Origin of the sequence: Alcanivorax sp. DP30 (genome assembly GCF_009882945.1) — a bacterium.
Classification (GTDB): Bacteria; Pseudomonadota; Gammaproteobacteria; order Pseudomonadales; family Alcanivoracaceae; genus Alcanivorax.
On record NZ_WTUY01000005.1, the window covers coordinates 57,672 to 114,752 of the forward strand.

The 57,081-nt window shown below is 58.2% G+C and carries 53 protein-coding genes and 1 tRNA gene; 28 read left to right on the plus strand and 26 right to left on the minus strand.

From position 1 onward, the window contains the following. Positions 1-5 precede the first annotated feature (5 nt). A tRNA-Leu gene (locus GQF00_RS11155) sits at positions 6-92 on the minus strand. Positions 93-220: 128 nt separating this feature from the next. On the opposite strand from GQF00_RS11155, the gene rnr reads away from it, so the two are divergent. Then, on the plus strand, positions 221-2,659 hold the full coding sequence (gene rnr, locus GQF00_RS11160; RefSeq protein ID WP_161319254.1) for a ribonuclease R: 2,439 nt from the start codon (positions 221-223) through the stop codon (positions 2,657-2,659). 141 nt (positions 2,660-2,800) lie between these two features. Beyond that, a complete protein-coding gene (gene rlmB / locus GQF00_RS11165) occupies positions 2,801-3,562 on the plus strand; it encodes a 23S rRNA (guanosine(2251)-2'-O)-methyltransferase RlmB (RefSeq protein WP_161319255.1) in 762 nt (253 codons plus the stop codon). Between the two features lie 60 nt (positions 3,563-3,622). Here the strand turns inward: rlmB and GQF00_RS11170 are convergent, their stop codons facing one another. Together GQF00_RS11170 and GQF00_RS11175 are read right to left on the minus strand one after the other, a co-directional pair. Continuing rightward, the gene (locus tag GQF00_RS11170; protein WP_161319256.1) at positions 3,623-4,216 is read right to left on the minus strand and encodes a hypothetical protein; all 594 of its coding nucleotides are present in this window, start codon (positions 4,214-4,216) and stop codon (positions 3,623-3,625) included. A 3-nt stretch (positions 4,217-4,219) separates the two neighbouring features. Beyond that, the gene (locus tag GQF00_RS11175; protein ID WP_370519489.1) at positions 4,220-4,828 is read right to left on the minus strand and encodes a hypothetical protein; all 609 of its coding nucleotides are present in this window, start codon (positions 4,826-4,828) and stop codon (positions 4,220-4,222) included. Between the two features lie 387 nt (positions 4,829-5,215). Here GQF00_RS11175 and rpsF point away from each other — a divergent pair, with 387 nt between their 5' ends. The 7 genes from rpsF (at position 5,216) to radA (ending at position 10,897) form a co-directional block, all read left to right on the plus strand. Beyond that, positions 5,216-5,557: a 30S ribosomal protein S6 gene (gene rpsF / locus GQF00_RS11180; protein ID WP_035233465.1), complete on the plus strand. Its 342-nt coding sequence runs from the start codon at positions 5,216-5,218 to the stop codon at positions 5,555-5,557. A gap of 2 nt (positions 5,558-5,559) precedes the next feature. Beyond that, positions 5,560-5,874: a primosomal replication protein N gene (gene priB, locus GQF00_RS11185; RefSeq protein ID WP_161319258.1), complete on the plus strand. Its 315-nt coding sequence runs from the start codon at positions 5,560-5,562 to the stop codon at positions 5,872-5,874. 14 nt (positions 5,875-5,888) lie between these two features. Next, positions 5,889-6,119: a 30S ribosomal protein S18 gene (gene rpsR / locus GQF00_RS11190; protein ID WP_153499858.1), complete on the plus strand. Its 231-nt coding sequence runs from the start codon at positions 5,889-5,891 to the stop codon at positions 6,117-6,119. Between the two features lie 15 nt (positions 6,120-6,134). Next, positions 6,135-6,587: a 50S ribosomal protein L9 gene (gene rplI / locus GQF00_RS11195; protein WP_161319259.1), complete on the plus strand. Its 453-nt coding sequence runs from the start codon at positions 6,135-6,137 to the stop codon at positions 6,585-6,587. A gap of 214 nt (positions 6,588-6,801) precedes the next feature. Then, positions 6,802-8,196 (plus strand): replicative DNA helicase, encoded by a 1,395-nt coding sequence (dnaB, locus tag GQF00_RS11200; RefSeq protein ID WP_161319260.1) that lies wholly within the window; start codon positions 6,802-6,804, stop codon positions 8,194-8,196. 26 nt (positions 8,197-8,222) lie between these two features. Further along, the gene (gene alr, locus GQF00_RS11205; RefSeq protein ID WP_161319261.1) at positions 8,223-9,284 is read left to right on the plus strand and encodes an alanine racemase; all 1,062 of its coding nucleotides are present in this window, start codon (positions 8,223-8,225) and stop codon (positions 9,282-9,284) included. Between the two features lie 245 nt (positions 9,285-9,529). Then, on the plus strand, positions 9,530-10,897 hold the full coding sequence (radA, locus tag GQF00_RS11210; RefSeq protein ID WP_161319262.1) for a DNA repair protein RadA: 1,368 nt from the start codon (positions 9,530-9,532) through the stop codon (positions 10,895-10,897). 212 nt (positions 10,898-11,109) lie between these two features. Here the strand turns inward: radA and GQF00_RS11215 are convergent, their stop codons facing one another. The 9 genes from GQF00_RS11215 to ettA form a co-directional block, all read right to left on the minus strand. After that, on the minus strand, positions 11,110-11,886 hold the full coding sequence (locus GQF00_RS11215) for a DUF547 domain-containing protein (RefSeq protein WP_161319263.1): 777 nt from the start codon (positions 11,884-11,886) through the stop codon (positions 11,110-11,112). 138 nt (positions 11,887-12,024) lie between these two features. Next, complete coding sequence (locus tag GQF00_RS11220) at positions 12,025-13,131, minus strand: PepSY domain-containing protein (protein WP_161319264.1); 1,107 nt, start codon at positions 13,129-13,131, stop codon at positions 12,025-12,027. A gap of 57 nt (positions 13,132-13,188) precedes the next feature. Continuing rightward, positions 13,189-15,288, minus strand: a complete 2,100-nt coding sequence (locus GQF00_RS11225; protein ID WP_161319265.1) for a TonB-dependent receptor — start codon at positions 15,286-15,288, stop codon at positions 13,189-13,191. A gap of 99 nt (positions 15,289-15,387) precedes the next feature. Beyond that, a complete protein-coding gene (locus GQF00_RS11230; protein WP_161319266.1) occupies positions 15,388-17,532 on the minus strand; it encodes an FAD-dependent oxidoreductase in 2,145 nt (714 codons plus the stop codon). Between the two features lie 185 nt (positions 17,533-17,717). Beyond that, on the minus strand, positions 17,718-18,758 hold the full coding sequence (locus GQF00_RS11235) for a methyltransferase domain-containing protein (protein WP_161319267.1): 1,041 nt from the start codon (positions 18,756-18,758) through the stop codon (positions 17,718-17,720). Between the two features lie 162 nt (positions 18,759-18,920). Further along, positions 18,921-19,151 carry a zf-HC2 domain-containing protein gene (locus GQF00_RS11240; protein ID WP_161319268.1) on the minus strand — a complete coding sequence of 77 codons (231 nt, stop codon included), beginning with the start codon at positions 19,149-19,151 and terminating at the stop codon, positions 18,921-18,923. Beyond that, positions 19,145-19,747, minus strand: coding sequence for an RNA polymerase sigma factor (locus GQF00_RS11245; protein WP_161319269.1), 603 nt, complete (start codon positions 19,745-19,747; stop codon positions 19,145-19,147). Before GQF00_RS11245 ends, GQF00_RS11240 begins: the two co-directional genes overlap by 7 nt. 4 nt (positions 19,748-19,751) lie before the next feature. Continuing rightward, entirely contained in the window at positions 19,752-20,111 is a 360-nt protein-coding gene (locus GQF00_RS11250) for a PilZ domain-containing protein (RefSeq protein WP_161319270.1), read from the minus strand. A 90-nt stretch (positions 20,112-20,201) separates the two neighbouring features. Beyond that, positions 20,202-21,869 (minus strand): energy-dependent translational throttle protein EttA, encoded by a 1,668-nt coding sequence (gene ettA, locus GQF00_RS11255; RefSeq protein ID WP_161319271.1) that lies wholly within the window; start codon positions 21,867-21,869, stop codon positions 20,202-20,204. A 267-nt stretch (positions 21,870-22,136) separates the two neighbouring features. Here ettA and glyA point away from each other — a divergent pair, with 267 nt between their 5' ends. From glyA to GQF00_RS11310, 11 genes are all read left to right on the plus strand, one after another. Continuing rightward, positions 22,137-23,393 (plus strand): serine hydroxymethyltransferase, encoded by a 1,257-nt coding sequence (gene glyA, locus GQF00_RS11260; protein ID WP_161319272.1) that lies wholly within the window; start codon positions 22,137-22,139, stop codon positions 23,391-23,393. Between the two features lie 41 nt (positions 23,394-23,434). Beyond that, entirely contained in the window at positions 23,435-23,791 is a 357-nt protein-coding gene (locus tag GQF00_RS11265) for a four helix bundle protein (protein ID WP_161319273.1), read from the plus strand. Positions 23,792-23,848: 57 nt separating this feature from the next. Further along, positions 23,849-24,319 carry a transcriptional regulator NrdR gene (gene nrdR / locus GQF00_RS11270; protein WP_161319274.1) on the plus strand — a complete coding sequence of 157 codons (471 nt, stop codon included), beginning with the start codon at positions 23,849-23,851 and terminating at the stop codon, positions 24,317-24,319. 50 nt (positions 24,320-24,369) lie between these two features. After that, positions 24,370-25,500 carry a bifunctional diaminohydroxyphosphoribosylaminopyrimidine deaminase/5-amino-6-(5-phosphoribosylamino)uracil reductase RibD gene (ribD, locus tag GQF00_RS11275; protein WP_161319275.1) on the plus strand — a complete coding sequence of 377 codons (1,131 nt, stop codon included), beginning with the start codon at positions 24,370-24,372 and terminating at the stop codon, positions 25,498-25,500. Positions 25,501-25,695: 195 nt separating this feature from the next. Then, positions 25,696-26,361: a riboflavin synthase gene (locus GQF00_RS11280; protein WP_161319276.1), complete on the plus strand. Its 666-nt coding sequence runs from the start codon at positions 25,696-25,698 to the stop codon at positions 26,359-26,361. 96 nt (positions 26,362-26,457) lie between these two features. Further along, entirely contained in the window at positions 26,458-27,567 is a 1,110-nt protein-coding gene (gene ribBA / locus GQF00_RS11285) for a bifunctional 3,4-dihydroxy-2-butanone-4-phosphate synthase/GTP cyclohydrolase II (RefSeq protein WP_161319277.1), read from the plus strand. 135 nt (positions 27,568-27,702) lie between these two features. Beyond that, the gene (ribE, locus tag GQF00_RS11290; protein ID WP_161319278.1) at positions 27,703-28,173 is read left to right on the plus strand and encodes a 6,7-dimethyl-8-ribityllumazine synthase; all 471 of its coding nucleotides are present in this window, start codon (positions 27,703-27,705) and stop codon (positions 28,171-28,173) included. Between the two features lie 84 nt (positions 28,174-28,257). Further along, a complete protein-coding gene (gene nusB, locus GQF00_RS11295) occupies positions 28,258-28,707 on the plus strand; it encodes a transcription antitermination factor NusB (RefSeq protein WP_161319279.1) in 450 nt (149 codons plus the stop codon). Positions 28,708-28,852: 145 nt separating this feature from the next. Continuing rightward, positions 28,853-29,806, plus strand: a complete 954-nt coding sequence (thiL, locus tag GQF00_RS11300; protein WP_161319280.1) for a thiamine-phosphate kinase — start codon at positions 28,853-28,855, stop codon at positions 29,804-29,806. A gap of 83 nt (positions 29,807-29,889) precedes the next feature. Continuing rightward, complete coding sequence (locus tag GQF00_RS11305) at positions 29,890-30,375, plus strand: phosphatidylglycerophosphatase A (RefSeq protein WP_161319281.1); 486 nt, start codon at positions 29,890-29,892, stop codon at positions 30,373-30,375. Positions 30,376-30,644: 269 nt separating this feature from the next. Continuing rightward, the gene (locus GQF00_RS11310; protein ID WP_161319282.1) at positions 30,645-31,880 is read left to right on the plus strand and encodes a diguanylate cyclase; all 1,236 of its coding nucleotides are present in this window, start codon (positions 30,645-30,647) and stop codon (positions 31,878-31,880) included. 6 nt (positions 31,881-31,886) lie between these two features. Here the strand turns inward: GQF00_RS11310 and dxs are convergent, their stop codons facing one another. The 9 genes from dxs to GQF00_RS11355 all read right to left on the minus strand — a co-directional run bounded on the left by dxs (position 31,887) and on the right by GQF00_RS11355 (position 41,006). Then, positions 31,887-33,800 carry a 1-deoxy-D-xylulose-5-phosphate synthase gene (dxs, locus tag GQF00_RS11315; protein WP_161319283.1) on the minus strand — a complete coding sequence of 638 codons (1,914 nt, stop codon included), beginning with the start codon at positions 33,798-33,800 and terminating at the stop codon, positions 31,887-31,889. A gap of 121 nt (positions 33,801-33,921) precedes the next feature. After that, positions 33,922-34,818 carry a farnesyl diphosphate synthase gene (locus tag GQF00_RS11320; protein WP_161319284.1) on the minus strand — a complete coding sequence of 299 codons (897 nt, stop codon included), beginning with the start codon at positions 34,816-34,818 and terminating at the stop codon, positions 33,922-33,924. Further along, positions 34,808-35,050: an exodeoxyribonuclease VII small subunit gene (gene xseB / locus GQF00_RS11325; protein WP_161319285.1), complete on the minus strand. Its 243-nt coding sequence runs from the start codon at positions 35,048-35,050 to the stop codon at positions 34,808-34,810. Before xseB ends, GQF00_RS11320 begins: the two co-directional genes overlap by 11 nt. Before the next feature lie 573 nt (positions 35,051-35,623). After that, entirely contained in the window at positions 35,624-36,682 is a 1,059-nt protein-coding gene (locus tag GQF00_RS11330) for a porin (RefSeq protein WP_161319286.1), read from the minus strand. Between the two features lie 18 nt (positions 36,683-36,700). After that, a complete protein-coding gene (locus GQF00_RS11335) occupies positions 36,701-37,147 on the minus strand; it encodes a universal stress protein (protein ID WP_161319287.1) in 447 nt (148 codons plus the stop codon). A gap of 29 nt (positions 37,148-37,176) precedes the next feature. Then, on the minus strand, positions 37,177-38,460 hold the full coding sequence (locus GQF00_RS11340) for a TRAP transporter large permease (protein WP_161319288.1): 1,284 nt from the start codon (positions 38,458-38,460) through the stop codon (positions 37,177-37,179). Between the two features lie 3 nt (positions 38,461-38,463). Continuing rightward, positions 38,464-39,039 carry a TRAP transporter small permease gene (locus tag GQF00_RS11345; RefSeq protein WP_161319289.1) on the minus strand — a complete coding sequence of 192 codons (576 nt, stop codon included), beginning with the start codon at positions 39,037-39,039 and terminating at the stop codon, positions 38,464-38,466. A gap of 155 nt (positions 39,040-39,194) precedes the next feature. Next, positions 39,195-40,268, minus strand: a complete 1,074-nt coding sequence (gene dctP / locus GQF00_RS11350) for a TRAP transporter substrate-binding protein DctP (RefSeq protein WP_237440496.1) — start codon at positions 40,266-40,268, stop codon at positions 39,195-39,197. Between the two features lie 336 nt (positions 40,269-40,604). After that, a complete protein-coding gene (locus tag GQF00_RS11355) occupies positions 40,605-41,006 on the minus strand; it encodes a thioesterase family protein (protein ID WP_161319290.1) in 402 nt (133 codons plus the stop codon). Between the two features lie 334 nt (positions 41,007-41,340). On the opposite strand from GQF00_RS11355, the gene GQF00_RS11360 reads away from it, so the two are divergent. Next, positions 41,341-42,312 carry a tRNA-dihydrouridine synthase gene (locus GQF00_RS11360; protein ID WP_370519510.1) on the plus strand — a complete coding sequence of 324 codons (972 nt, stop codon included), beginning with the start codon at positions 41,341-41,343 and terminating at the stop codon, positions 42,310-42,312. Here the strand turns inward: GQF00_RS11360 and GQF00_RS11365 are convergent. Beyond that, positions 42,248-43,240, minus strand: a complete 993-nt coding sequence (locus GQF00_RS11365; protein WP_161319292.1) for an MBL fold metallo-hydrolase — start codon at positions 43,238-43,240, stop codon at positions 42,248-42,250. The two genes, GQF00_RS11360 and GQF00_RS11365, sit on opposite strands and share 65 nt — an antisense overlap. 224 nt (positions 43,241-43,464) lie before the next feature. Between GQF00_RS11365 and GQF00_RS11370 the strand changes: the two genes are divergently transcribed. From GQF00_RS11370 to GQF00_RS11395, 6 genes are all read left to right on the plus strand, one after another. After that, positions 43,465-43,722, plus strand: coding sequence for a DUF4212 domain-containing protein (locus GQF00_RS11370; RefSeq protein WP_161319293.1), 258 nt, complete (start codon positions 43,465-43,467; stop codon positions 43,720-43,722). A gap of 13 nt (positions 43,723-43,735) precedes the next feature. Next, positions 43,736-45,532 carry a sodium:solute symporter family protein gene (locus GQF00_RS11375; protein WP_161319294.1) on the plus strand — a complete coding sequence of 599 codons (1,797 nt, stop codon included), beginning with the start codon at positions 43,736-43,738 and terminating at the stop codon, positions 45,530-45,532. Positions 45,533-45,762: 230 nt separating this feature from the next. Continuing rightward, positions 45,763-47,574 carry a putative nucleotidyltransferase substrate binding domain-containing protein gene (locus GQF00_RS11380; protein WP_161319295.1) on the plus strand — a complete coding sequence of 604 codons (1,812 nt, stop codon included), beginning with the start codon at positions 45,763-45,765 and terminating at the stop codon, positions 47,572-47,574. A gap of 31 nt (positions 47,575-47,605) precedes the next feature. Next, positions 47,606-48,220, plus strand: coding sequence for a 3'-5' exonuclease (locus GQF00_RS11385; protein WP_161319296.1), 615 nt, complete (start codon positions 47,606-47,608; stop codon positions 48,218-48,220). Between the two features lie 20 nt (positions 48,221-48,240). Beyond that, the gene (locus GQF00_RS11390; RefSeq protein WP_161319297.1) at positions 48,241-48,456 is read left to right on the plus strand and encodes a hypothetical protein; all 216 of its coding nucleotides are present in this window, start codon (positions 48,241-48,243) and stop codon (positions 48,454-48,456) included. A 68-nt stretch (positions 48,457-48,524) separates the two neighbouring features. Beyond that, entirely contained in the window at positions 48,525-51,995 is a 3,471-nt protein-coding gene (locus tag GQF00_RS11395) for a hybrid sensor histidine kinase/response regulator (RefSeq protein WP_161319298.1), read from the plus strand. 128 nt (positions 51,996-52,123) lie between these two features. On the opposite strand, the gene GQF00_RS11400 is transcribed toward GQF00_RS11395, so the two are convergent. After that, positions 52,124-52,780: a response regulator transcription factor gene (locus GQF00_RS11400; protein WP_161319299.1), complete on the minus strand. Its 657-nt coding sequence runs from the start codon at positions 52,778-52,780 to the stop codon at positions 52,124-52,126. 433 nt (positions 52,781-53,213) lie between these two features. Here GQF00_RS11400 and GQF00_RS11405 point away from each other — a divergent pair, with 433 nt between their 5' ends. Beyond that, positions 53,214-54,440 carry a DcaP family trimeric outer membrane transporter gene (locus tag GQF00_RS11405; RefSeq protein WP_161319300.1) on the plus strand — a complete coding sequence of 409 codons (1,227 nt, stop codon included), beginning with the start codon at positions 53,214-53,216 and terminating at the stop codon, positions 54,438-54,440. 280 nt (positions 54,441-54,720) lie between these two features. Here the strand turns inward: GQF00_RS11405 and GQF00_RS11410 are convergent, their stop codons facing one another. From GQF00_RS11410 to ectA, 3 genes are all read right to left on the minus strand, one after another. Then, positions 54,721-55,116, minus strand: coding sequence for an ectoine synthase (locus tag GQF00_RS11410; RefSeq protein ID WP_161319301.1), 396 nt, complete (start codon positions 55,114-55,116; stop codon positions 54,721-54,723). An 85-nt stretch (positions 55,117-55,201) separates the two neighbouring features. Next, positions 55,202-56,506 (minus strand): diaminobutyrate--2-oxoglutarate transaminase, encoded by a 1,305-nt coding sequence (ectB, locus tag GQF00_RS11415; protein WP_161319871.1) that lies wholly within the window; start codon positions 56,504-56,506, stop codon positions 55,202-55,204. Positions 56,507-56,537: 31 nt separating this feature from the next. Further along, positions 56,538-57,074: a diaminobutyrate acetyltransferase gene (ectA, locus tag GQF00_RS11420; RefSeq protein ID WP_161319302.1), complete on the minus strand. Its 537-nt coding sequence runs from the start codon at positions 57,072-57,074 to the stop codon at positions 56,538-56,540. Positions 57,075-57,081: the final 7 nt, after the last annotated feature.

A 57,081-nucleotide genomic window follows, 5' to 3' on the forward strand; every position in this document is an offset into this window, starting at 1 on the left:
ATGTTTGGTGCCGAGGAGAGGACTTGAACCTCCACGGGGTTGCCCCCACTAGCACCTGAAGCTAGCGTGTCTACCAATTTCACCACCTCGGCATTTTCGTTCTGTCCCTTAAGTGCTTGTCGGTAAAGTTTTTACCGTTTCACGTAAGGTTCATCGCGAAAGCGCGTGCATTCTAGTATATGATGGCGGGATGTCAAACCCCTTTTCGAAAAAATCTTCAATGCCCCCTAAAAAAAGTTATCGCGACCCCCATGCCGACCGAGAGGCGGAAAAGTACGAAAACCCGGTGCCCAGCCGTGAGCTGATCCTGGACGTACTCAATGATCAGGGTAAACCCCTGTCCTTCGACGAGCTCGCGGAGCTGCTGGAGGTGGGCGAGGACGGCGAAGTCGGTCTCGACCGCCGTGTCCGGGCCATGCTGCGTGATGCGCAGCTGGTGCAGAACCGTAATGGCAAGGTCGGTGTGGTGTCCCGCATGGACCTCATTGCCGGCAGGGTTCAGGGCCACAAGGATGGCTTTGGGTTCCTGATTCCGGATGACAAATCCCTCAGTGACCTGTTCCTCGGCCCGCGGCAGATGGAAAAAGTCATGGACGGTGACCGGGTGCTGGTCAGCGATGCCGGGGTTAACCGCTTCGGCAAGAAAGAAGCCCGCATCGTGGAAATCACCGAGCGCGTTGCCACGGAAGTGGTGGGGCGCTATTACCGTGAGGCCGGCATCAGCTTTATCGAGCCGGAAAATCGCCGTATCACCAAGGAAGTTCTGGTAGAGGACAAGAATGGCATCAAGCCGAATCCCGGCGACCATGTCCGTGCCACCATCACCCAGTACCCCAGTCGTGACCATCATGTGCTGGTGCGTCTGGAAGAAATCATTGCTACTCCGGATCAGGCAGGCATGGAGATCGAGGTGGCCTTGCGCCGGTTCGAGATCCCCCATGTCTGGCCGGACGGTGTCGAAGACGAGGCCAACAAGTTTGGCGACAAGGTCCCTCACAAGGCCAAGGCCAACCGCGTGGATCTGCGTGACCTGCCGTTGGTGACCATTGATGGCGAGGATGCCCGCGATTTTGATGATGCGGTCTATGTGGAGCGCCGCCCCCGCGGTGGCTGGCGCTTGATCGTCGCCATCGCCGATGTGAGCCATTATGTGTATCCTGGTTCTTCCCTGGATCGTGAGGCGGCCAAACGTGGTAATTCGGTGTACTTCCCCAATCGGGTGGTGCCCATGCTGCCGGAGGCTCTCTCCAATGGTCTGTGTTCCCTGAATCCCCATGTGGACCGGCTGTGTCTCTACTGTGACATGACCATCTCAGCCAATGGCCGCCTGTCCGGTTTCGTGTTCCGTGAAGGGGTGATGCGTTCCCGTCACCGCCTTACCTACACAAAGGTGGGGGCCATGATTGAGGAGCCGGAATCTGAACTGGCGCTGGAAACCGTCGCCAGTCTGGATGACGAATCCCTGGATATGTTGTGGGCCTACCACGAAATGTTCCTGGCGCTGCGAAAGCGCCGGGTAGAGCGTGGTGCCATCGATTTCGACAGCGAAGAAACCCGCATCCTCTACGACGAGAACCACAAGATCGAAGGCATGGTGCCGGTGGTGCGCAATGTGGCGCATATCATGATCGAGGAGGCCATGCTGGCCGCCAATATCTGCGCCGCCAAGTTGCTGGAAAAGGCGAAGATTCCCGCCCTCTACCGCAACCATGAGCCGCCCAAGGAAGAGCGCCTGAGTAAACTGCAGCAGTTTCTCGGTGGTCTGGGCCTGAGTATCGCCTGGTCCGAAGGGGCGCCGAAGCCGGCGGTATTCCAGCAGCTGCGTGAGCAAATTCTGGATCGCCCGGACCGCAACGTGATCCAGACCATGATGCTGCGCTCCATGACCCAGGCCAAGTATGAGGCCGAGAACAAGGGGCACTTCGGGCTTTCCTACAAGGCTTATACGCACTTTACCTCGCCGATCCGGCGCTACCCGGATCTGCTGGTACACCGGGCCATCCGTTTCCTGATTCGTAGCGAAGCCATGCCTGCCCACGTAGATAATCCGGGCAAGCTGCCGGTCATTCCGCAGGAAAAAATCGTGCCTTATAACCAGGCCGACATGGTGGTCATCGGTGAGCAGTGCTCCATGACCGAGCGGCGCGCGGATGATGCTACCCGTGATGTGGTCTCCTGGCTCAAATGCCAGTTCATGGAGTCGCGTATCGGGGATGTGTTTGACGGCGTGATCAGTGGTGTTGCCAACTTCGGCCTGTTTGTTCAACTCAACGAGCTGCATATCGATGGTCTGGTGCATGTGGCGAACCTGGACAGCGACTATTACCACTTCGATGAGGTGAATCTGAGCCTCAAGGGGGAAAGTAGTGGTCGCACCTTCAGTCTGGGGGACTCTGTCACCGTGCGGGTGGCAGCGGTGCACACCGAAGATCGCAAGATTGACCTGCAACTGGAGTCGTCAACGCCTTCCCGCAAGGGGCGCCCGAAGGGCGGCAGCCGTCGGGGAGGCAAGGCTGGCGGTGGCGCTGGCGACGGGGCGGCCAAGAAAGGGTCATCCGAGCGAGAAAAGCTGGCCAAGGGCGAGATTCCCAAACCCAAGGCCAAGCGCAAAGGCCCGCCTCGCGGCAAAAAGGCCGCGCGGCGAACCAAGAAAAGCTAGACCGCTTTTCTTTTGGCTGCGGCTGGCGTGCAGTTGGGGGGCAGGTTTGAGCGCCTGTTCCCCTGCAGGTGCTGGCGGCCCCTCCTATCGAATCCCACACCACCCGTTGCGTGGTGCATGTAGCGTGCAGGCGTTCCAACAATGAGCAAAGCCCAAAAACCTCTGATGTATTCCGGCTTCCACGCGGTGGAGGCCTTGTTGCGCCATCGGCCGGAAGCGGTGCTGGAATTGTTTGTTCAAGATACCCGGGCAGAGCGGGAAGAGCCGCGTCTGGCGGCCATGATCCAGGCGGCAACGGATTTTGGCGTGGCCGTTCAGCGGGCTCGCCGCGAGGTGCTGGAAAAGCATGCCGGTCCGCAGCATCAGGGTATCGTGGCACGGGCTCGCCCGCGCCGGGCCGCAGATGAAAATGCCCTGCTCAAGTGGCTGGACAGCAAGCCGGCCAACCCGTTTCTGCTGATCCTGGAAAGCGTGACCGACCCCCATAATCTGGGGGCCTGTTTACGTAGTGCCGATGCGGCGGGTGTCAACGCGGTTATTGTTCCCCGTCGAGGGGCTGCGGGGCTCACGCCAGTGGCTTGCCGCACCGCCGTTGGCGCGGCGGAGAGCCTGCCTTACTACGAGGTGGGCAACCTGGCGACCCTGCTGGATCAGCTCAAGGAGCGCGGTGTTCAGGTGGTCGGCACGGCGCTGGAAGAACGCAGTACCTCCCTGTTTGACTACCAGGCGCCAGAGGCGCTGGCTGTGATCATGGGAGCGGAAGGGCCTGGCCTGAAACGACTTACCAAAGACAAGTGCGACCAGTTGTTGGAGATTCCCATGGCTGGGGAGGTGCAAAGCCTCAACGTGTCCGTGGCCACCGGGGTGGTGTTGTTTGCGGTGAAAGCGCAGAAGGGAAGTTAATAGCAGCGTCCAGATTCCGATTCAGCTTTGCCGGGTTTGTAGAAGGGAATCCTCAGCTTCTTATTTCATCTGTGAGTGACTCACGAAGCGCTGTATCTCCAGGCTGGGCAGGGGGGGCTCTGCCTGCCGTGCGGTCATATCCCGTTGCAGTTGGGAGGCCTCTTCCAGAATGGGTTCAAGATTGTTGTCCGGGTTGTTGGTCTTGAGAGGTGGGCGCACCGGCTCAAGGCGCTCTTTTGCCAGTTGTTGTTTGCCGAGTGGCGGCAGCGGGAAGCTCAGGTGGGTGGTGCGGTCGTAGCGTCGGGGCTCTTTGTAATTGGGTTGCTGATAACCGCGAGCATTCTGAAGTGCAGTATCCAGATCTTCCGGGCCGGTGACATGATGCCAGTTGCCCGGTTGTTCGGGGGCGGGCGGGAGAATGGCTTCGCCCTTGAGCAGTTTGCGGGTGAGCGTCTTGCGTCGAGACTTCCAGGCCAGCAGGTCGGTAACGAACTGGTCCTGCTGGCTGTAATTGCGGATCTCCGGGCGGGGGCCCAGTGCGCGTTCAAGCATCACCTGCTGTTCTCCAGACAGCTCCTGATTGGCAAGGCTGGAGGCGGGAAGCAGTGCCCAGCACAACAGGCCAAGACACAGGATGACGTTGCCCCGGATCATGACTTACAGCTCCCCTGCGGCTATCCCCTCAATGCGAACCATGTTGCCGTTCGAGTCAAGGTAGAAGGTCAGGTTGTTGGCGAAATAGATGCTGGTAATCAGTGGCGCATTCTCTGCCCGGAACGCTGCCTCTGACGCCTCTGACTCCCGGGCGCCGAGGGTGCCGTAGATCATGTCGGATTCCTGATACAGGGCCTCGCCGCCATCATTTACCCCGTCCAGTTGCATGCCCACGATAGTCATGGGTAGCACGAGAGGCTTATCGTTGCCGGCGTTGCCCAGCAGGGTACGGATATGCTCGCTGGACAGCAGGGGGGCCTCCAGAGCCGGTAGCTCGAAGCTGCGTGAGGTGGAGCGGTCATACCAGGTGGGGTGGGTCTGGTAGTCGATGGGGGCAATCCGGTTGGTCCGCGCCAGAGCGTCCTCCAGGGTTTCAGGCTCGACAATGACGGTGGGGTCAGTGCTGGTGATCCTGGGGGGGCGGTAATCCTCCGGACAGGCGCTTTCATGAGCAGCCTGCAGGTGGCTGGCCTGCTTGTACTTCATGATCTGGACCAGAAAGTCACTGTAATCCGGGTAGTCTTCCAGATCGGGCTTGTTTGGTACCGACACAGGGGTTCCGCACGGCGGGAGGGGCTCCTCGGCGTGAAGCGGGGTCAGCAAGCAAAGACTGCACAGGCCGGTGGCCAGGGCTCTCAAGTGCATGGTCGTATCCCAATTGTTGTTGTTTTCCCCTTTTTAATCAGGGGCTTAGGGTAAACGACGCTTTCTGTAAGCGTTTGTAGTGTTTTGTTTCGGTTCAGGATACGACGGCAGGATGTAATTGGCAATGGATATGCCTTGAGCCGGACGGGGTGTATGGGATAGAATCGCGCGCTTCCTGCGTCCCGCCTGTGTTTACACGGCGTGGGGCAGGTCTCCTTGCTTCACCGCGTCGCCAACTGGGCGCCCGGGAAGCTGATCTGACACCGTGAGGTGTCTCAACCGTAAGGAGCTACCATGCGTCATTACGAAGTTGTGTTCCTGGTCCACCCGGACCAGAGCGAGCAGGTGCCGGCCATGATCGAGCGTTATAGCGCGATCGTGACTGATGGCAAGGGCACCATCCACCGTCTTGAAGATTGGGGTCGTCGCCAGCTGGCCTACTCCATCAACAAGATTCACAAAGCCCACTATGTGATGTTGAACATCGAATGTGACGGCGAAACCCTGGCCGAGCTGGAAAATACTTTCCGCTTTAACGATGCCGTAATCCGTCACCTCGTGATTCGTCGCGACAACGCTGTTACTGAGCCGTCGCCCCTGGCGAAGAACGAAGAGAAGGAGGGGGCAGCCAGCTAATTTTGGAAAGTAATCACTGTGAGCTCACCGGTGTAATCGCTGCCTTGGAAAAGGTTGCACTGACACCGGCAGGGGTACCCCGCCAACGGTTGTGGCTCGAGCATCGCTCTCGCCAGCTGGAAGACGGCCACCCCCGCGAAGTCCAGGCCCGCATTGCCGTGATACTGGCAGGCGGGATGACCCGACAGGCCCAAGGCCTGAAAGAGGGTCAGCGAATCAAAGTCACCGGATGCCTGAGTCGCGCCGGTTACAAGGGAGACGCCCGGGACCGTTTACAGCTGATTGCCCAAACGCTGGACACCCTCAACCAGGATTAAAGAGGAGATATCCAATGGCCCGTTTTTATCGTCGCCGCAAGTTCTGCCGCTTCACCGCGGAAGGTGTTGAGTACATTGATTACAAAGATCTCGACACCCTGAAAGCCTACATCACCGAAACTGGCAAGATCGTGCCCAGCCGTATCACCGGCACCAAGGCACGCTATCAGCGTCAGCTGGCTTCTGCCATCAAGCAGGCCCGCTTCCTGGCGCTGCTGCCGTACACTGACAGCCACGACAGCTAAGCCGAGGGGACTATCATGCAAGTGATCCTGCTGGAAACCATCAAGAACCTGGGCGACCTGGGTGCTGTGGTTGACGTACGTTCCGGTTACGGCCGTAACTTCCTGATCCCCCAGGGCAAGGCTCTGCCGGCCACCAAGGCCAACCTGGCAGAAGTTGACGCCCGTCGTGCGGAACTGGAAAAGCACGCTGCCGAGCAGCTGGGTGCCGCTCAGGCGCGTGGCGAGAAGCTGGCGGAAGCGACTGTTACCATCGCCGCCAAGGCTGGCGACGAAGGCAAGCTGTTCGGCTCTGTCGGTACTCGCGATATTGCTGAAGCAATTTCTTCCTCCACTGGCGTGGAAGTGGAAAAGGCTGAAGTGAAGCTGCCTCACGGTGCGCTGCGCAACACAGGCGAGTTCGAAATCGACCTGGCGCTGCACGCCGAAGTGACCGTGACCATCAAGCTGGCTGTCGTACCTGCCGAGTAATCGTCAGATAACGGACAACCGGTTTGCCCCTTGCGGGGCGCGGTGACAGAATCAGGGCATTGTCCGCAAGGGCAGTGCCCTTTTTAATGGCAGTTACAAGCTTCAAGCTGCAAGCTACAACGCGAATCGAGTCTGCTCCAGGGGTTGACGTCTGCCGCCGCGTTGTAGTTTGCAGCTTGCAGCTTGTAGCTCATAACTGGATCCTGGTTATTCCATGAACGAACCCATGCCGCTGGATAAACATCTCCCTGAAAACCTGAAAATTCCGCCCAATTCTGTGGAAGCGGAGCAGGCGATCCTGGGGGGGCTGCTGTTGAACAACAGTGCCTGGGATGATGTGGCCGAGAGAGTCGGGGCGCGTGATTTTTACCGCAAGGCGCACCGGCAGATCTTTGAAGTCATTGCCCAGCTGGTAGAGGAAGAGAATCCCTGTGATCTGGTGACCGTCTCCCAGGCCCTGACCCAGTTGGGCCAGCTGGACGACATCGGCGGCATGACCTACCTCTCCGAGCTGGCACGCAATACCCCCAGTGCGGCGAATATCACGGCCTATGCCGAAATCGTGCGCGAGCGCAGTATCCTGCGACAGCTGATCAACGTCTCCCACGACGTGGCCAACAGTGCCTTCAACACGGAAGGCCGCAAGTCGCTGGAAATTCTTGATCAGGCGGAATCTGCCATCTTCGAGATTGCGGAACAGCAGAAGAAGGGCTCCGGCCCCCAGGATATCAAGACCGTTCTGAAGAAGACGGTGGATCGCATTGACGAGCTCTACAAGAACAAGAGCGCCATCACTGGTGTTACCACCGGCTTTGATGAACTGGACAAGATGACCGGCGGTCTGCAGCCTTCCGACATGGTGGTCATCGCCGGTCGTCCTTCCATGGGGAAGACCACCTTCGCCATGAACCTGTGTGAGAACGTGGCGATCAAGGCCGGCAAGCCGGTGCTGGTGTTCTCCATGGAAATGCCCGCGGATTCCATCGTCATGCGGATGCTGGCCTCGCTGGGGCGTATCAACCAGACCTCGGTGCGATCCGGTAACCTGGAAAAGGATGACTGGCCGCGCATTACCTCGGCCATTCACATGCTTAGCGAGCAGAAATTCTTTATTGATGACACCCCGGCCCTGAGCCCGCTGGAAATGCGCGCCCGTGCCCGCCGGGTCGCCCGTGAGTGCGGCGGCGAGCTGGGTTGTATCATGGTCGATTACCTGCAGCTAATGCAGGTGCCCGGGGTGGATAACCGGGTGAACGAAATCTCGGAAATTTCCCGCTCCCTGAAGGGGCTCGCCAAGGAACTCAATTGCCCTGTGTTGGCCCTCTCGCAGCTTAACCGCTCTCTGGAACAGCGCCCCAACAAGCGCCCGGTAATGTCGGATCTGCGGGAATCCGGGGCCATCGAGCAGGACGCGGATTTGATCACCTTCCTGTATCGGGACGAGGTGTACAACAAGGACACCAACGAGAAGGGTGTGGCGGAAGTCATCATCGGCAAGCAGCGTAACGGTCCCATCGGTACCGTGCGCCTGGCCTTCCAGGGGCAGTTTTCCCGGTTCGATGATCTGGCGCCGGAATACTACGCCCAGCTGGCAGCAATGGATGAATAGGGCGTCTGGCATCTAGCGAGCTTTCTATGCGAGGCACACGGGTCGAAATTCGTAATGCGGCGCTGGCGCACAATGCCCGGCGGGCGAAGCAGTTGGCGGGACAGTCCGAGGTGTTCGCCATGGTCAAGGCCAATGGCTATGGCCATGGGCTACTCAATGCCGCTACGGCCATGCTTGATCAGGTAGATGGCCTTGGGGTGGCTCTCCTGGAAGAGGCGGATCAGTTGCGCGATGCCGGCATTGGCGCGCCTATTCTGGTGGCCGAAGGTTTCTTCGATCACGATGAGCTCAATGAGGCTCGCAGGCTATCGCTGGATGTGGTGGTTCACTCGCCCTGGCAGGTGGCGCTGTTGCTGGACAATCCCGGCACCAGCCGCATCTGGCTGAAACTCAATACTGGCATGAATCGTCTCGGGCTGCGTCCGGCCATTGCGCTGCAGGCGGCGGAGCAATTAGCGGCCGCCGGCATGAAACCGGTGGGGGTGATGACGCACTTTGCCTGTGCCGATGACGAGCAGGACTCAGGGACCAGCAGCCAACTGCATCTGGCTCAGGAAGTGGCCGATGCACTTGGGCTGCCACTGTCTGCGGCCAACTCCGCCGCCCTGATTCGTTACCCGCAAACCCATGGCAAGCGAGTGCGGCCTGGCATCATGCTCTATGGCTCTTCCCCGTTTCTATGGAAGAGCGCAGCGGAAATTGGCCTGAAAGTCAGCCACCGCTTCAGCGCCCGTCTGATTGCCATCAACGATATTCAGCCCGGCGAATCGGTAGGCTACGGGGCCACCTGGACCGCAGCGCAAGCCGGACGTGTCGGTGTAGTCGCTGTGGGTTATGGCGATGGCTATCCCCGCCACGCCCCCAACGGCACCCCTGCCGCTATCAATGGCGAGCCCACCGTGCTGGTAGGGCGGGTATCCATGGATATGCTCACCATCGATCTGAACGGCATTGATGCCCACGTGGGTGATGAGGTGGAGCTGTGGGGCGATGTGGTGGATGTGGATGCGGTGGCGAAAGCCTGCGGAACCATCAGCTATGAGTTGTTCTGCCAGATCACCAGCCGTCCCGAACGTATTATCGTTTAATTCGTCGTCGCTGTAGGAGCACCTCTTGGGGTGCGAATGCGAGCGTTAGCGAGTAACGAGTTGCGAAAAAGCAAAATCCAAACCGACCGTGCCTGATGGGTTGGGTTTTCGCAACGCGCTTCTTGTAACTGTTTTGTTCGCACCTCAAGCGGTGTCCCCCTTTGGGGCCGCACTCCGTGCGTTACTCCGCTGCGCTACGTTCTTGCGGCGGCCTTGTCGATACGCCTGCACAAGAAGGATTTGTTGTGGCCAAGAAAAAAATCGCCTTTGTATGCACTGATTGCGGTGCGGATACGCCCAAGTGGCAGGGCCAGTGCCCGTCCTGTGGTGCCTGGAATACCCTGCAGGAATTTGTCCACGATCCCGCCACGCCGTCCTCCAAGGGCGCAGGGAGCCGTGGTGGGTTTGCCGGGCAGTTGTCCGAAGTGCAGAACCTCAACGACATCGTTCTGGAAGAAACGCCGCGCATCGGCTCTGGCATGGGGGAACTGGATCGGGTGCTGGGCGGCGGGCTGGTGCCCGGGTCGGCGATCCTGATTGGGGGGCATCCCGGGGCCGGCAAGTCCACCTTGTTGCTGCAGATGTTGTGCCGGCTGGCGGATAGCCAGAAATCCCTTTATATCACCGGTGAGGAATCTCTTTCCCAGGTGGCCATGCGTGCCGATCGGCTCAAGCTGCCCAAGGACAGGCTGCGTATCGCAGCGGAAACCGATGTGGAACAAATCCTTGAGCTGGCCCGCAAGGAGCAGCCGAAGATTCTGGTGGTGGATTCCATCCAGGTCATGTTTCTTGCTGCCCTGCAGTCGGCGCCGGGCAGTGTGGCTCAGGTGCGCGAGTGTGCCGCAGCCCTGACCCGCTTTGCCAAGCAGACCGGCACAGTGTTGTTGCTGGTGGGGCATGTTACCAAGGACGGCACTCTGGCCGGCCCCAAGGTGCTGGAACACATGATTGATTGCTCCCTGATGCTGGAAGGATCCACGGATTCCCGTTTTCGTACCCTGCGTGGCCTGAAGAACCGGTTCGGTGCAGTTAATGAACTGGGCGTGTTCGCCATGACCGGCGAAGGCCTCAAGGAAGTAAAGAATCCTTCCGCGATTTTTCTTAACCGTGCGGAAGAGATCGCATCGGGCTCACTGGTGACGGTGGTCTGGGAAGGTACCCGACCGTTGCTGGTAGAGCTGCAGGCGCTGGTGGATGCCTCGCACTTTGGCAACCCGCGTCGTGTCTGTGTGGGGCTGGAAGGGAATCGTCTGGCCATGCTGCTGGCGATCTTGCATCGTCATGGCGGTATCCAGGTGGGCGACCAGGATGTGTTCATGAATGTGGTCGGCGGGGTGAAAGTCACGGAAACTGCCGCAGACCTGTCCCAGGTGCTGGCCATCGTGTCCAGTTTTCGGGATCGTCCGCTTGAGCGTGAGCTGGTTGTGTTTGGTGAAGTGGGCCTGTCTGGGGAAATTCGCCCGGTGCCACAGGGGCAGGAACGTCTCTATGAGGCAGTGAAACACGGTTTCAAGAAAGCGATTGTGCCCAAGGCCAATCTGCCGAGAAACCTGCCCGAAGGCGTGGAGGTTATCGGGGTGAGTAATGTAGCGCAGGCGCTCGAGTACCTGTAAAGGCAATGAATAGTTAATAGTGAATAATTAATAGCTAAAACAGGAACCGGAGCCGGCCCCCGCAGGAGCTCAACGTGTTGAGCGAAGAGGCCCGAAACCGTGTGCCGGATTTCTGTTGATAGGGCAGGGGGGCAGCGGTTTGAAGAACATGGCGGAGATGGGCTTGCGCCCATTTCCGCCCTACGGTTCCATCATTGACGTCCAGCGTTTATTTACTGCTTGTTCAGTTTCCAGTTGTAGTTCAGATGACGAATTGTGATGTCGTCTGCTTTCATCAGTTTCCGCTTTTCTTCAGGTACACCAAGCTCGTCCGCATAGGGCAGTAAATATTCTGCCAGGCTGCCGGCGGTGTTTTCGAAATCCTTTTCGTACCAGTCAAAGATTTTTGAAATTTCCAGGGCGTTGCGGTCATTGTTGAAGCGGTTGCGCTGTTTGTCGCTGAGAAACTTTTTCGCGCTGTCCTCCAGCTGGGCGTCCAGTTTGTCGGCTGTGTAGGCTTCCGGGCGCAGGGCGGGGCAGCCGATGGAGGCGCAGTTCACTGCGAAGTGGATGCGTGGATCCATCAATGCTGGATTGCCGCGGATCATTTCATGTTCCACTTCATCAAGAGTGCGCGGCTTGTCCAGCAGGGTAAAAAATTCCTTGTCCCATGGGCCGGAAAAGAAACTGCCGATATCGCGGATGGAGGCGGGTTGACCTTCAACCAGAATCAGTTCCACGGTAAAGGCATTGTAGGCGTTGATCAGGAATGCCAGCTGTTCGTCCTTTGACCACTGCTGGTAGTCAGCCCTGGATACACCGGACAGCGCATCCAGATAGCCCTGCAATGCCTGCCGATCCTTTTCCATGCCTTGGTAATCCATTGCTGTGGCAACGCCGCCACGCAAGGGCTTCACATGGGTTGCGAGCAGGGTGTTCCAGGCGCTGTGATCAAAGGCCTGGGCGGCGCTGCAAATCAGCAGCAGGAACGGGATCAGAAAACGGGTCATAACTCCTCCTTTAGGCAGACAGTATCACGCTGCCGTGTGGTGATGCCGTGATGCTGTGTGTCTCAAGGGGGGGGTACGACTGCCTGCGTCATGCTGCCTTGCTGGAAAGGATACGACGCAGGAGGTTTCTGTCAGCCTTTATGGCGTGCGACGTTTTGCTGCTCGGCGTTTGAGTTGCCGTTTGGTCCACCACAGGTAGCCGCCGGTTATAAAAAAGAGCAGCGGGGTCAGGCCTGTGATCAACACCAGCAGGCGTCCGGGCATGCCCAGGGCGTCGCCGTTGTGCAGGGGGAATTGCCAGGTCATGAACTGACTGCCTGCGGCCAATTGGTCTATCTGCCAGAGCGCAAGCTGTGCGCCGCTGTACTGATCCAGCCAGACATTGTTGGCGCCATAGTCCTGCCAGGCATCGTCTGGCAGGGTAAAGGCGACCCGGTAACTGTCGGTCGGTGTCTGGGGAAGATAGAGGCGCTGCAAGGTGGCGTCGGGAAAGCGTGACTGCGCCAACGCCATGGCATCGTCGGGGCTCAGCGGAGGCTGCGTTGAGGGCGCGGAGTGTGGAACAGGGCGCTCATCCAGGGGGAGGATGGTGCCGACCACTGCGCTGACCTGTTTGGCGAACACCAGGCTGACGCCGGAGAAGGCGATCACCAGCAGGGCAGGCAGCAGGTAAATGCCGGTGACCTGATGAAGATCAAAGTGCAGCCGGTAGCTGCCCGCACCACGTTTCACTGTCAGGTTTCGTTTCCACTTGCCTTTGCGCTTGCCGGTGGGCCACCACAGCACTACACCGGTGAGACAGAAGCCGAGCAGACACAGGCCAAGAATCCCCACCAGAATCTTGCCATTGGCCCCGGCCAGCAAGGTGTAGTGCAACCGGTAGATCCAGGTCATGGGGTAGTGACCCCAGTCTCGTACCGCAAGCACTTCACCAGAGTAGGGGGAGACGCTGACCTGGAGAGGGCCTGCTGCTTCTGCGTTTTTGGGAAAGCGCAGGGTGTGTGGGCTGCCGGGCTGGCGAGACAGGTCTATTCGCTGGGCTGTCTTGCCAGTGGCGCTTTTTGCGTTGGCGATGACGGTACTGAGAGGGGCACGCTGCTCGCCATGGGTGACCAGTTCCGGGCTGAGCTGTTCGTCGAGCGCATCATGGAACACCAGCAGGCTGCCAGTGAGGCCGCTGATCGCCAGCAGCAGTCCCACTGTCAGGCCGGTGTACTTGTGCAGGGTAAACAGCAGATTGCGCATGGGAGTCTGGTTGTCGGCAAGTGTGCGGGCAGCCGCTGGCTGCCCGCGAGACCCGGTTTAGAAATCCAGGTTGTAACCCAGAGTGACGGTGCGGCCACGGCCCTTGAAATTGCGGCTATCAAGGGTGGTTGCAGTCTGGGAGTAGTAAGTGAAGTAGTCTTCGTTGAAGAGGTTCTCCACGCCGGCGGTGAGCTCGCCTTTGGGCAGGTCATAGCCCAGGCTCAGGTCTACCAGCTGGTAGGCGACAAAGTCGTTGGCGTCACCTTCAAAGTCCTTGTTGAAGTAGTGGGTGCCCTGCAGCTGGGTGTTCAGCTTGTCGGTCCACTGTGCCAGCCAGCGCAACTGGAAGCTGTCCGGGGCGATGTTGTTACCATCCAGGCGAGTGTCTACCTTGTTGTCTTCGTTGCTGTCGTGCTTGCCGGTTGTGTGAGCATAACTGGCGTTCAGGCCGTGGGCGCTGCTGATCTGCCAGCCTGCTTCAGCCTCGATGCCCTGGATCTCGGTGCGCTCACGCTTCACTTCGAAGATGCCGCCGTTGTTTTCGAGGCGCTGGCCAAGGTCGGAATCGGAGCTGAAGTGACTGATCTGGAAGTGGCTGCGTTCACCTGTCAGGCGGATACCGATTTCGGTGTTGTCGGTGAGGATTGGCTGCAGGTCGAGGAAGTCTTCCACGTTCTGGTTGGGTACGTTGATACCACGCAGTACGCGCCCCACATCCGGCATGCCGAAACCTTCGGAATAGTTGGCAAACAGCTGGGCGTTCTCGCTGGCCTGGAAGACCAGGCCATAGTTGAACAGGGTTTCTTCAAAGTCCGGGTTGCCACCTTTGACCTGCTGGCTGCCGTAGGAGGCCAGGGTGGTGAAGTCATCCACGTTCAGTTCGGCGTATTCGTAGCGAACACCGGCCTGCAGGATCAGCTGCTCGACAGGGGAGACTTCCGCCTGCAGGAATGGGGCGATATTGCGGAACTGGGTTTCCGGTACCCATTCGCGGCCGGTCTGGGCCAGGATCTGGGTGGTTTCGTCCTGCAGCACATCCAGGCCGGTGGTCAGCTTCAGATGATTATCCAGCAGGCCATCGCGGGTCAGGGTCAGTTTGCCGCCCACCTTGTCGGATTCATTCTGGGACTGGTCATAGACGTTGGGGCCGTAGGCCGGGTCCTGGAAAGTCCCGAATACGCCACCGCCGTAGCGGCCTTCGAAGGCCTGGCTGTAAAGCTGGGCAGTGAAGTGGCTGCCGGCCAGGTTGCTGTGAGTATAGGTCAACCCGGCGGTAGTCACCTTGTTCATGGGGGCGTCGCCTTCCGGATCGCCTTCTTCCGCGGTGGTAGGAATGCCGTTGGCCCAGTCACCCTCCACGGCCACGTAGTCGTGATTGCCTTCCAGGCGGAAGTGATTCACGGACAGCTCGATGTTCTGCTCATCGGTGAGCCAGTAGCCCAACTTGAAGAACACGTCTCCGCTCTGCGAATCCATGATGTCGCCCTGGGTACCGTCCACACCGATGTAATCGCCTTCAGCATCGTAGAACATGCCGCGTTCCACGTAGCTGGTGCCGAACAGGTAATCCACATTGCCGGCGATGCCATCCACCCGATAGTCCACCTTGTAGCTGAGGCTGTCGGACTTGATGTCGTTGGTTGGGGAGGTTGCCTGCACACCAATGTGCTGATTCACGGTGCCGGCTTCCGGGCGGCGGGTAACAAAGTTGATGATGCCACCGGTGGCGCCCAGGCCGTGCTCGGCGCTGGCCCCGTGGATCACTTCGATCCGCTCGACCATGTAGAGGTCGATGGTGTAGCCGTCCCGGGAGCCGTCACGCAGCGGGTTGGACTGGGGGATGCCGTCGATCAGGAGCAGCGGTGCACGGCCACGGAACGTTTCGCCAGCATTGGTCAACTTCTGGCGGCTGGGCGTATAGGACGGGATCAGGTTGCTCAATACCTGGGATTGGTCCGAGGTCATGCGCAGCTGCTGCTCGATTTCCGCTTTGTTGATTACCGTGATCTTCTGGGGCGTCTTGCCCACTTCGCTATTGGAGCGGGTGGCAGAAACGGTGATGGCGTCCAGTTGGTTGTTGTCCTCAGCCTGGGCCAGCGGCGAAATGGCGAGAGCGAGAACAGACAGCGGCAAACCAGCAAGGGGGAAACGGGGCACGGCAATTCTCCCGGTACGATTGTAGGGAATGTAATAGGCCGTGCACGGTAGTGTTAATGATAATGATTGTCAATATGACCCTAATTCGTGGCCTGGTGTCTAGCGACGCCAGGCATGCAGCTTCTCCACCCAGCGCAACAAGCCTTCCGGCTTGCGGGCTTTTTTCCATTCCCCGGCGGCAAACTTGTTGGCTTCCGCCATGGTGGGATAAATATGAATGGTGCCCAGGATCTTGTTCAGACCCAGCCCGTGTTTCATGGCAAGCACATATTCGGCAATCAGGTCGCCGGCATGCTGGCCGACAATGGTGACGCCCAGAATCTTGTCGCTGCCTTTGGCGGTGATCACTTTCACGTAGCCCTCGGCGGCACTGTCGGCGATGGCGCGGTCCAGATCGTCGATACCGTAGCGGGTCACATCATGTTCGATGCCCTGGTCGATGGCTTCCTGCTCATTGATGCCGACGCGGGCTACTTCTGGATCGGTGAAGGTGCACCAGGGAATCACCCGGTAATCCACCTTGAAGGATTTGAGAAAGCCAAACAGGGCATTCACTGCCGCGTACCAGGCCTGATGTGATGCGGTGTGGGTGAACTGGTAGGGGCCCGCCACATCGCCACAGGCATAGATGTTCGGGTAGCGGCTTTGCAGCAGGTCGTTGGTCTGGATAGTGCCATTGGGATCGGTGGGGAGCTGTAGTTCCTCCAGCCCGAGGTTGTCGGTATTGGCCTTGCGGCCCACGGCCACCAGTACCTGATCGAAGGGCAGGACGGTTTCCTGACCGTCATGTTCCACGTACAGCACCTTCTCGCCGTTTTCGCGGCTGAAGCGAACCGCCTTGTGGCGGGTGAGTACCTTTACGCCGCTTTCCTGCAGGGATCGGGTGACCGTCTCGCTGGCTTCTTCGTCTTCGCGAATCATCAGACGCGGCAGCATCTCCACCTGGGTCACCTGGCTGCCCAGCCGGGCAAAGGTCTGGGCCAGCTCGCAGCCGATGGGACCGCCGCCGAGCACCAGCAACCGTTTGGGCTGTTCATCAAGCTCCCACAGGTTGTCGGAGGTGAGAATATCCATGTCTTCGATGCCGGGAATGGGGGGCACGAAGGGACGGGCGCCGGAGGCAATGATAATGCTTCGGGCGGTGAGGGTTTCCACCTGATCGCCGTTGCGAATTTCCACTTCCCAGGGGGAAACGATGCGAGCCTCGCCCTGACGGCAGTCCACACCAAGATCGCTGTAGCGTTCCACCGAGTCGTGGGGTTCGATCTTCTCGATAACCTTGTGCACACGCTGCATCAGCGTGCCGAACACAAAGTCACTCTTGATGCTGTCGAAGCCGTACTTGGCGGCCTGTTTGTCATGGTAGGCCACGCGGGCGCTTTTAATGAGCGCCTTGGAGGGCACGCAGCCCGTGTTCAGACAGTCGCCACCCATTTTGTGTTTCTCGATCAGGGTGACTTTGGCTTTCACCATGGCGGCAATATAGGCGCTCACCAGACCGGCGGAACCGGCACCGATCACGATCAGGTTGCGGTCGAAGCTTTTTGGTTTGTTCCAGCCCTGGTAGACCTTGCGGGCCTGCAGGCGCGCCATGATGCCCTTGGCAATCCACGGGAAGATGCCCAGCAGCACAAAAGCGCCCAGCAGTTGCGGGGAGAGCAGGCCGCGGAGACTCTCCAGCTGGCCCAACTGGGTGCCAGCATTCACATACACGGCGGTGCCCGCCAGCATGCCCACCTGGCTGACCCAGTAAAAGGTGCGGGTCTTGATGGGTGTCAGGCCCATGACCAGGTTGATCACGAAGAAGGGAAAAGCCGGCACCAGTCGCAGGGTGAAAAGATAAAACGCCCCTTCTTTTTTGACGCCCTGATTGATTTTTTTCAGCCGTTCGCCAAAACGTTCCTGTACCGCATCATGAAACAGAAAACGGGAGGCCAGAAAGGCAAGGGTGGCGCCGATGCTGGACGCAAAGGAAACAAGAATCAGGGCGATAGTGAAGCCGAACAGCGCGCCGGCGGCCAGGGTCATGATGGCCGCACCGGGTAAACTTAAAGCGGTAACCGCTACATAAATCAGGAAGAAGGCCCCCAGCACCATGGCTGGCTTGTCCGCATAGAGGTTGTCGAAAGCGCTCTGCTGTTGCTTGAGGTAATCAAGGCTGAAGTACTGGCCCAGATCAAAGAGAAAGTAGCAGGTGATGAGCGCGGCGATGATGACAAACAACAGCGCTTTCTTGAGGTTCATTAGGCTTCCTTGGTCCATGGTAACGTATGGGGGGCGCTCATGCTGGCAGGGCGTTTGAGTCGCGAGGTACGAGTAACGAGTTTCGAAAGGCAAACCCTGGAAGGGGGATCATGCTGTTGATTGTCGAAACTTGTTACTCGCTTCTCGCTGCTTTGTGTATCGCCTGCAGGCAGTCTACTACAGCGCTAGCAGCAGCTGGCTGCGCCAGCGTCTTCATTATCTACGAACGGAACGTTCAATCCGCAATCTTCAAAAATGCCGTAATGCGTGTCGAAGTTGCCGATAAACTCGAAGTGCCCGGCGAAGCGGCTTTTTTCCAGCATTAGCCAGGTGTTGCCGCACACCGGGAATACCTTGCCGGTTTCGATGATGTGGTGGTCATCCAGCTTGAAGGCATGGGGACAGTTTTCCAGCGTGCCTTTGTAGATGACCGCCTGCCCGTAGTCTTCGCAGGCGGGCTCCAATTCATCGATATTGAACAACCGGTAAGTGGCCGAGTAAAAACGGATGTTGCCGAGTTTCTTCTCAATGGCAGGATTTTCGATGGTCAGGCGGCGGGATTCCACCAGGCGGGGGTCGGCAAAGCCACTGCGTTTTCCAAGGTTGATGAAATCGTTCCAGTACAGGGCGCCGGACAGGCATTCCCCATAAAGCACCGGGTCGTTGACCAGGGCTGAAGGTACCCGGCGGTCGGCGTAGACATCGGAGAAATAAAACTCACCGCCGGGCTTGAGAAGCCGCTTCACATCGGCAAGCACTTTGGCCTTGTCGGTGCTCAGGTTGATGACGCAGTTGGAAATGATGATATCGAAGTAGCCGTCCTGTAGGTCCAGCGTGTCGAGCTCTTCGATATACCCCTTGAGAAAGCGCACATTGCTTGTGCTGTGGCCAAATTGCTCACGATGGTAATCCTGGTGGCGGCGAGCCACCTCCAGTTGTTCGTCCGTCATGTCGACGCCGACCACTTCACCGTGCTCACCCACCAGTGCAGACAAGAGATAGACATCACGGCCCGAACCGCTACCAAGATCCAGGATGCGCATGCCGTCGAGATGTTCCGGGGACACCAGGCCGCAGCCATAATAGCGAGTGACCACCTCGTCGTGCAGCTGTGCCAGCAGAGGCTTGAGATGGTCTGGTGGTTCTTGGTCACAGCAAGCGTTGGTTTGCAGGTCGTCGCTGGATTGCAGCTGCTTGCCGTAATAATCCTGTACATCGTTACGCATTGAGCGTCTCCGGGGGAGAAGGATAGTTTGTCATCATGCTGTGAGCGCTGGCGGCCCACTTAACGATCTGATGGGTCAGAGTAGAGCGCCGGGCATTGGGCCGAAATGATAAAAAGTGCACTGGCGGGTAGTAGCGGTCAGCGACTGTGAAAGTCGTGTGAATCAGGGAGTCTTGTCCAGTTCGTCGAGGACAGCGTCGACTTTCTCCTGGCTGACCGCCTCCGGCGGAGGGCGACGCAGCGAGGTCACCAGTGCGCGCAACTGATGAACATAGCGCCGACAGTGATGACACATCAACAGGTGCATGCGCAGGGCAAAACGCTCACGCCAGCTTAGTGGCGTGCCGTCCACGAGGGCGTCGGCCCTTTCTACTGCGTCTTTGCACTTCAGCACTCGCCTGTCTCCTGAAAATGATCCACCAACTCGAATAATCGGGCCCGAGCCCGGTGCAGCAGCACTCGAACATTGGATGCGCTGATATCGAGCATGTTACAGATGGCGTCGAAGTCCATGCCTTGCATGTCGCGGAGCTCCAGTACCAGGCGCTGATTTTCGGGCATGGCATCGAGACATTTGGCCATGCAGTGACGCAGCTCATCCCGGGTGAGCAGCGAGTCAGGCCCGCCCAGATCCCACTGTTGCGGTCCCTGCTGCCAGTGGCCCCCTTCTCGAAAGCGGTGGGCCAGAGCATCGTTGTCCTCAGTGGGGTCAAACTGAATTTCGCGCCCTTGCTTGCGCAGCATCATGCGGGCCTGATTGATGACGATGCGTGTCAGCCAGGTGCGCAGCTGACTGCGGCCTTCAAACTTGCCGATGGCTCGGTGTGCGGAGATCCAGGCATCCTGAACGGCTTCTTCGGCATCGGCGGGTGAAAGCAGGGAACGGGCAGTAGCCAGCAGGTAACCATGATGGTGTTTGACCAGTTGCCCGAAAGCGACTCGGTCTCCCTGCTTCAGTTTTGCGATAAACGCGGGCCCATCCAGTTCCAAGATATCAGTGCTCCGGGCTCAACAGACTGGCCGGGTTATCGTCGCCCTCGTCACCTTCGTTGAGCATGATCAGTCGGCGCAGGTGCTGCATGTCGTCCACGGAGGGTTTCTCGAACATGATGCCGATCTCCTGTCCTTCCTGGCGTTTGACCCGGCCTGGCAAGGTCAGGGTGATATCGGAATCTTCCAGGATGATGTTCAGTGACACCGGAGAGGAGTCCGGCAGGGCAAGCGGCGTTTCACTATGGACGCGAGCGCCCAGAACAGAGAGATCCTGCAGTTCCACATGGTGACTGTCCTGCTGGAAGATCAGGGTCGCTTCGCCATCAAATTCGATGCGGTTGACCCGGCGCCGTTCGCTCATGGGTATTTCCTTCTACTGGCAACGGACTACTCCACCGGATGCTGGCTCGCGCTATGCCCCGGCTTCCAATTGCCGGGGCGCCGCGACGGGTCAGACGTCGATCCGTTTGTACTTCATACGCTTGGGCTGCAGGGCTTCATCACCCAGCTGCTTGCGCTTGAACTCCTCATACTCGGTATAGGAGCCTTCAAACCACTCTACTTTAGCATCTCCTTCAAAAGAAAGAATATGCGTAGCGACGCGATCCAGGAACCAGCGATCATGCGAAATCACAATGGCACAGCCGGGGAAGGCCAGTAGTGCTTCTTCCAGGGCGCGCAACGTTTCCACATCCAGATCGTTGGTAGGCTCATCCAGCAGCAGCACATTGGCACCTTGCTTGAGCAGCTTGGCCAGGTGCAGTCGGTTGCGTTCACCACCGGACAGGTCGCCCACGCGTTTTTGCTGGTCGCCGCCCTTGAAGTTGAAGCGGCCCAGGTAAGCACGACTGGGGACTTCGTAATTACCGATACGCAGGATGTCGTTGCCGTCGGACACTTCTTCCCACACGGTTTTCTTGCCATCCAGGTCTTCGCGGCTCTGGTCCACGTATGCCATCTGTACGGTTTCACCGGTGGTGATCTCGCCACGGTCCGGGGTTTCCTGGCCGGCCAGCATGCGGAACAGGGTGGTCTTACCGGCCCCGTTGGGGCCGATGATGCCGACGATGGCGCCGCGCGGCACCTTGAAGCTCAGATCTTCGTAGAGCAGCTTGTGGTCGAATTCCTTGGCCACGCCATTGAGCTCGAACACCTGCTCACCGAGACGCTCACCCGGCGGGATGTACAGTTCCTGGGTTTCGTTGCGCTTCTGGAATTCCTGGCTGGCCAGTTCCTCAAACGCGGCCACCCGGGCCTTGTTCTTGGCGCGGCGGCCTTTGGGATTCTGGCGCACCCACTCCAGTTCCTTTTCCACCGTTTTGCGGTGGGCGGACTCGGATTTGGCTTCCTGTTCCAGGCGCTGTTCTTTCTGCTCCAGCCAGGAAGAGTAGTTGCCCTTCCAGGGAATGCCTTCGCCGCGGTCCAGTTCCAGGATCCACTCACAGGAGTTGTCGAGGAAGTAGCGGTCGTGGGTCACTGCCACCACGGTGCCGGGGAATTCGTGCAGGAAGCGCTCCAGCCAGGCCACGGATTCCGCATCCAGGTGGTTGGTGGGTTCGTCCAGCAGCAACATGTCCGGGGCGCTCATGATCAGGCGGCACAGGGCCACCCGGCGGCGCTCCCCCCCGGAGAGGTTCTTGACGCTGGCGTCCCAGGGCGGCAGACGCAGGGCGTCGGCGGCGATTTCCAGTTTCCGCTCCAGGTTGTGGGCATCGCTGGTTTCGATGATGGCTTCCAGCTTGGCTTGTTCGGCGGCCAGCTTGTCGAAGTCCGCGTCTTCCTCTGCATAGGCGGCGTAGACTTCGTCCAGTCGTTGTTGGGCGTCGAGGATCTCGGAGAGGGCCTCTTCCACGATCTCACGGACGTTCTTTTCCGGATCCAGCTCCGGCTCCTGGGGCAGGTAGCCGATATTGATGCCCGGCTGTGGCCGTGCTTCACCGAGGTAATCCTTGTCCACGCCAGCCATGATCTTGAGCAGGGTGGACTTGCCGGAACCATTCAGGCCCAGCACACCGATCTTGGCGCCGGGAAAGAAGGACAGGGAAATGTCTTTCAGGATGTGTTTCTTGGGCGGGACGACCTTGCCCACCTTGTCCATGGTGAAGATGTACTGGCTCATAAACTCCGACCGCAGTGTCATTAAGTGTGCGGGGCAGGGCGAAATCGTACAGCCACTGGCCCGGCGGAATGGCGCCTAAGCTAACGGAAAGCGCCCCTGAGTAAAAGGCCACAGGCCCCATCCGGCACCAGATAAGGCGGAATTGACCAGGTTTGAGGGTATGAGACGACCGGCAGGTTCTCATGAGTGCTCTTCATGTGTCTTTGCCGCCGGTTTTGGTTAGAATACGCGCCCTCGAATCCACCAAATACAGCGCAGGGTTAGCCCATGTTCCCGAAATCCATGTCCATTGCCGAGTTCGATCCGGAAATCCAGGCGGCCATCGAGGCCGAGGAAGTCCGTCAGGAAGAGCACATCGAACTGATTGCTTCTGAAAACTATGCCTCGCCAAGGGTCATGGAAGCCCAGGGCTCCGTGCTGACCAACAAGTACGCCGAAGGCTACCCGGGCAAGCGCTACTACGGTGGCTGTGAAAATGTGGACGTGGTGGAGCAGCTGGCGATCGACCGTGCTTGTGAACTGTTTGGCGCTGACTGGGCCAACGTGCAGCCGCACTCCGGTTCCCAGGCCAACGCTGCGGTCTACATGGCCGTGCTGCAGGCGGGCGACACCGTGCTGGGCATGAGCCTGGACGCGGGTGGCCACCTGACCCACGGTGCCAAGCCGAACTTCTCCGGCAAGACCTACAACGCCATTCAGTACGGTCTGGACAACGAGACCGGTCTGATTGACTACGAGCAGGTAGAAACCCTGGCCCGTGAGCACAAGCCGAAAATGATCGTGGCGGGTTTCTCTGCCTACTCCCAGGTGGTGGACTGGCAGCGTTTCCGTGATATCGCCGACGAAGTGGGCGCCATCCTGCTGGTGGATATGGCCCACGTGGCCGGTCTGGTTGCCGCAGGCGTGTACCCGAGCCCGGTTGGCATTGCTGACATCACCACCACCACCACCCACAAGACTCTGGGTGGCCCCCGTGGCGGCCTGATCATGGGCAAGGCCAACGATGAGATTCAGAAGAAGATCAACTCTGCCGTGTTCCCCGGTGGCCAGGGCGGCCCGCTGGAGCACGTGATTGCCGCCAAGGCGATCTGCTTCAAGGAAGCCATGCAGCCTGACTTCAAGGGCTACCAGCAGCAGGTGGTGAAGAACGCCCAGGCCATGGCCAGCGTGTTCATCGAGCGTGGTTTTGACGTGGTCTCCAACGGCACCGAAAACCACCTGTTCCTGCTCAGCCTGATCAAGCAGGACATCACCGGTAAAGATGCCGACGCCGCCCTGGGCCGTGCCTTCATCACCGTGAACAAGAACGCCGTGCCCAACGACCCGCGTTCCCCGTTCGTGACTTCCGGCCTGCGCATCGGCTCCCCGTCCATCACCCGCCGTGGTTTCAATGAAAACGACGCCAAAGAACTGGCCGGCTGGATCTGCGACATTCTCGACAACATGGGCGATGAGTCTGTGATTGAGAGTGTGAAAGGCAAGGTGAAGGAGATTTGTGCTCGGTTGCCGGTGTACGAACGGTAATTGAAAATTGACAATGGATAATTGATAACTGGAGGCCAAGGATGGCTGAAGGTAGTGTGGTGCGGGTAAAGTCCCGCGCTTTTGCTTTGCGGGTGGTGAAAGTCTGTCAGTATCTGCAGGAGCAAAAGCGAGAGTACGTGCTTAGCAAGCAGCTCTTGCGAAGTGGTACAGCTATTGGCGCTCTTGTTCGAGAGGCTGAACAGGCCGAGAGTCGGGCAGACTTTATTCATAAGCTGTCCATTGCCCTGAAGGAAGCAAGTGAAACTGAGTATTGGCTGGATTTGCTGACCGAGTCTGGTTATTTCGAAAAGCGAGCAGGAAGCTCTGTGCTGCAGGATGTGGATGAGTTGTTGAAGCTGCTCACCTCGATTATAAAAACCTCAAAAAGACGTCGCTAATCGGTTTTTGGGTTTTCGTTATCAATTATTAATTATCAACTATCAATTGGGGTTTCCATGTACTGCCCATTCTGCTCCGCTCAGGACACCAAGGTCATCGACTCCCGTCTGGTTGCCGATGGCGGGCAGGTGCGCCGGCGTCGTGAGTGCCTCAGCTGCAATGAGCGCTTTACCACCTTCGAGACCGCCGAGCTGGTGATGCCGCGGCTGGTGAAATCGGATGGCACTCGCCAGCCCTTTGATGAGGCAAAACTGCGGGCTGGCATGTTGCGTGCGCTAGAGAAGCGCCCGGTGAGCATGGAGGACCTGGAGGCGGCGATCAGTCGGGTTTGTCATCGCCTGCGCGCCACCGGTGAGCGCGAGCTGCCGGCCCGGGAGCTGGGTGAATTCGTTATGGAAGAGCTTCAGCAGCTGGATGATGTGGCTTATGTGCGATTTGCCTCCGTGTATCGCAGTTTCCAGGACATCTCTGAATTCTCCGCCGAAGTGGATCGCCTGCGCAGTAAGGGGAGTCCCAAAGAGGACTGACAGCGGGTTTTTTTGCGGCATCTCCACGCCTGATCCAGTAGAATATATCCATGTTCAGTGACTTTGACCGACAGACCATGGCGCGGGCCCTGCAGTTGGCCCGCCGCGCTCTTTATACCACTGACCCCAACCCGAGGGTGGGTTGTGTGCTGGTTCGCGATGGCCGTATTGTCGGTGAGGGCTTCCATGTCCGGGCTGGTGAGCCCCACGCAGAGCGCAATGCTCTGGCGGCAGCGGGTGGTAACGCCCGTGGCGCCACCGCTTATGTAACCCTCGAACCCTGTTCCCATACTGGCCGCACCGGCCCTTGCGCTGACGCCCTGCTGGATGCGGGTGTGGCCCGTGTTGTGGCGGCCATGGAAGACCCCAATCCCCAGGTGGCTGGGCAGGGGTTGAAGCGGTTGGCAGAGGCGGGAATTGAAACTGCCTCCGGGCTGCTGGAAGACGAGGCGCGGGCGCTGAATCCCGGTTTTATTTCCCGAATGACTCGTCAGCGTCCCTTTATACGCATCAAGATCGCAGCCAGTGTGGATGGTCGTACCGCCATGGCCAGCGGTGAGTCCCAGTGGATTACCGGGCCCGCTGCCCGGGAAGATGTGCAGCGGATGCGGGCGCGAAGCTCGGCGGTGATTACGGGCGTTGGCACGGTGATGGCGGATCGGCCCTCCTATACCGTGCGCCCTGATCAGTGGCTGCTCAGTGAGTACCAGGCGGAGGCAGGAGGCAGTGACTGGGTTCGCCAGCCACTGCGGGTGATTCTCGACCGCACCTTGCGCACGCCACCCAGCGTACCGGTGGTCAGTGCCCCCGGGCACTGCCTGCTGGTCGCCGGAGAGCGACATGATGGTCGCCAGAATGCTCTCGAGTCCGCCGGCGCCGAAGTCATACACCTGCCGGCCTCCGGGTCTGGTATTGATCTGCTGCAGCTACTCAAGGAATTGAACCGGCGCGAATGCAACGAAGTGCTGGTAGAATGTGGCGCCACACTGGCCGGGGCCTTTGTGCGTGAAGGCCTGTTCGATGAACTGGTCGTCTATATGGCACCGGCCCTGCTGGGCTCTTCCGCACGTCCATTGCTGGGCCTGCCGCAGTTGGCCAGCATGAGCGAGAAGGTCTCGCTGAAGTGGCAGGATGTGCGGATGGTGGGCGGTGATCTTCGCCTGACGCTGACTCCGGCCTGATAACCCCTGCCGCAGGAGCGTCGCTGGCGGCGCGATATCCAGGGCCAGAAGCGAGTCACGAGTTTCAAAAAGCGAAAACCTTCAGGCAGTGCCATCTTCTGGTTTTGCCTTTCGAAACTCGTGCCCCGACACGGGAAACTGTCTGATCGCGCCGCGAAACGACGCTTCTACAGTGAGACAATACGAGGTTTATGCATGTTTACCGGCATTATTGAAGCCATGGGCACAGTGGCATCCATGACTCCCAAAGGCGGCGATGTGACTCTGCTGGTCAAGAGCGATGATCTGGATTTCAGCGATGTGCAGCTGGGCGATTCGATTGCCGTGAATGGCGTCTGCCTGACGGCTACGGCCCTGCCGGGCGGGGCTTTCGAAGCGGATGTGTCCGGGGAGACTCTGTCGCTGACGTCTCTGCAGCAGATTGCCGTGGGCAGCAAGGTGAACCTTGAGAAGGCACTGACCCCGACCACCCGGCTGGGTGGACACCTTGTCAGCGGCCATGTGGACGGGCTGGGCAGCATCGTCGAGATGAAACAGGATGCCCGCTCTGTGCGCATTGATATCCAGGCGCCGGCGGAGCTTGCCAAATACATCGCCCACAAAGGCTCGATTACCGTGGATGGCATCAGCCTTACGGTGAACAGCGTGTCGGGCGCGGTGTTCTCCCTGAACATCATCCCGCACACCCAGGACATCACCACCATCGGCCAGTGGAAGGTGGGGACGCCAGTGAACCTGGAAGTTGATATAATCGCCCGCTATCTGGAGCGCCTGCTGATGGGGGAGAAGGCCGCCGAGCCCACTTCCCAGGGTATTTCCATGGCGTTCCTGGCGGAAAACGGGTTTCTAAAAGGCGTCTGACGTCAGACGTCGGACGTCAGACGCTAGGCCGACTGGCAGTGAATCTGCGGCGGCGGTGGCGTTATTGACCGCAGATGAATTGAAGGCAGCAATTGTATGCAGCTCAACAGTATTGAAGAACTGATCGAAGATATCCGTCAGGGCAAAATGGTTATCCTGATGGACGACGAAGATCGTGAGAACGAGGGCGATCTGGTGATGGCGGCGGAGCATGTGACTGCCGAGGCGATCAACTTCATGGCCAAGTATGGCCGTGGCCTGATCTGTATGCCCATGTCCCGTGAGCGCTGTGAGTTGCTGGAATTGCCGCTGATGGTACAGAGCAACGGCAGCGGTTTTGGCACCAAGTTCACCGTGTCCATTGAGGCCCGTGAAGGGGTCACCACCGGGATTTCCGCCGCCGACCGTGCGCGCACCGTGCAGGCCGCAGTGGCCCGCAATGCCCGTGCCTACGATATCGTGCAGCCGGGCCATATCTTCCCGCTGATGTCCGAGCCCGGTGGCGTACTGCGTCGTGCCGGTCATACCGAAGCTTCCTGCGACCTGGCCCAGCTGGCCGGTTGTGAGCCTGCCGGCGTTATCTGCGAAGTCATGAATGAAGATGGCTCCATGGCGCGCCGGGAAGACCTGGAAGTGTTTGCCAAGGAGCATGATCTGAAGATCGGCACCATTGCCGACCTGATTCAGTACCGTGCCCTGAACGAAAAAACCATCGAGCAGGTTTCCGATAACGAGCTGGATACCTGGTACGGGGATTTCCGTCTGGTCGCGTTCCGCGACACCGTGGACGGGCTGACCCATGTGGCGCTGGTGAAAGGCGAGATCAGCGAAGACAAGGAAGTGACCGTGCGGGTGCACCAGGTGGATCCGCTGCGCGATCTGATGAGCGCCAAGATGAATGGTCGTACCGGCTGGAACATGCACCGGGTACTGGAAGAGGTGTCCGATGCTGACGCCGGCGTAGTCATTATCCTGGGACAGGATTATGACTCCCAGGACATGGTAGAGCGGCTGGATACCTTCTTTGGTGGTGGCGTGCGCAAGCCCAAGGGCGAGTCCCGTGCCTACCGCAATATTGGTACCGGCTCCCAGATCCTCAAAGCCCTGGGCGTGCGCAAGATGCGTCTGCTCAGTTCACCAATGCGGTTCAATGCGCTGAGTGGTTTCGATCTGGAAATCACTGAGTACGTGGAAGCAGATAGTTAATATGGGGTCAGACGTCTGAGGTCAGACGTCCGACGGCAGAATCAAAAGCGTCTGACGTCAGACTTCCGACGTCCGGCCGCAAGTTAAACACTGAGTCGGTCGCCGTGAGCCACCGGCACTGACAGGAAGGCAAACATGCAAAACATCAAGACCCTTGAAGGTACCCTGAACAACGTTGGCGGCCGTTACGGTATCGTCGTTGCCCGCTTTAACAGCTTTGTGGTGGAAGCCCTGCTGGAAGGCGCTGTCGATGCGCTGGTGCGTCATGGTGTGAGCCGCGATGACATCGAAATCATCCGGGTCCCGGGTGCCTGGGAATTGCCGGTGGCAGTGAAGAAGGTTATCGAGAAGCGCAATTACGATGCGGTTATCACTCTGGGTGCGGTCATCCGTGGTGGCACTGCCCACTTTGAATATGTGGCCGGCGAAGCGGCCAAGGGCCTGGCCGGTGTACAGAACGCTACCGGCGTTCCGGTGATCTTCGGTGTGCTGACCGTGGACACCATTGAGCAAGCCATCGAGCGCTCCGGCACCAAGGCCGGTAACAAGGGCGCAGAAGCGGCCATGTGTGCGCTGGAAATGGTATCCCTGTTCAAGGCCCTGTAATTCAGGCCGGACTATGATGCCCGTTGTCTGACGCTACGCCCTCGCCTTCGGGAGAGGGCGCTTTTGACTGATCAAGAGATTGTTATGAGCCAAGCCACACCCGCTGCCCGTCGCAAGGCACGCCGTTTTACTCTGCAGGCGCTGTATCAGTGGCAGCTGGCCGGTGCCAGTGTCACCGATATCGAAGCCCAGTTTCTGGCCAATAATGATTTTGCCAAGACGGACCGGGAATACTTTCATGACCTGCTGCATGGCGTGCCTGGCAACGTGAAGGAGCTCGACGAGTTGCTGACGCCGTTCCTGGATCGCCGCGTGGAAGAGCTGTCCCAGGTGGAGAAAGCCATCCTGCGGATGGGGGCGTTTGAGCTGAAGGAACGTCTGGATGTGCCCTACCGCGTCGTGATCAATGAAGGCATCGAACTGGCCAAGGTGTTTGGTGCGGAAGAGTCTTTCAAGTACGTTAATGGGGTTCTCGACAAGCTGGCACGCAAGCTGCGCTATGAAGAGGCGTCGGAACGTCCTTCCCGCGACTAGTGACCGGTGCGGACGGCATATAGTGTTAAGTGTCAGACGTCTGACGCCAAAAGCCTTGATCACTCTCCAGGTTTTTAGTTTTTTGCGTCCGACCCCTGCCCCGCGAATCTGGTAATTGCCGGGCCGCCCACACTAGACTGATAACATGACCTCCTCCCCAGACAAACAGCTGGATGAGTTTTCCCTGATCCGGCGGTACTTTCACCATGATCCGCAGCCTGCGGGGCAGGGCGACACCGTTGCGCTTGGTCCCGGCGATGACGCGGCCATCCTCACGCCGCCGGCTGGGCAGCAACTGGTGATGACCCAGGACACCAGCCTGGAGGGGCGACATTTTCCCGCTGACATGGCTGCCGCCGATGTGGGCTATCGTTGCCTTGCCGTGAATCTTTCCGATCTGGCTGCCATGGGCGCCGAGCCCCTCTGGTTTCTGCTATCGCTGACGTTGCCAGCGGTGGATGAAGCCTGGCTGGCTGATTTTTCCCGCGGTATGTTCGCGCTGGCGGATAGTGCCGGCATTACGCTGGTAGGCGGGGATATCACCCGTGGGCCTTTGGCGGTATCTATCCAGGCCACCGGTTCGGTACCCCTGGGCAAGGCGTTATTGCGCAGTGGTGCCGGCGTCGGCGACAGCATCTGCCTTGGCGGTGTGACAGGCGCAGGCCTGCACGGGTTGCACCTGTGGCAGCAAGGTTTGCGGCAGGGGGCGGCCATTGATCATTTTCGACGACCCCGTCCCCAGCTGGAGTTGGGCGTGTTGCTGCGTAATCGGGCCACGGCCTGTATTGATGTGTCGGACGGGGTGCTGGCGGACCTGAACCATGTACTGGAAGCGTCCGGTGGTGTGGGGGCGTTGCTGGATGAGGCGTCTTTGCCACTGGATACTGCTATTCTTGGCGATTGCGATCATGACGAGCAGCGCCGTTTGCAGTTGCAGGGGGGGGATGATTACCTGCTGCTCTTCACCCTGCCACAGGGCGAGCCTCTACCTGAAGGCTGTCATGCCATCGGCACCATTGTCCCGCAGCCCGGCATCCGGTTGATGACAACGGCGGGTGAAACCCGGTCGCTGTCTGCGCAAGGTTGGCAGCATTTTTGAGCAGGAAACGCTTGCACGCTTCACGCATCATGCCTGCACGCTGGAAATAGAAAAACGAGAAGATAACGCCTACGAGGAGCAACATGGAACTGAAGCGTCCGCAGATGAAGAACCCGGTGCATTTTCTGGCCTTTGGCTTTGGCTCCGGGTTGGCGCCCATTGCGCCGGGCACTTTCGGAACCCTGGCAGCCATGCCGATCTGGTGGTTGTGTGCCCAGTTGCCACTGTGGGGGTATCTGCTGGCCACTGCCCTGGTTATCGTGGTGGGGCCCTACCTGTGCGGGAAGACCTCCCATGACATGAATGTGCACGATCATCCCGGTATCGTCTGGGATGAAATCGCCGGTTTGCTGGTGACCATGATCGCCGTGCCGGTTACCCCCTGGGGGGCGTTGGCCGGCTTCCTGGCCTTCCGTTTCTTCGACATTATCAAGCCCTGGCCCATCGGTTGGCTGGATCGCCGCGTGGATGGCGGCCTGGGGATCATGGTGGATGACCTGCTGGCGGGTGTGTACGCGGCAGTGGTGATGCAGCTGCTGGTCTTTTACCTGCCGGCCCAGTTTGGCTGATTCCGCTTTCCTCGCTCCCGCGGTTCCCTTTTTCCTCCCGCTGTTGTCTTTTATCAGTGGCCGGCTTCCGGCCACTGATGAAGACTGTGTCACCTTGCAATTCCCTGCACTATGTCATGATATCGTTCTGTCACTACCGTTCGGAGATTGGTGTTGGCATGAGAGCAACGGATAAAACTAACCTCAAAGTGTGACCGAGGGGCGACGGGGCTGTCAGGAGTGACCCAAAGGCCCCAGGCGTCGATTTTGGTTTGTGCAAGGGAATTGCCATGGCGGAGACTGATCCCCGCTCCAGGCGAGTAGTGGTGCCGGGTGTACGCTGGTTGCGTTTCCCCCGGCGTCTGGAGGCTGAATATCGTGAATATCAGAACCTGGAGGCTGTGGACAGCTTCCGGGTAAATGCCTTCTATATTCTCATTCTTTACATGTTGCTGCTCAGTGGTATTTATGCACTGGCCCCGGACGCCGTGCGTGGGCTTTGGCTGGGCGCGTATATCTGGGTCGGTATCATTGTGCTGGCGGCGGGTATTCTGGCCCAGTTTCGAGCTCTGGACCGCTATTTCCCCATCTACACCGGGCTGGGCAGTTTTCTTGCCGTGGCCTTGTCCATGGCTATACCCGGTTTTCTGGATGAGCCCGGTTCCATCCAGTTGGCGAACGTATCGGTGATCTATGCGCTGGTGATTGTCTACGCCATGGTGGGGCTGCGTTTCCCGGTGGCCGTGCTGGCTTGCTGGGGCGGCGGGTTGTTAGGCTGGCTAATTGCCGAGCGTTTCGGGCGTGGCATTGACTGGCAGATGGCGCACCGTACCTACACGGGCATTAGCCTGCTGGGGATGTTTCTTTGCTACACAGAAGAGGTGCGTGGCCGCCTGCTGTTCTTCAACCAGCGCCAGTTGCAGCGTCAGCAGCATCGCACTCAGGCGCTGGCTGAGCGGTTGCACCGTCTGAGCCGAGAAGACAGCCTTACTTCACTGGCCAACCGCCGTTTCTTTGACGAGGCGCTGGATCGCGAATGGCGACGTTGTCAGCGCGAGCAGCAGCCGCTGACGGTCATGCTGGTGGATGTGGACCGTTTCAAGGCCTATAACGACCACTACGGCCATTTGCAGGGGGACGAATGCCTGCGGACTCTGGCTGATGAGCTGCGTCGCTATAGCCGCCGTGGAGGTGATCTGGTGGCGCGTTTTGGCGGGGAAGAGTTTGTGTTGCTTTACCCGGGGGTGGACGAAACCGAAGCGGTCAGGCTGGCTTCGCGGCTCTGCCGCTCAGTGCGCGCACTGGGTTTGCCCCATGTCCAGAATGCCGCCGTTGGGGAGGTGACGATCAGCGTGGGGGTGGCGGTGACACGTCCGGCGGAAAGTGGTTCTGCCCTCCAACTGCTGGATGCCGCTGACCGTGCCCTGTATCAGGCCAAGCAAGGGGGGCGGGATAGCTGGCGCCTTTATGAGCCGCCCCCGCCAGTGCGTCTGGTGCACGATAGCGGGGTGAGCAAGGACGATTGAGACGTTCTAGTTTTCCTGTGCCTTGGGGAGTGGCTGGCGGCTCAGGCGCTGGCGAATACGCTGCTCAATACTGGTGGCGTCGAGCCCGGCTTCGGCCAGCAAGGTGTCGCGTTTGCCGTGATGGATGAAATGATCCGGCAGGGCCAGATTCATGACATCCATAACCACGCCTTCCTCATTCAGCAGTTCGTTCACTGCAGACCCGGCTCCGCCCATCAGCTGATGATCCTCAACGGTGACAATCAGATTGTGGCTGCCAGCGGCCCGGATAATCGCATCACGGTCCAGCGGTTTGACCCAGCGCATATCAATGACCGTGGCGTTGAGTGACTTGCCGGCTTCGAGCGCGGCCCCGGTGAGGGCGCCGAAGGCAAGGATGGCAACCTGGGTTCCTTCCTGCAGCAAGCGGGACTTGCCAACCGGGAGCGGTTCCAGCGGTTGCCGGATCTCGACACCGGGGCCGGTGCCACGGGGGTAACGGACCGCTGCCGGGCCTGAGTGCTGATAGGCGCTGGTCAGCAACTGGCGACACTCGTTTTCATCCGAGGGCGCCGCGACGATCATGTTTGGAACCGTGCGCAGATAAGCGAGATCGAACACCCCGCCATGGGTGGCGCCGTCTTCTCCCACCAAACCTGCCCGGTCCAGGGCAAAGGTCACGTCCAGATCCTGCAGGGCCACGTCGTGAATCAGTTGGTCGTAGCCACGCTGCAGAAAGGTGGAGTAGATCGCCACCACCGGTTTCTGTGCTTCACAGGCCAGCCCACCGGCCAGGGTCACGGCATGCTGTTCACAGATGGCCACATCATGGAAGCGCGCCGGGTACTGCTCGCTGAAGGGCACCATACCGGAGCCTTCACACATGGCCGGGGTAATGGCCACCAGACGCGGGTCCTCGGCGGCCATGTCGCACAACCATTGGCCGAACACATCCTGGTATTTGGGGGCGGCGGGTTTGGCGGGTGCCGCCACCTGGACCTTGGGCTCGATCTTGTTGATGGCGTGATAGCCCACCGGGTCGGCCTCTGCCGGGGCAAAGCCCTTGCCTTTGGTGGTGTAGACGTGCAGCAGCTGGGGGCCTTCCAGGCTGCGCATATTGCCCAGGGTGCGGACCAGTTCATCGATGTTATGGCCATCGATGGGACCGATGTAGTTGAAGCCGATGGCCTCGAACAGCATGTCCGGGCTGACCATGTTCTTCATGCTCTCTTCCGTGCGGCGGATAAAATCCCAGGCCGCCGGCATGGTGGAGAGTACTTTCTTGCCGCCTTCGCGCAGGGCAATGTAGCTCTTGCTGGCCCAGATCCTGGCGAAGTAATTGGACAAGCCTCCCACGTTGTGGGAAATCGACATGTTGTTGTCGTTCAGGATGACCAGCAGGTTGGAGCGGGTGTGGGCTGCGTGGCTCATGGCTTCGAAGGCCTGGCCGGCGGTCATGGCGCCATCGCCGATGATGGCCACGGCGCGACGCTCACTGCCGGCCATCTCTGCCCCCAGGGCCATGCCGAGAGCAGCACTGATTGACGTGGAGGAGTGGCCCACGCCAAAGGTGTCGTATTCGGATTCGCTGCGCTTGGGGAAGCCGGAAAGGCCATGTTGCTGACGAATGCTGGTCAAGGCTTCCTGGCGACCGGTGAGAATCTTGTGCGGATAGCACTGGTGGCCAACATCCCACACCAGACGGTCGTCAGGGGTGTTGTAGAGATAGTGCAGCGCGACGGTCAGTTCGACCACGCCCAGACCGGCCCCGAAATGGCCACCGGATTGCCCTACGGCATACAGCAGGTACTCGCGCAGTTCATCGACCACCCGCTCAAGCTGGCTGGCGGGCAGACGTCGCAGTTCAGCCGGGCTGGTGAGGGTGTCCAGCAGCGGCGTGGAAGGGCGCGTCAGTGGAATCTGCGTAAAGGTTTTGGGCATAACGTTGGATTGCCTGAGTCGGTACAAGCTGTATCAGTGAGCCCGGGCGCAGGGCTCTGGGGCCTCGGTGTGGAGGCATTGCTCGAATGTTCCCTAGTATACAGGCCCTTGGGGGGAGTCGTCAGTGATTGCGAGCAATGATGTACTGCGCCAATTGTTGCAGCGGCTCGGCGCGACTGCCATAGCCGGAAAGTGCCTGCTGTGCCTGCGCACAGAGTTTCTGTGCCCGTTCGCGGCTGGCATCCAGTCCCAGCAGGGAGGGGAAGGTGCTTTTGCTGAGCTTTTCATCGGAGCCGGAGGGTTTGCCAAGTTGTTCGGTATCCATGGTCACATCCAGGATGTCGTCCTGAATCTGGAAAGCCAGCCCGATGGCATCGCCGAAGAGGGTAAGATCCTCGAGTAGCCCCGGTTCGTCGATTTCGGCGGCAAAATAACCCAGCTGCAGGCTGACGGTAATCAGCCGCCCGGTTTTCAGATAATGCATCTCTTCCAGTGCGGCCACGGTCTGCTGTTGCCCCTGGGCCTGCATGTCCTGCATCTGCCCGGCGGCCATGCCATCCACGCCAGACGCCCGGGACAGTTGGCGGATCATGGCAATTCGGGTATCGGCACGGTACTGGCCTTCACTGGCGAGCAGTTCAAAGGCGCGGGTATGCAGTGTGTCGCCGGCCAGTATGGCGGTGGCTTCATCAAAAGCCTTGTGGCAGGTGGGTTGGCCGCGTCGCAGGTCATCATCGTCCATGGCGGGCAGATCATCATGGACCAGCGAATAGGCGTGGATCAGTTCCACCGCCGAGGCGGGGATGTCGGCCCGTACCAGCGGGGCGCCCGCCAGATCGGTGGCGCCATAGACCAGCAATGGCCGGATCCGCTTGCCGCCGCCCAGGGCCGCATAGCGCATGGCCTGGCTGAGACGGTTGGCCGCGCTGTTGGCGGGCAGCCAGCGATCCAGACTGGTTTCCAGTCGGGAAATGCAGGTACTGCGCAGGGAATCCAGTGCCGGGAAGTTACTGGTCATCATTGCCGCCGGTGAAGGGCTCTGGCTCAGCGTCGCTGTTCTGCTCCAGTAGAATGCGGACTTTCTGCTCCGCCTGCTGCAGGGCTTGCTGGCAGTCGCGGGACAGTCGCACACCCTCCTCAAAGGCCTTCAGGGACTCTTCCAGGGTCAATTCGCCGGATTCCATCCGTTCAACCAGGGATTCCAGGTTGTCCAGCGCGGTTTCCAGGGCGGGGGTCGCCTTTTTGGCCATGGGGGTCTCCGGGGCAGCGGTGGTTATAGAGGAATAATACGGCGGCAACAGTAAATCAGGCGGAGGGGTGAATCAATCCGTTTGTATCCTGGGCAAGGCGCCTGATTGGCCATTAAGGCTCAGTCTTTTGTGGTGCTATTGCATTGATTAAAAAGGATATTTTTGTGGAACTTTGCCTGCGAAAGGTTTGATTCCAAATGGTTCTAAAGAAAGGGTTTCGGCTCCGCCCTTTGCCTGCTTATAGTGAAAGACCCGCCGGAATCTGCAGGGCGACTTCTTCCTCTGATCTCCTAAGCTATGGCGTGAGTTCTGCGGCGCCGGCGGGGTTCTTTTACTCTCCAGGCATCATGCTTCACGCAACCCGCAAAGGCGCAGGATGCCTGTCGCTAAGACCCTGAGGTTGTGGGAGCTTGCCCGCAAGAGACCCGAGCGGGGGCGAGGAATAGGTTTCGAGTTACGAGAAGCGAGTTGCGAAAATCAAGGAAGCCGCGCCCCTGCTGGGCGCGGCTTCCTTGTTATCAGGCGGGCAACACGCTTGCTCTGCGTTGTTGTGTGAGGTCAGGTGCGGCTTATTTAAAAGTCATAACGCAGGCCCAGCGAGATCGCCTGGCCGTCACTGTCTACCTGGTAGCCCGCCAGCGGGTTAAAGCTCCGGGAGGTGGGTGTGTAAATGGCGTAACCCAGTTCCTCATAGAAGTAATCGGCGAACAGTTTCAGGTTTTCGCTGTACTGGTAGTCCAGCCCCACCTGGTAAGAGTCGCCCTGAAAGAAGGCGGCTGGCTCATCCGTCTCCTCGCCATTGGCGAACATGGCTTTCACCGTGTACTTGTTCCAGCTGTAGGAACCGTAAAGGTTGTAAGTGACCGGATCTTCATCCTGAACGGCGTCGTTGTTGGTGATCAGTTGTTCCACCTTGGCGGCGAAGCGCCAGCCGCCCAGTACATAGGCCGCAGAAACACCGGCCTGATCCGCGTTGTCAGCGGAATCCTGCTCGGTATCCTGATAGGCCAGCCCCAAAGTCAGATCACCTACGGCCCAGCCAAGGGCATACTGCATGGTATCCAGGTAGCTGGTACCGGCTTCATCGGTTTGGTCCACCGCCGCCACGGAAGCGGTCAGTCCAGCCATGCTGGGGGTGGTGTAGGTCACCGCATCGCGACGAAAGCTGGCCTGGGTGGCGTAGCCGGAATAGAAGCTACTAAAGAAATCCACCGGGTAGGCCACAGTGTTGTAGTAGGCCAGCCACTGGGTACCCACACGCAGACTACCCAGATTCTCTGTGGTCGCGGTGATATCGGCAACGCGAGGCTTGTTGTTACCCTTGTAACTTTGTTGGAAGAAGGTCGGGTCTTCGGCGCGCATCAGGGCAGAGTTGATCGGAAACTCCAGCGTGGCATTGATATCCACCCAGTCCAGATCGTTGTATGCCGCCGTGACACCCAGGCGGGAATAGGCATCGCGTAAACCGGTGTAGGAGTCATCTTCTCCGGGCTGCGCTTCGTCCACCGAAACCGCTTCGGTCTGGATGCGCAGTGAGCCGTAGGGGGTGACTTCCAGGGCCGCATGGGCGGGCAGAGTGGCCAGGCCGGCGAGTATCGCCGCAGGTAGCTTCAGGGTGTGTTTACAGTCCATCGTTTTCTCCCTCTGGTTTCAAACAATCAGTACCGGGCACGTGGCCATGCTGGCGACACGTTGCGACACGCTGCCCAGGAAATAACCGTCAACATCACTGCTGGTGCCCCGGGCGCCCATGACAATCAGGTCGATACCGTTCTCTTTGGCAAACCTGACGATGGCTCGGGACGGACGGCCTCCCTTGACGAACGCGCGGACTTTTCTGGCGCCGGCCTTGATGGCCAGTTCCTTGGCATGCTCGGCAACCGTTGTGGCGTACTCCCGCAGGGCATCGTCGGGGAGCTCGACTTCCTCAGGACGGACCATGGAAAGCGATGCCTCGAAGAGACTGTGATGTTTGAACACGCACAGGAGAATCATCTCGGAGTCATCGCTGTCATCTTTCTGCAGATGGGCTGCATGATCCAGGGCCACCAGCGACTGCTTGGAACCGTCGATTGGAACCAGAATTTTCTTGTACATGCGAGCCTCCGTGCGCTTGTGGCAGCCTTTTATTGGAAGAACACATCCCGCAGGAACAGTGCAATCTGCGGAAAGAAAATCACCAGCAGTGTGGCTGCCAGCAACATGATCACAAAGGGCGGCGTGCCCCGGATGACCTCCCAGTAGGGACGTTTGAAAATGGCAATGGCGGTAAAGATGTCACAGCCGAACGGGGGCGTTGCTGACCCAACGGCAACCATCATGGTAATCAGAATGCCTACGTGTACCGGATCCAGTCCGGTGGCGGCCACTGCCGGTGCAAAGATGGGCGTCAGCACCAGAATGACGACGATCGGATCCACAAACATGCAGGCAATAAAGAAAGCGACAGCGATGGCCAGTAATACGCCGTTGGGGCCTGCCTCGTTGATGCCCAGTGAGCCCAGAACGGCTTGTGGAATTTGTGCAAAGGAGATGATCCAGGAAAAGCCATTCCCCACAGCCACCAGGATGAAGACCACGGCGGTAATCAGGCCGGTGGACTTGGCGATGGCATAAATATCTGCGGCTTTGAGGGAGCGGAAGACAATGAATTCCAGGATCACGGCATACAACACACAGGCAGCGGCTGCCTCGGTTGGACTGAAAATCCCGCCGTAAATCCCGCCGACAATGATCACCGGAAAACCCAGGGGCCAGAGGGCTTCACGGACCGATGTGATTCGCTCCCTCCAGCTGGCTTTTTCTTCCGTCGGCACATCCATGCGGTAGGCATAGATGATGCAATAAATGGAAAACATCACCAGGATAAGAAGGCCGGGACCGATGCCGGCAATGAACAGTTCAGCGATAGAGGTGCCGGAAATGACCCCGTAGATGATCATGCCGATGCTGGGCGGGATCAGGAAAGCGATGTCACTGGCATTGATGATCAGCGCCAGGGTAAAGGAATCCTTGTAGCCGGATTGCAGCATGCGTGGACGCAGCGGTGAACCCACCGCAACAACGGTGGCCTGGGTAGAGCCGGAGACTGCACCAAAAAGAGTGCATGAGGCGGCGGTACTGACCGCCAGCCCGCCTTTGATGTGACCGATGAACGCCATCACCATATTCACCAGCCGGTTGGCGGACTGGCCACGGGTCATGATGTCTGCCGCGAGGATGAACATGGGTACCGCGATCAATGCGGTGGGGCGAATCCCTGCAAGCATTTGCTGGATGAAGAATTCCATCCGGTCGAAACCGTCGAACATCATTACAAAGCCGACGATGGCGCCGAGAATCAGCGGGATTTTCATGGGGAAGCCGAACAGCAAAAGCGCCAGCATGACCAGGAACATTATCCACGCCATGGTTCAGACCTCCTTCTCTTGTTCTTCGTAGCCATCTAGCACTGAAGTAGAAAGATAGACATCACGGGAGACAATGTTCTTGATGCCAGTCATCAGGTACTGAATGCCGGTAACTGTCAGGCCGACAGGCACCCACAAATAAATGACGTAGATAGGAAAGCCCAGGGTCGGTAGTACCCGCCCGGTGCTGTAAACCGAGTGGATGTAGCTGACTGAATACCAGCAAAGAAAAAACATCACGGCGCAAGTAACGAAACTGATGATAACCATCATTACCCGACGCACCTGGGCAGGGAACACATCATAGAGTGCAGACATACGGATGTGGCGCCCATGTCTTGCCGCGTAGCCGATACCCGCGAACGTGATCAGAATAATCAGTATTCGGTTCACTTCTTCGGAAAAATGCAGGCTCTCGCCGAAGAGAAAGCGGCCGACGACGTTGGCGACCGTGTTAAGGGCCATCAGCAGAACGCCGAGGGCAAGGATGACGGCTTCGATGCGGGCAATACCGTTATCTATGGTGCCAAGAAAGCCGGGCAGGCTGGAGTCGTGGTCCTGGGGCGCATCATCGCTCATGGTCGTTCCCTTCGTTCAGCCGGTACAGGACCGGATCCGATCCTCCTGACCGGCCTCTGCTGATGCCGCCACTAACCCTGAGGTGAGCTCGGGGTTCGTGACGGATTGTCTTGCTTGTGGGGAGCAGGGCTCCCATTGCCGTTTTGCCCGGCAGTTTATTCTCCGGTCTCGGAGCTGGTGACGTCGTCCAGATCCGATTTGAACTGTTGCAGCAGTTCTTCACCACGCTCACCGGTCATTTCAATGAATTTGGCTTCCACCTGTGGGGCCCGTTCACGAAATGCCTGCCGCTGTTCTTCTGTCAGGCGGGTGACTGTGACGTCGTCACTGTCTTCGGTGATTTTGGTGAGCATCTTGTCGCCCAGCCCAGGGACATAGTCGAAAATGTATTGGCGTGCATAGCTTGTTGCATCCTGAACAAGCTTTTTATTCTCGTCAGAAAGACCGTTGTAGAAATCCTGGTTGGCCATCATGGCGGTGACGAACTGACTATGGCCGGTGAAGATCAGGTTGGGAGAGACTTCATACAGGCGGGCAGACTGGATCCAGAAAATGGGATTCTCCTGACCCTGGATAATATTGGTCTGCAGGGCACCGTACACTTCGCCCCAGGGAAGGGGAGTCGGTGTGGCGCCAAACGCGCTGTAGGTTTCGGAGAGTAAAGGGTTGGTCATTACCCGAATGTTCTTGCCCTTGAATTCCGCTGGAGAGGTGACTTTTTCGTCAGCGGTGACCACCACTTCACCTTCCGGGTACATGGCAAGCAGTTCCAGTCCCTGTTCCTCATACAGCTTGGGGAACATCTCGTTGATGGCCTTGCTGTCCTTGAAGAAGGTAACGATTTCCTGGCCATCCACCGGCAACAGATAGGGGATGAAAAAAATCTGGGCTTCAGGGATCAGGGAGCCGGTAAAACCCGGGGATTGATTGACAAACTGAAGCACGCCGGCCTGGGTGAGCTCCATGATGTCATCGGATTCGCCAAGTTCGCCAAAGCGGTGGATCTTCAAGGTGTTGGGCGAGTTCTCTTCGATGTATTCCTTGAACTTGTAGGCGAAGATATCTTGAACATCACCTTCGTATTCCTCGTGGGCATAGCGCCAGGTCTGGCCTTCAGTCTCTGCGCTGGCTGACTGGCTGGCAGTGTTGCTGTCGTTGTCGCTGCATGCGGCGAGCGCAGTCATCATGACTGCGGCGACGATAGCACCCGGGAATGATCGAATGGTCATGGCGGTCCCCTCTCATTGCCTGTTTTTCGTCAGATTTTTTGCCCGAAACATGTCCATTGTTACGGGTTAATGTGCTTTACCGTGGCAAAGGAAAACCGTGATTGCAAGGAACTGACGGGATTTATCCCGGTTTTTCTCGGGAATCAGGTCTTTGGTAGTAAAAACGGGTGGGCAGTTGCAGTGCGATAATTTGAAAAATAGAAAACAGAATTTTCAGTGGGTTTGTACCTTTTTATGAGAGTTGGGGATTGAAAAAACGCATGTTGAAGAGTGTGCTTTAAATTGCGCTGATTCCGGGCTCGCGTCCGGTATGGCAGGCATTATTACCGGCCGGATTCAGGTCGGAGGCTGTTCAGCGTCAGGGCCGTCCAGATGCTGTTGCAATTGTTCTCGTTGAATGTCGCTAATGGGCTGGCTTTGTCGTGCGACGGTATCGAAGCTGACCAGGGTGGCTTTGCCCACGGCGGTGAGAGCGCCGTTCTGCCAGGCACGTTGAACCACTTCCAGAGAGCGGTTGCCAATCTTTCCGATGGTAGTAGTGACGGTGACCGGGCTGCCAAACATGGACTCTGCCTTGAAGGTGATATCCATGTGCACCATGGCCAGGCCGTTTTTGCTGAGCGTAGGGTCCGGCGTGAAAATGGCAATTACCGGCTCCCTGGCTTCCAGAAACCAGACCGGCAGCACCGTATTGTTGATGTGCCCCAGAGCATCGGTTTCGCAAAAGCGAGGGCGCAAAGTTGTTGTCCACATGCAGGGAAGTATGGCGGAAAACCCGGGCAGGGCAATGACAAAAAGCGACCAGCTACGAGCTACAAGCTACAAGCTACAAGCTACAAGCTACAAGCTACAAGCTACAAGCTACAAGCTACAAGCTACACTCGGTTGGAATAAGAAAGGCCGAAAAGTTCCCGGTGTTCCGCTATTCCTGCGAAGCCGCTGTAGGTGCTGCCTTCCAGTGGGCGAACCGCGCCACAGCGAGGTAAGGATCCCAGAAACGCATTGGAGATGTGGAATGCTTCCCTTCCCTTCCCACCCACCGTACGTGCCGTCTGCCCCATCCTGCTATAGAATCCGCGCCATGAAACTGATCCTGGCCCCCATGGAAGGTCTGGCGGACTTCTGGGTCCGGCAGGCGTTGACCGATGTGGGCGACTACGACTGGTGTGTCAGCGAATTCGTCCGCGTCAGCGGGCAGCTGTTGCCTCCCAAAGTGTTCTATCGCTGGTGTCCCGAGCTGAAAAACGGCGCGCGCACCCGGGCGGGCGTGCCTGTGCACCTGCAATTGCTGGGATCCGATCCTGCCTGCATGGCAGACAATGCGGCCCGGGCGGTGCAGCTGGGGGCGCCAGCCATTGATCTCAATTTCGGTTGCCCGGCAAAAACCGTGAATCGCCATCGTGGTGGTGCAGTGTTACTGGATGAGCCTGAGGTGGTCCACGCCGTGACCCGCGCCGTCCGTCAGGCGGTGCCGGCGGAGATCACGGTATCGGTGAAGATGCGTCTGGGAAACGAAGATGACGCGCTGTCGCTGGAGAACGCCCTGGCGGTTCAATCTGCGGGTGCTGCCTGGTTAACGGTGCATGGCCGGACCAAGCGCCAGGGGTACAAGCCGCCGGCATTCTGGGATCGTATTGGCTTGATTCGCGAAGCTGTAAACATTCCTGTGATTGCCAATGGTGAAATCTGGAACGTGGAAGACGCCATGCGCTGCCAGCAGGAAAGTGGCTGTGAGGACTTGATGCTGGGCCGTGGCGCGGTAGCGAACCCCTGGCTGCTGCGTGCCCTGCGTACCGGTGAAACCGCCTGTTGGGCGGACGTACTGCCGGTGTTACAGGGGTTTCTCCGCGATGTGACCGGAACCGGCACCGATGCCCAGGAGGCCGGGCGTATCAAACAATGGTTGAGTTATATGCGCAAGCAGTGGCCTGAGGCCAGCCTGCTGCTGCAGCAGATCAAGCGGGAAACCGGCCCTGCCGCTATGGCGCCTTATCTACAGCTGGCGCCTCCAGGGCCAGCGTCTGGAACGGTCGCAGTACCCTAAACGGCCCCTGGTGGCGGCGGGCAAGTGCCTGGAAGGAATCCTCCAGATTGTCCATCACCCAGGGCAGGGGCGGCACATTCTCAGTCAGTTCCGTAAAAAAGTTATCCCAGTGCACCGGAATGATGGTGTGGGCGCCAACGGCTGCCACCGTTTCCTTGAAGTAGGCGTCCTTGTAGGCCTCGCTCTGTTTGCCAAGGCTGGCAGTGGCGACAAGCGCATAGTCGGCCTGATAACGATCCAGTTCCCCCGGCTGCATGCCGGCACTGCCCTGAATCAGTATGCGAGCTCTGGGGTGCTCCACCACCAGGCCATAACTCTGTCCTTCTTCCCAGGCGCCAATCCAGTCCGGCGGCGTTACCGGTTCAGTGATTTCTCCCTTGCCGGTCCATTTTTCGATAAGGCCCGGTAGCGGCACATGACTGGCCGGGACAAAGGTGAGAGTGAAATCGCCGAAACGGTAGGGGTGATGGGTTTGCACCGTGGTGATGCGGGATTTGTCGAGGCCGCTGCCGCTGGCGGCCATGGCCGCCGATGAGGAGCCAAGCAGCTGCGCGCCTGTACGCTGGGCCACGATGCCGGAGTCCATGACGTGGTCGAAGTGGGTATGCAGTACCGGTATGGCATCCAGCCGATCGATGCCTGCCTGACTCAGGGCCCGCTCGATACGTTCTTCGTTGGGTGCCATGCGGGAAAACAGCCCTGGAATGCTGATCCGGGAAAAATAGCCATCGGTGAGCAGGTGGGTGCGGCCATCAGAGACAAGCACTGTGCTGGTGCCCAGAAAGGTGATCGTCACCTGGCCCTCTGCCGGGCTGTGGTCAGTGTCCGCCACTGGCCAGCCATCCATGGAAGGGGTAACGAAATACAGGGCAAACAAGGCTGCTGCCACGATAACAAGGGCGCCGATACTCCATCGCGCTGCGTTCATTGATACATCCAGTGTTGTTATCTGTTTCAGGGTCGATCCTGACCAATTGTCCTATGTTACTGAAAAATCCGGTCTTGCGCAGGCGCTTGTGGCCCCTCAAACCGGCCACAGGCACTGTTCGACTAAAGTCATACTGTGCCTGCACCGCCCTTTAGCTAGTCTTGATACAAGCCCGATCTCCTGAGGAGAAGGCCAATAATCACGAGGACGCAGAGGGACGAGTAATGAAAGAAGAAAACGCCCGCGCCTATTGGGCCGCCAACCTGCGATTGATTCTAAGCTACCTGGCTATCTGGTTCGCTGTCTCTTATGGCTGCGGCATTTTGCTGGTGGACGAACTCAATCAGATTAACCTGTTCGGTTTCAAGCTCGGTTTCTGGTTTGCACAACAGGGCGCGATTTATGCGTTCCTGGTACTGATCATCATGTACGCGCATTCCATGAACAAGCTGGACCGCAAGTTCGACGTCCACGAAGACTGAGCGAGGAAGCCGCATGGATATTCAAACTCTTACCTATCTGTTTGTGGGCGGATCCTTTGCCCTGTATATCGGTATTGCGATCTGGTCGCGTGCCGGTTCCACCAAGGACTTCTATGTGGCCGGCGGCGGGGTATCTCCCCTGGCCAATGGCGCAGCTACAGCAGCGGACTGGATGTCTGCCGCCTCGTTTATCTCCATGGCGGGTATCATTGCCTATTCCGGCTACGATGCTTCGGTCTATCTGATGGGGTGGACCGGGGGGTATGTGTTGCTGGCCATGTTGTTGGCGCCCTACCTGCGAAAGTTCGGCAAGTTTACCGTGCCGGATTTCATTGGTGATCGCTACTACTCCAATGTGGCAAGGACCGTGGCAGTCATCTGCGTGATCTTTGTGTCTTTTACCTACGTGGCCGGGCAGATGCGTGGTACCGGTATTGTGTTTGCCCGCTTCCTGGAAGTGGACGTCAACACCGGCGTGGTTATCGGCATGGCCATCGTGTTCTTCTACGCCGTGCTGGGCGGCATGAAAGGGATTACCTACACCCAGGTCGCGCAGTATTGCGTATTGATTTTTGCCTTCCTGGTGCCGGCCGTCTTCCTGTCCATCATGATGACTGGGCACGTTCTGCCGCAAACCGGCTTCGGTGGCACGGTGCTGGATGCTGCGGGTAATGACAGTGGCGTGTATCTGTTGCAGAAACTGGATCAGGTGGTCACCGATCTGGGCTTTACCGAATACACCGAAGGCTCCAAATCCACCATCGATGTGTTCTTTATCGCCGCGGCCCTGATGTGTGGTACTGCCGGTCTGCCCCATGTGATTGTGCGTTTCTTTACTGTTCCCCGTGTAAAGGATGCTCGTATCAGTGCCGGTTGGGCGTTGTTCTTCATCGCGCTGCTGTACACCTCCGCGCCGGCGGTGGGTGCCTTTGCCCGTCTTAACCTGATCGATACGGTGAACGAAACCCAGTACACCGAACTGCCTGAGTGGTTCTACAACTGGGAGAACTCCGGACTGATCGGCTGGGTAGACAAGAATGGCGACGGTGCCGTGCAAATGCGTGCCGGTGCGCCCTTCGAAGGCAAGCCCACCTTTGCCGGCAGCCGTGAGGAGGCCTCCGGTGTCTATGGCGAGCGTGTGCTGACCAATGCGGCCACCGAAAACACCTCCGAGGTGTACATCGACCGTGACATCATCGTGCTGGCCAACCCTGAAATCGGCAACCTGCCTGCCTGGGTGATCGCCCTGGTGGCTGCCGGTGGTGTGGCTGCGGCCCTGTCCACGGCGGCGGGTCTGTTGCTGGTGATCTCCAGTGCCATTTCCCATGACTTGCTGAAGAAAACCCTGAAGCCGGATATCAACGAGAAGCAGGAGCTGCTGGCAGCCCGCGGGGCAGCAGTGGTGGCCATCTGCATTGCCGGTTACTTCGGGATCAATCCACCCGGGTTTGTGGCGCAGGTGGTGGCGTTTGCCTTCGGCCTGGCTGCAGCAAGCTTCTTCCCGGTGATCCTGATGGGTATCTTCTACAAGCGGATGAACAAGGAAGGCGCCATTGCCGGCATGCTGGTGGGCTTGATCTTCACCTTCTGCTACATCGTGTTCTTCAAGTTCGTTTCTCCGGAGCTGAACAATGCCGAGCACTGGTGGTTCGGGGTTTCACCGGAAGGGATTGGTACCGTGGGCATGCTGTTGAACTTCGCCATCGCGTTCTCCGTGTCCCATGTCACTGCGCCGCCGCCCGAGCACATTCAGCATATTGTTGAGGATATTCGTATCCCACGTGGTGCCGGCGAAGCGCACGCACACTAAATGTTAACAACGGGAGAGCAAGCCGGTATGGATGAAATATTCATGCCGGCTTTTTTCTCTGAGTTTAAAGTTCAAAGCTGAAAGTTAAAAAGCGTGCCTGATGTGATGGGTGCTTTGGTTGCAAAGCTCGGGCACTAACGGGTGGTTAGCGGCAGATTTCGAGTCAGGCGTAATCGCACCTGTCCCGCGTTTTAACTTTCAACTTTTAACTTCCAACTGGGTTTGACCCGATGATTGAACAGGAACTCAATCACTACCCGTTTACCCTGCTTGGGGAGGATGCCCGTCATCGTCTTAACCAGGGAATGGATCTGGCGTATTTTGAAAAAGGCGACATCATTCTGGATGCGGCCAGTGCCAGTGATTATGTCTATGTGGTGCACAAAGGCAGTGTGGCCGAGCTGGATGTGACTGCGCCGGATGGGCGCAGCCAGGTCGGTATTTATGCGGCAGGCGATTTATTTGGGGCGATCAGCGTAATTAACGGCAAGAGCCGTTATCGCTTTCGCTGCGAAGAGCAGACGCTGTGTCATCTGATTCCCGCCAAACTGTTTCTGACACTCTGCAATGAAGAAGATGAATTTGGCCGTTACTTTCGTCAAACCCTGGCGGAAAAATCCCAGCGCCTGGCAGAGCGTCGTGAAGGGGGCGTCACCCTGGCGGGCTTTATGCTGGCACGGGTAGAGCAGTGCATGCGCGAGCCGATGATCATGTCTGCCAGTGCCAGCCTGCGCGATGCAGTAGCCACTCTCAAGCGGCATGGCGTTGATAGCGTGTTGGTGGAGATTGATGCGAAATTTGCCATCGTCACCAAGACAGATTTGCTCACCGGCCTGGTGATGGGCGGGCACAGTCCAGATGATCCGCTATCCAGCGTGGCGGAGCGCAACCTGGTTACCGCTTTGCCTGGGGATTATCTTTTTACGGCCCTGACCATGATGACCCGCCACAAGGTGGCTCGGGTGGTTGTCATGGCCCATGGCCACCCCGTGGGCGTGGTAGAACTCACTGACGTACTCAGTTTCTTCTCCAGTCGTTCCTATGTGGTGGGGCTGGAAATTGAGAAAGCCGAAGATCTGGATGCGTTGAGATTAGCCAGCGAGCGTTTGCCGGATCTGGTCCAGGCGCTGATGGCCCAGGGTGTGAAGATGCGTTTTGCCATGGATCTTCTTGCCGCCCTGAATGGCAGGATCATGGCCAAGGCCTTCGAGATGGTGATTCCTGCCGAGCAGCACTCCGCCTGCCTGATCGTCATGGGCAGTGAAGGTCGCGGCGAACAGATTCTCAAGACCGATCAGGATAATGGCCTGATTCTGGGCGATCATCAGGACTGGCCGCATTGCCACAAGGATGCCGGTCAGTTCACCGAAACCTTGCTGACCCTTGGCTATCCGCCCTGTCCCGGCAAGGTCATGGTGTCCAATCCTGAGTGGGTAGGGACGCAAAGCCAGTGGCGCGAACGCATCCATGACTGGGCCGGCGATGCCGGTGGTGAAGGCATGATCCGGATTACGACGCTTGTCGATGCTCACTGTGTGGCCGGCAGCAGCCATCTGCTGGATGAAATTCGCCAGACCCTGTTCGACCGCTGCAGCGATGATGAGGTGTTCCTGCGGCACTTTGCCCGACCGGTCCTGCAATTCGCCACACCGTTGAACCTGTTCGGCTCACTGAAAAAGCCCCAGCACGGTATTGATATCAAGAAAGGGGCGCTGTTCCCGCTGGTTCACGGAGTGCGTGCCATGGCGTTGCAATGCCGTATCGAAGAAACCTCTACCCTGGCACGGCTGGAAAAACTGGTGGCAGCCGGGGCCATGGAAGCAAGTTTTGCGGAAGACCTGGGTGAAGCCATGGAATTGTTCAGTGAACTGCGACTGAACCATCAACTGGAAAACCTGCATGGGGATGCGATGAATATCCCCAGCAACCATATTGTGGTGCAGACCCTGTCGTCGCTGGAGCGTGATTTGCTGCGCGACGCCCTGCACCTGGTCAGTGACTTCAAGCAGCGCTTGTCCCGTCGTTTCCATCTGGAATACTGAGGACATGGCGCCGCCGTCGGGAGTAAAAAGAATGATCAGACAGTTGCGACGCTATGCGGATCGTTACCGCCACGCCCACGGCCCCTATGGCCACCTGTTCCTGCCCTATGAGGGGGAGGATGTGGTGGCGCTGGACTGTGAGACCACCGGGTTGGACAGCCGCCATGCGGAACTGGTGTCCATTGCTGCGGTGCCGGTACGCGCAGGGCGCGTCTGTGCCAGTGAAAGCATGGATGTGCATTTTAAGCCGCCGGAGAGTCTCTCGAGTGATTCCATAACCATTCATCGCCTGCGCCCGGTGGATCTGGATGAAGGTGAGGAAATTGCCGACACCCTGGAAGCCCTGCTGGCGTTTATTGGCAACCGGCCGGTGGTGGGCTGGTGTATCGACTTCGATGTGGCGATGATCAATCGTTACCTGCGACCCTTGCTGGGTTTTGATCTGCCCAACGCCACCATCGAACTGTCCCTCCTCTATCAGAAGAAAATGCGCTATTGGCAGCCTGAAATGGAGCCGGACCTGCGTTTCGAGGCCATGGCCAAGGCCTTGCAGGTGCCCATGATGGCGCGGCACAGCGCTCGCGGTGATGCCGTGACGGCGGGGCTTATGTACCTGCAGTTACAGCGTGCCACCCAAGACCATTAACCCCATTACGGAGAACTGCCATGCAGATAGCCGAACAGATCTGTCTGGTGCTGGGTCTGGCCATTGTGGCCTTCAGCTACCTGACGTACTGGCGCCGAACCGGCGATGCCCGAGGCGTCATGACCTTCTGGCGCAAGAGGATGACGCTGGATATTCACGAATTCAAACTGCAGCGGGCAGGCCTGTGCCTTCTGGTGGTGGCTGTGGTGCTGCGTTTCACCGGCGCTCTGGTATAAAGGAAGACACAGCAGGTAGTCATGCCATTGGTGGGTGCCTGCAGGTCCAACAATAATCGGGAGCCGCTGTGTTTTCTTTGTGGGAATTGAGCGGGCTGGCACTGTGTTATGTGCTGGTGCTGTTCATCATTGCCTGGCTGGGTGACCGGGCAGCAAGAGAAGGCAGAAAGACCTTCCAGAATGCCTGGGTGTACAGCCTTGGGCTGGGCGTGTATTGCACCTCCTGGACCTTTTTTGGCGCGGTGGGAGAAGCCGCGCAAAACGGCTGGAACTACTTGCCCATTTATCTTGGGCCCATTATTACCGTGCTGTTGGGCGGTTCGCTGATCTACAAGATGGTGTCAGTGACCCAGCAGCAAAACATTACCTCCATTGCGGATTTTCTGGCAGCCCGTTACGGCAAGTCCCGCCGTCTTGCGGTGCTGGTGACGTTGGTCGCCGTGATTGGTGTGTTGCCCTACATCGCCCTGCAGCTCAAGGCCGTGACCCTGTCATTTGATTATGTCCTGCAGGATACGGATACCGCGTCCGTGGACACCGCCCTGGTGGTCGCCGCATTGATGGCTCTTTTCACCCTGCTGTTCGGCACCCGCCATATTGATACCACCGAGCATCAGTCGGGATTGATGCTGGCGGTGAGTTTTGAGTCCTTTGTGAAGCTCGTCGCGTTTGTGGCGCTTGGCATTTACTGCCTCTTCAGTATTTTTGATGGCCCTGCGGACATGTGGCAGAGCCTGGCGGCCCGGCCCGAAGTGCTGCAGACCTTTGAACCGACACTTTTCTCGCAGAGTTTTGTGACGGCCCTGCTGTTGTCCATGGTGGCGATCCTGTGCCTGCCGCGGCAGTTCCATGCCGGTATGGTAGAAAACAACGATCTGCGGCATCTGCGCACCACCCGTTGGTTGTTGCCGTTATACCTGCTGATGTTTGCAATCTTCGTGCTGCCCATTGTGGTCAGCGGAGTACTGACCCAGCCCTATCTGCTGGGCCAGGCGGATACCTACATGTTGTCCCTGCCCATGGCCCAGGACAATTCCGCCATGCTGGTGCTGTCCTTCATCGGTGGCATCGCAGCGGCCACCGGGATGGTGATCGTGTCGACCATGGCGCTGGCTATCATGCTCACCAACGAAGTGCTACTGCCCATGTGGTTGCAGTCACGTCTGAATGAAAAAGATCAGCTGTCGGATTTGGGCAAACAGTTACGCTTGCTGCGCCGCGCCAGCATTCTGGTGTTGCTGGGACTGGCCTTCGCTTTTCATACCCTGATTGATCGCTTTGATGGTCTGGCAAGTATTGGCCTGCTGTCCTTTGCAGCGGTGGCACAGTTTTCCCCGGCCTTGCTGGGGGCGTTGTACTGGCGAAATGGTCACAAACAGGGTGCTTTTATCGGTCTCGGCGTGGGCTTCCTGGTGTGGTTTTACTGCCTGTTGATGCCGGTAATCCTGCCGATGGACTGGGTCATGATCCTCAACACCGATGGCCTGCTCGGTCTCGGGCTGCTTCGTCCCCATGCCTTGCTGGGGATCGAGGGGCTGGAACCGCTGACCCATGGGGTGTTCTGGTCGGTCAGCCTGAACCTGGCGGCGTTTATCTATTTCTCCCGCCGGGCGCGACAGGATGCCCTGGATGAAGCCCAGGCTGCCCGGTTTGTGGATATGCCCACGGACTGGTGGCGTGAGGGTATGGGGCATCCGTCCATTACCACCGCTGAGTTGCTGGAAGTGTGCCGGCGCGGGTTGGGCAATCCCCGTGCGGAACCGCTGTTCTTTGACTACATGAGTCGTCGCCACGTGGCCGAGGACCTGGAGCTGCCTGCGCCCCTGCATCTGGTCCGCTATGTGGAGCGCCTGCTGGCCGGTGCCATGGGGGCCTCCACCGCCCGCATCGTGATGAGCTCTCTGCTGCGTAAGCAGAACAGTCGCCGCGATGATGTGGTGAGGATGATGGACGAGGCCTCTGAGCTGATTCAGTTCAATCATCAGTTACTGCGGACCACCATCGAAACCATTGCCCAGGGCATTTGCGTGGTGGACCGCAACATGCAGGTGGTGGCCTGGAATCAGGCCTATGTAAAGCTGTTTGAGTATCCCGATGGTCTGATTCGTCTGGGGCGTTCCATTGAAGAGGTGTATCGCTTCAATGCGGAACGGGGCTTTTATGATGGTGAAGACATGGATGCCAACGTAAAGAAGCGGGTGCAATTGCTGCGCGATGGCCACTCCCACCGTTTCGAGCGCGAACTGCCCAATGGCATTGTGGTGGAGGTACGTGGTACGCCAATGGTAGGTGGCGGCTTTGTCAGTACCTATATGGACATTACCGAGCGCAAACGGGACGAACTGGCGTTGCGTCAGATCAACGAAAACCTGGAACAGATGGTCTCCGAACGGACCCGCAAACTCACCGAGCTTAACGTGCAGCTGGCCCAGGCCAATGAGGGCAAGACCCGCTTCCTGGCGGCGGCTGGCCACGATCTGATGCAGCCCCTTAACGCCGCCCAGCTGTTTGCGTCATCCTTGCGTCAACAGTTGAGGCAGCAGGATGCGCAGGGATTTGCCCGTGAAGTGGATGTGCTTGGGCATATCGACAGCTCCCTGCAGACTGCGGAGCAGATCATTTCTGCCTTGATGGAAATCAGCAAGCTGGACACCGGTGTCATGCCGGTACATGTGCATCCGCTCAGCCTGCAGAAAATGATGGAACCCCTGGGGCAGGAGTTTTCCGCCCTGGCCCGGGCCAGTGGTCTGCAGCTGCGTATGGTGCCTAGCTCCTGCATAGTGGACAGTGATGAGGTGTTGTTGCGACGGGTGCTGCAGAACCTGCTGTCCAACGCCATTCGCTATACCGAAACCGGGCGGGTGTTGTTTGGTTGCCGCCGGCGGGCTGGTGTTGTGCGGATTGATGTGTGGGATACAGGCCCCGGTATTCCCGATGATCAGCATGAGCAGATTTTTCAGGAGTTCCAGCGCTTGCCACAACAGAATGGCCGTGCCGTCAAAGGGCTGGGGCTGGGGCTGGCCATCGCTGATCGAATCTGTCGGCTTTTGAATCACTCACTGACGGTTCGTTCGTGGCCAGGCCGGGGTACCTTGTTCAGTGTTACGGTGCCACTGGCCAGCGGAGAACTGCCTCCCATGTTGTCCAATGAGGACGAAGGGGAGACCCGTGACGTCACCGGCATGCGGGTTTTCTGCGTGGATAATGACGCGGCCCTGCTGGCAGGTCTGGTGGAAGCACTGGAGACACTGGGTTGTGAGGTGGTCGCTGCCAGCGGTCTGGTGGATGCCCAGCGTAAGGCTCACGGATCCCCGGCGCCAGATCTGCTACTGGTGGATTACCAGCTGGATAACGAAAACGGTTTTGATGTGATTCAAGGGCTGGATGACTGTTGGGAAGATGTGGTTCCCGCTACCCTGATGACCGCTGATCGTCGCCCGGAAATCCGTCAACAAGCGATGGATGGGGGAATTGGGTTTCTTCAGAAGCCGCTGACGGAGGCGATGCTTAAAAGAGCGCTTGAGGGAATTAATAGTTAATAATGAATAATTAATAGCTGCGCGCTCAGCGCCGCTAGGTTTTCAAATCAAGGAGGCCGCGCCCATGCACTGGGCGCGGCCTCTAACATTTCAATAAGAAACAATCTGGTCTGCGACGCTATTAACTATTAATTGTTATCTACGCCTGGTTGTTCAATAGCAAGATCCTTCAGGGCCAGTACCGCCTGGGTGCGGTTTCGGACGCCCAGTTTGCGGAAGATGGCGGTCATGTGGGCCTTGATGGTGGCTTCGGAGACGTCCAGTTCGTAGGCAATCACCTTGTTCTGCATACCTTCCATGAGCATGCCCATTACCCGAAATTGCTGGGGCGTCAGGCTGGCAATGCGTTCGCTCATGGCGGACAGGTCCGGCAGTGACGGGGGCATGGCGCGGCGGGCGTGCTCGGGCAGCCAGCGTTCGCCGTTCATGACCTGCTGCATGGCCTCGGTCATGATGTCCACCGGTGTGGATTTGGGAATGAAGCCATCGGCGCCAAAATGAATGGCGCGCTGTATGACATCCACGTCCTCCGTGGCGGAAATGACGACAAGAGGCACCTTGCGATATTGCTCCCGCAGATAGATCAGCCCAGAGAAACCGTGTGTGCCCGGCATGTGCAAATCCAGCAGGATTACATCGAACGGGACGGCGTTCTGGCCCAGTGACTCCAGTGTGGCAAGGGAATCCGCTTCGTGGATGTTGGCATCACGAAAACTGGCGCTGACAGCCTGCTTTAGCGCAGCGCGGAATAGGGGGTGGTCATCTGCGATCAGAATATTTGTCATGTCTTTGTTTTAGCGATTTTTTTTTGTTGTGTACAGTCTTAAATCCAAGCCTTGGCATGCAGGACGCATCAGGCAAAAAAAAGGCTGCCTTGGCAGGCAGCCCGGGGGAAGTGTGTTAGGAAAATAACAACAGAATCCCTTCCGTGACATCGGCTTTCGATCCATGCATTCCATGCGGGGAATGCGTAAAGACAAGGTCAAAAGTCGGTTCCGTTCCTGGAGGAAATCGGTGCACACGTTGAAGCGCGGACAGTGTGGAATGAGGAGCGGGAAAGCCCAATTAGACTTTGGTCGTAGTGGCTATGCTACAAAGAAAAAATGATCGTGAATGGCTACGACCTATGGCTAATGGAGACGAAATGCGGTCCTGCAGCAAGCTGCTATCCGGAGTCAGTTATTTCTTGCATCCGGATGACAACAAGAGGACAGGGCCATGAAAGCAATAACTCCCAAGTACCTGTGCGCCAGTATCGCGCTGGCATGCGCTGGAACCGTCGGCGCGGCAAGCCTGGAAGAACGCGTAGAGATGCTCGAGCAGCAGGCCGGCAACCAGCAGGCAGCAGGCCAGGCGCAGGCCGGTAATACCCAGCTAAGCTTTGGTGGTTTCATCAAGGCGGACACCATGTACAGCGCATACAGTGACGGCGAAGAAGCAACCTCCGGTGTGGGTGATGACTTCATGGTGCCGTCTACCATACCGGTGGATCCGGCGGATCTGGTGGATGAAGGTTCCGGCAAACTGAACATGATTGCCAAGCAGAGCCGATTTTGGCTGAAGAGCGAGACCGAAACCTCAGCCGGTACGGTAAAAAGCCATATCGAAGTGGACTTCCAGACCAATGGTATGGGCGATGAGCGCATCAGTAACAGCTATGCAGTTCGCCTGCGCCATGCCTACCTGACCTGGGACAAGTGGCTGTTCGGTCAGACCTGGTCCACCTTCTTTAACGTCAGTGCATTGCCCGAAACCCTGGATTTTGTTGGTGCTGCCGGTACCGTGTTTGAACGTCAGGCCCAGATTCGTTACACCAATGGCGGCTTGATGCTGGCCATGGAGAACCCTTCTACCACCCTTTATGGGGGCACCGAGAATCCCTACGACGATAATGCCATGCCGGATCTGGTAGCCCGTTATAACGTGACCGGTGACTGGGGTAACGTGAGTCTGGCGGCCATGGGGCGTGAGCTGGCCTACCAGGATAATATCGGTGGCATCAATCAGGATGAGAGTGAGTACGGCTATGGCCTGTCCCTTGCGGGTCGCATGAAACTGGGTGAAATGGATGATGTGCGTTTTCAGGCCAATTACGGCAATGCGCTGGGTCGATACACCACCCTTAATGCCTTCCGGTCAGGGCAGATCGAAGCCGATGGCAGCATCGATCTGATTGATCAGTGGAGTGCTGTGCTGGCGCTTCGTCATCACTGGAATGATCAATGGCGCTCCAATTTCGCGCTGTCAGTCAGTGAGGCCGACAACCCGGATACGGTGGTGGCAACCACCAGCAAGAGTATCCAGAGCGCCCACGCCAACCTGATCTGGCAGGTGGCCAAACCTCTCTCTCTGGGCGGCGAATTGATCTACGGTAACCGGGAGATCGAGAATGGTGAAGAGGGTGATCTCAAGCGCGTGCAGTTTACCGCCAAGTATGCGTTTTGAATAAAAGACGCTACACGTGACACGCGAAATGAAAGGGCGCTTCGGCGTCCTTTTTATGGCGAGTCACGAGTTGCGGAAACCAACCATCACCGGATTGGTGGGAGTTTTCGAAGCTCGTGACACGACACTTTTTCTCCCTGGGTGCCTTAAGAAGGAAAACCGATTTCCGGGATTTTTTGATTCTCGGTTTTGGCATGCTGCCCGAAGTGGCATAAAAAAAGGGACACCGAAGCGTCCCTTTCTTTAGGCGTGCAGCGTGCCGCATGAAGCGTCTGTTCAATCAGTCCAGATCCGCCGGGTATACGCCATGCTCGTCGTGCACTTCCTTGCCGCTGAGCGGTGGCGTGAAAGCACAGGCAACGACCATGTCTTCATCGCCACCATACAGCCAATGCTCGTCGTGCTCGTCGAGCAGGTAGATGGTGCCGGGCTTGAGATCATACACCTTGCCATCGGCGATGGTTTCGATCTTGCCGTTACCGGAAATCACGTACACCGATTCCCAGTGGTTCTTGTAATGGATGTGGGTCTTGGTGCCTTTGAAGATGGTGGTGATATTAAAAGAGTGCCCCATCTTGTCGTCTTTCAGAGACAGACGAACAGACTGCCAGTTGCCGTTTTCGGCCTTCACACAGCGCTCAGATTTCTCGGCTTCTGCCAGAGTACGAACGATCATGGATTCATTCTCCAGGGTGGTGAGGGAGTAAAAGTGCAGCCCGCCGTAGCGGGCTGCCGAGAGGAAGGTGTTTCCCCTGGCGGGATTAGCTGGCCAGGCTGGATACGGAGTGTGCTTCGCCGCGCTTGATGCGGTCGGTCATCACTTCGCTGACACTTTCCTTGATGATGTCCAGCGCGCGGGTCAGGTCTTCTTCGCTGATGGTCAGCGGACACAGAGTCTTGATGACCTGATCGTCGGCACCGGAGGTTTCGATGACCAGCTGACGCTTGAAGCAGGCCTTGGTGATCTCGCCAGCCAGCTCGCCGTCACGGGCAACCAGGCCCTGCATCATGCCGCGACCGTTCAGGTAGAACCAGTGATCGTCATAGCTATTGGCGATCTCGCGGAAGCGCTCGGTAATGATGCCTGCCTTCTTCTGTACTTCCTTGGCAAATACATCATCGCGCCAGTAGTGGTTCAGGGCGGCGGCAGCGGTAATGAAGGCCAGGTTGTGACCACGGAAAGTACCGTTATGCTCGCCCGGCTTCCATTGGTCCAGTTCCGGCTTCATCAGCACCATGGCGAACGGCAGGCCGTAACCACTCAGGGACTTGGACAGGGTGATGATATCCGGGTTGATACCAATGTCATCAAAGCTGAAGAAGGTACCAGTACGACCACAGCCCGCCTGGATGTCATCCAGGATCATCAGCATGTCGTGCTTGCGGCAAACCTTTTCCAGGTTGCGCAGCCACTCAAAGCTGGCTGCATTGATGCCGCCTTCGCCCTGTACGGTTTCAACAATAACAGCAGAGGGGTGATCCACACCGCTGGAGGAATCACTCAGCACCTTGTCCAGATATTCGGTGGTATCAAAGGCATCGCCAAGATAGCCGTCATAGGGCATCGGGGTGACGCCACTCATGGAAACACCCGCAACGCCGCGGTGGTGGCTGTTACCGGTGGTCGCCAGGGCACCCAGGCTCACACCATGGAAACCATTGGTGAAGCTGATGATGTTTTCACGACCCTTGATCACGCGGGCAATCTTCAGTGCCGCTTCCACGGCGTTGGTGCCAGTGGGGCCAGTGAACTGCATTACGTGGTCCATGTCGCGGGGCTTCAGGATCACTTCATAGAAGGTGTCCATGAATTCACGCTTGGCCAGGGTGTGCATGTCCAGGCCGTGTACGATGCCGTCGCGCTGAATGTAATCCAGAAGTTTTTCCTTCAGGATCGGGTTGTTGTGCCCGTAGTTCAGGGTGCCGGCACCGGCCAGAAAGTCGATGTATTCCTTGCCCATCTCATCGTAAAGATAGCTGCCCTTGGCCTGGTCGAATACAACCGGGAAGCTACGGGCATAGCTCATTACTTCCGATTCATGGCTTTCAAAAATGTCGGTATCCATAGTCATGGTCAAAATCCTCGCTTGAATTCGTTCAGGCTTCGTCGCGGTTGAAAGGGCCAATCCGCAGCAAATATTCATCGTTGTGTTCGCCGGCAAAGTGAATGCGCGAGTCGAACAGAATAAACTCTTCCGTCGGCATGCTGCGTTCATAGGCGAAGCTTCGGAACATCCCCCAGGATGCTTCGTTGTCCGGGGTGATGGTGGTCTCGATGAACTGGACGTCAGCGCTTTCTTCGCGCTTCAGGAGTTCGGCCAGCATACGCTTGGCCAGCCCTTTGCCACGGGCTTTCTCGTGAACCGCTACCTGCCAGACAAACAACGCATTCTGTTGTTTGGGCGGAATGTAGCCGGAGATAAACCCGACCAGGTCGCCATCCATTTCCGCCGCCACCGAGGTGTCGGCGAAGTGGGTGCATTGCAGCAGGTTGCAGTACACCGAGTTCTCATCCAGCGGTTTGCACTCGCTGATCAGTTTGTGAACCCTGCTGCCATCCTGGCTTTCGGGTTTGCGAAAAGTAATCTCGTCCGTGTTGCTGGACGTTGTCTTTGCGTCGTTATCTGCAGGCATAGTCTCA

Excerpts from the sequence above, each read along its gene's own strand:
- GQF00_RS11365 (WP_161319292.1), bottom strand. The coding sequence starts at position 43,240 with ATGAACGCAGCGCGATGGAGTATCGGCGCCCTTGTTATCGTGGCAGCA.
- GQF00_RS11340 (WP_161319288.1), bottom strand. The coding sequence starts at position 38,460 with ATGGCGTGGATAATGTTCCTGGTCATGCTGGCGCTTTTGCTGTTCGGC.
- GQF00_RS11385 (WP_161319296.1), top strand. The coding sequence starts at position 47,606 with ATGATCAGACAGTTGCGACGCTATGCGGATCGTTACCGCCACGCCCAC.
- rplI (WP_161319259.1), top strand. The coding sequence starts at position 6,135 with ATGCAAGTGATCCTGCTGGAAACCATCAAGAACCTGGGCGACCTGGGT.
- dxs (WP_161319283.1), bottom strand. The coding sequence starts at position 33,800 with ATGCCCAAAACCTTTACGCAGATTCCACTGACGCGCCCTTCCACGCCG.
- GQF00_RS11335 (WP_161319287.1), bottom strand. The coding sequence starts at position 37,147 with ATGTACAAGAAAATTCTGGTTCCAATCGACGGTTCCAAGCAGTCGCTG.
- GQF00_RS11375 (WP_161319294.1), top strand. The coding sequence starts at position 43,736 with ATGGATATTCAAACTCTTACCTATCTGTTTGTGGGCGGATCCTTTGCC.
- GQF00_RS11265 (WP_161319273.1), top strand. The coding sequence starts at position 23,435 with ATGGCTGAAGGTAGTGTGGTGCGGGTAAAGTCCCGCGCTTTTGCTTTG.
- ectB (WP_161319871.1), bottom strand. The coding sequence starts at position 56,506 with ATGGATACCGACATTTTTGAAAGCCATGAATCGGAAGTAATGAGCTAT.
- GQF00_RS11380 (WP_161319295.1), top strand. The coding sequence starts at position 45,763 with ATGATTGAACAGGAACTCAATCACTACCCGTTTACCCTGCTTGGGGAG.
- GQF00_RS11370 (WP_161319293.1), top strand. The coding sequence starts at position 43,465 with ATGAAAGAAGAAAACGCCCGCGCCTATTGGGCCGCCAACCTGCGATTG.
- GQF00_RS11250 (WP_161319270.1), bottom strand. The coding sequence starts at position 20,111 with ATGAGCGAACGGCGCCGGGTCAACCGCATCGAATTTGATGGCGAAGCG.
- GQF00_RS11215 (WP_161319263.1), bottom strand. The coding sequence starts at position 11,886 with ATGACCCGTTTTCTGATCCCGTTCCTGCTGCTGATTTGCAGCGCCGCC.
- GQF00_RS11410 (WP_161319301.1), bottom strand. The coding sequence starts at position 55,116 with ATGATCGTTCGTACTCTGGCAGAAGCCGAGAAATCTGAGCGCTGTGTG.
- GQF00_RS11320 (WP_161319284.1), bottom strand. The coding sequence starts at position 34,818 with ATGACCAGTAACTTCCCGGCACTGGATTCCCTGCGCAGTACCTGCATT.
- glyA (WP_161319272.1), top strand. The coding sequence starts at position 22,137 with ATGTTCCCGAAATCCATGTCCATTGCCGAGTTCGATCCGGAAATCCAG.
- ribD (WP_161319275.1), top strand. The coding sequence starts at position 24,370 with ATGTTCAGTGACTTTGACCGACAGACCATGGCGCGGGCCCTGCAGTTG.
- GQF00_RS11400 (WP_161319299.1), bottom strand. The coding sequence starts at position 52,780 with ATGACAAATATTCTGATCGCAGATGACCACCCCCTATTCCGCGCTGCG.
- GQF00_RS11305 (WP_161319281.1), top strand. The coding sequence starts at position 29,890 with ATGGAACTGAAGCGTCCGCAGATGAAGAACCCGGTGCATTTTCTGGCC.
- GQF00_RS11310 (WP_161319282.1), top strand. The coding sequence starts at position 30,645 with ATGGCGGAGACTGATCCCCGCTCCAGGCGAGTAGTGGTGCCGGGTGTA.
- rnr (WP_161319254.1), top strand. The coding sequence starts at position 221 with ATGCCCCCTAAAAAAAGTTATCGCGACCCCCATGCCGACCGAGAGGCG.
- GQF00_RS11405 (WP_161319300.1), top strand. The coding sequence starts at position 53,214 with ATGAAAGCAATAACTCCCAAGTACCTGTGCGCCAGTATCGCGCTGGCA.
- dnaB (WP_161319260.1), top strand. The coding sequence starts at position 6,802 with ATGAACGAACCCATGCCGCTGGATAAACATCTCCCTGAAAACCTGAAA.
- GQF00_RS11390 (WP_161319297.1), top strand. The coding sequence starts at position 48,241 with ATGCAGATAGCCGAACAGATCTGTCTGGTGCTGGGTCTGGCCATTGTG.
- alr (WP_161319261.1), top strand. The coding sequence starts at position 8,223 with ATGCGAGGCACACGGGTCGAAATTCGTAATGCGGCGCTGGCGCACAAT.
- ettA (WP_161319271.1), bottom strand. The coding sequence starts at position 21,869 with ATGAGCCAGTACATCTTCACCATGGACAAGGTGGGCAAGGTCGTCCCG.
- rpsR (WP_153499858.1), top strand. The coding sequence starts at position 5,889 with ATGGCCCGTTTTTATCGTCGCCGCAAGTTCTGCCGCTTCACCGCGGAA.
- ectA (WP_161319302.1), bottom strand. The coding sequence starts at position 57,074 with ATGCCTGCAGATAACGACGCAAAGACAACGTCCAGCAACACGGACGAG.
- GQF00_RS11170 (WP_161319256.1), bottom strand. The coding sequence starts at position 4,216 with ATGATCCGGGGCAACGTCATCCTGTGTCTTGGCCTGTTGTGCTGGGCA.
- GQF00_RS11330 (WP_161319286.1), bottom strand. The coding sequence starts at position 36,682 with ATGGACTGTAAACACACCCTGAAGCTACCTGCGGCGATACTCGCCGGC.
- rpsF (WP_035233465.1), top strand. The coding sequence starts at position 5,216 with ATGCGTCATTACGAAGTTGTGTTCCTGGTCCACCCGGACCAGAGCGAG.
- nusB (WP_161319279.1), top strand. The coding sequence starts at position 28,258 with ATGAGCCAAGCCACACCCGCTGCCCGTCGCAAGGCACGCCGTTTTACT.
- xseB (WP_161319285.1), bottom strand. The coding sequence starts at position 35,050 with ATGGCCAAAAAGGCGACCCCCGCCCTGGAAACCGCGCTGGACAACCTG.
- GQF00_RS11280 (WP_161319276.1), top strand. The coding sequence starts at position 25,696 with ATGTTTACCGGCATTATTGAAGCCATGGGCACAGTGGCATCCATGACT.
- GQF00_RS11220 (WP_161319264.1), bottom strand. The coding sequence starts at position 13,131 with ATGCGCAATCTGCTGTTTACCCTGCACAAGTACACCGGCCTGACAGTG.
- nrdR (WP_161319274.1), top strand. The coding sequence starts at position 23,849 with ATGTACTGCCCATTCTGCTCCGCTCAGGACACCAAGGTCATCGACTCC.
- thiL (WP_161319280.1), top strand. The coding sequence starts at position 28,853 with ATGACCTCCTCCCCAGACAAACAGCTGGATGAGTTTTCCCTGATCCGG.
- GQF00_RS11345 (WP_161319289.1), bottom strand. The coding sequence starts at position 39,039 with ATGAGCGATGATGCGCCCCAGGACCACGACTCCAGCCTGCCCGGCTTT.
- GQF00_RS11235 (WP_161319267.1), bottom strand. The coding sequence starts at position 18,758 with ATGCGTAACGATGTACAGGATTATTACGGCAAGCAGCTGCAATCCAGC.
- ribE (WP_161319278.1), top strand. The coding sequence starts at position 27,703 with ATGCAAAACATCAAGACCCTTGAAGGTACCCTGAACAACGTTGGCGGC.
- rlmB (WP_161319255.1), top strand. The coding sequence starts at position 2,801 with ATGAGCAAAGCCCAAAAACCTCTGATGTATTCCGGCTTCCACGCGGTG.
- ribBA (WP_161319277.1), top strand. The coding sequence starts at position 26,458 with ATGCAGCTCAACAGTATTGAAGAACTGATCGAAGATATCCGTCAGGGC.
- dctP (WP_237440496.1), bottom strand. The coding sequence starts at position 40,268 with ATGACCATTCGATCATTCCCGGGTGCTATCGTCGCCGCAGTCATGATG.
- GQF00_RS11230 (WP_161319266.1), bottom strand. The coding sequence starts at position 17,532 with ATGAACCTCAAGAAAGCGCTGTTGTTTGTCATCATCGCCGCGCTCATC.